Here is a 56,556-nt window from a genome sequence, read left to right on the forward strand (position 1 = left end):
CTACCCCCCCCCTCCTCCCCTCCCCCCCCCCCCCCCCCCCCCCCCCCCCCCCCCCCCCCCCCCCCCCCCCCCCCCCCCCCCCCCCCGACGCCGTGCACCGGCAGGGACGCGCTCCTGCCTCAACTATCAGCCAGTTCTTCCTTGTTGAGGACAAAGTATGGACGGTGTGAGGCATGGTCCCTACCCTGGGCGTCGTTCTCGCGCGGAAGTCCGCGTGAAACACGGCGTAACTCCGCCGTCGCATCCCCGGTACGTGTACGAACTCCACTCCGCGGACGCGGGGCCGCCCCGGCCCCCCGCCCACGCGCACCCCCCAGCAGGAGGACGAGTGCAGCCACACGAGTACCAGAGCCCGCGCCCCGGCCGACGCAGATCACGCACCCTCACCGGGTTTCTCCTCGCCGCCCTCATCACCGGAGGTCTCGTGGCGCCCGCGGTCGGCGCGGAGGCGAGAGCCCCCGCGGAGCTGCCGCCCCAGGAGCCCGGCGTCACCCTCCGTGTCTTCGACGTCCAGACCCCGCTCAGCGAACTCTGCGATCTGAAGCCCGCCCAGACCCCCAACGTCGACAAGCTGATTCCCACGGTCGACTGGTCCTCCACCGAGGGCTTCGGCTTCACGGACAACTTCATGTCGCAGATCATCGGCAACATCGACGTGCCCGCCGACGGGACCTACACCTTCCGTCTGATCAGCGACGACGGTTCCCGTCTCCTCATCGGCGACCAGCGGGTCATCGACCACGACGGACTGCACGGCGCCGAGCCCAAGGACGGCGAGATCGCCCTCACCTCCGGCTATCACGCGCTCCGTGTCGACCACTTCGACCGCGGCGGCGACCAGCGGGTGACCCTCCAGTGGAAGCCCCCTGGCGCCACCGACTTCACGCTCGTCCCGAACTCCGTGCTCAGCACGGACGCCGGGGTGGTCCGCGTCACCGCGCCCGGCCGCAAGGAGTGCGAGGGCAGCTACGACACCCCCGGCGACGGCCTGCCGCTGACGTCCGTCCACCCCGGGTACTCCCTCACCGACCTGCGCCCCGAGGGCTTCGAGCCACAGGTCTCCGCCATGGACTGGCTGCCGGACGGCCGGCTCGCCGTGACCACGTGGGGCGGCAGCGACAACACCGTGGGAGAGGCGTACATCCTCGACCATGTCACGGGTGACACCGGACCGGAGAAGGTCACGTACAAGAAGATCGCCGGTGGCCTGAAAGAGCCGATGGGCATCAAGTACGTCGACGGCAAGCTGTATGTGTCGGAGAAACACCAGCTGACCGAGTTGTCCGACACCAACGGCGACGACGTCACCGACTCGACCCGCAAGATCGCGTCCTGGCCGTACGGAGGCAACTTCCATGAATTCGCCTTCGGACTGCTCTACAAGGACGGGGACTTCTATCTGAATCTCTCGGTCGCCATCAACTACGGCGGTGCGACGACCGATCCGCAGCCCGCCGCGAACCGCGGCACCACCATCAAGGTCAACAAGGCGACAGGGAAGGTCACTTACCTGGCGGGCGGTCTCCGGACGCCGAACGGGATCGGGTGGGGCCCGGCGGGAGATCTCTTCGTCACCGACAACCAGGGCGGCTGGCTGCCCGCCTCGAAGCTCGTCCAGGTGAAGCAGGGCCGGTTCTTCAACCACTACACCAACCCCGACGGCCCGTTCGACGACCGCGCGGTCACCAAGCCGGTGCTCTGGCTGCCGCAGAACGAGATAGCGAACTCCCCCAGCACACCGATGCTGGTCAAGGAGGGGACCTTCGCCGGTCAGCTGCTCTTCGGTGACGTCACCTACGGGGGCCTGCAGCGCGCCGATCTGGAGAAGGTGGACGGCGAGTACCAGGGCGCGGTGTTCCGCCATACGCAAGGCCTGGAGGCGGGCATCACCCGGATCAGCACGGGACCGGACGGCGCGATCTACGCGGGCGGCCTGGGCGCCGACGGGAACTGGGGCCAGGAAGGAAAACTCCGTTTCGGCCTCCAGAAGCTGACCCCGAACGGCACCAACGCCTTCGACATCAAGACCATGCGCGCCACCCGCGACGGCTTCGAACTCACCTACACGAAGCCGCTGTCGGAGGAGACCGCCGCCAAGCTGACGACCGGCGCCTACTCCGTGGAGCAGTGGCGCTACGTACCCACACCGGCGTACGGCGGCCCCAAGGTGGACGAGGAGACGCTGCCCGTCGCGTCGGCCCGGCTCTCCGACGACCGCCGCACCGTCCGGCTCACCATCCCGGGGCTGAAGACCGACCGGGTGGTGCACGTACGCTCACCGCGCCCGTTCGCCTCGGCCGACGGCGAGCAGCTGTGGTCCACCGAGGCCTGGTACACCCTGAACGCGCTGCCCGGCCCCGAGGCGCCCGTCACGTCGTACGACGCCGAGTCCGGGCGCCTGTCCGGCGGCGCCGACATCGACACCGAGCACGCCGGTTACACGGGCGGCGGCTTCGTCGACGGCTTCGGCACGCAGGGCGCCACCGCCACCATCGAGGTCGAGGTCCCCGCGAAGGGCGCGTACGACGTGAGCCTGCGCTACGCCAACGGCCCCAACCCCTTCGAGGGCACCAAGACGATCGGCGCGAGCGTCAACGGCGGGCAGGCACGGCAGATCAGCCTCCCCTCCACCGGCGCCTGGAACCGCTGGTCCAGCCGGACCGAGCGGTTCGACCTGCGCAAGGGCCGCAACACCCTGACCTACACCTACCGCGCCGAGGACACCGGCCATGTCAACCTCGACATGATCGAGGTGCGCAGACCCGGCAGCCGTATCGACCTGTTCTCCGGCGGGAGTGTCTCCAGCGCCTGGCAGCACACCGACGGCCGCGCCGTCGAATGGCCGCGCACCCCCGAGAGCTCGGTCGAAGTGTGCTGTGGCGACATCCGTACGAAGCAGTCCTTCGGCGACTTCAGACTGCACGCCGAGTTCCGGGTGCCGAAGCTGCCGCCGGACGTCACCGGGCAGGATCGCGGCAACAGCGGGATCTACCTCCAGGAGCGGTACGAGATCCAGATCCTGGACTCGTTCGGAGTGGAGAAACTCGCCACGAACGAGGCCGGCGCGATCTACAACAAGGTGGCGGCGAGCGCGAACGCCGGCACGGCGCCCGAGACATGGCAGACGTACGACATCGACTTCCGCGCGGCCCGTTTCGACGCCGGGGGGAAGAAGACCGAGGACGCCAGGATCACGGTGGTGTGGAACGGCACGAAGGTCCACGACAACGTGGCCGTGGACGGCCCGACGGGCAGCGGTGACGCGGAATCGGCCGCGGCGGGCGCGATCCGGCTCCAGGACCACGGCAACAAGGTCCGCTTCAGGAACCTGTGGATCGAGCCCCTGGGCTGACCGCCGCGCGGCGGTACTCCACGCCGTACGCCGTCAGGACCGCGGGGGGGGGGGGGGGGAGGGGGGGGGGGGGGGGGGGGGGGGGGGGGGGGGGGGGGAGAAGGGGGGGGGGGGGGGGGGGGGGGGGGGGGGGGGGGGGGGGGGGGGGGGGGTACGTANNNNTTGAGCCCCCCCCTCCCACTACACGGACCCCCCTTCTCTCCCCCCTTCCCTCCTCCCGGCCGGGGGAAGCGCCGGGTCCGGCCCGCCTGAAGCAGCCGGCGTGAACCGGAGAACCGGCTGGAAGCGGCTGGAAGCGCTGAGGATCGGCGGGGATCAGGCCATCGCCCGCGCCAGCCTGCGGTCCACCTGGGACGGCGACATGGCGTGCTCGGTGGCGAGGATCCCCGCCCCGATCACCGCGGCGTTCTCGCCCGTACGGCTCGGCTCGATCCGCAGCACACGCGTGGCCAGCGGATGCGAGCGCCGGTACACCGCCTCCCGTACCCCGGCGAGGAGTTGGTCGTGTACGGCGGCCAGGGCGCCGCCGAGCACGACCGTGTCCGGATTGAAGAAGTTGACCAGGCCCGCCAGGACCTCGCCGACCGCCCGGCCCGCCTCGCGCACCATGCGTACGGCGTCCCGGTTGCCGGAGGCCACCAGCCGCACCACATCGCTGCCCGACCCCGCGTCCAGCCCCAGACCGGCCAGTTTCGCCGCGAGCGCCGCCCCGCCCGCCACCGCCTCCAGACACCCGGTGTTCCCGCACCGGCACGAGTCCCCCTGGTCCCCGACCCGGATGTGTCCGATGTCGCCGGCGCTGCCCTGGGCGCCGCGGTGGAGCCGGCCGTCGGCCACGATGCCGCAGCCGATGCCCGTACCGACCTTGATGTAGAGGAGATAGCGGGTGTCGGGAAACGCACGGCGCTGCTCGGCCAGCGCCATCACGTTCACATCGTTGTCGACCAGCGCCCGCACCCCGAAGCGCGAGGCGAAGAACTCCGGGATCGGGTACTGGTGCCAGCCCGGCATGATCGGCGGATCGATGGGGCGGCCGGTCGAGAACTCGACAGGTCCCGGCACCCCGACCCCGATCGCGCGCAGCGTCCGCGGGTCCTGTCCCGTCTCCTTCAGCAGCGCCTGCAGCGCCCGTTCCACCCTGCGCAGGACCGATTCAGGTCCGTCCGCGATCGAGAGCGGCTCCTGGTGCGCGGCCAGCATCGCTCCGCCGATGTCCGTCAGAGCCACGGCGCAGTGCGAGGCGCCGAGGTCCACACCGGCCACCAGCTGCCCGGCGGTGCGCAGTTGGAGCCGGCGCGGCGGGCGGCCTCCGGTCGAGTCCCCGGGGGCGGGAACCGACTCGTCGACCAGGCCGTGCGCGATCAGCGCGTCCACCCGCTGCGAGACCGTGGAGCGGGCCAGTCCGGTGATCCGCGCGATGTCCGCGCGGGTCGCCACCGCTCCGGAACTGATCAGCGCCAGCACCTCGCCCGGCGAGTGGGTGGCGGAACCGCTGTGATCCGACGGCACAGGCATGAGAGTCACCCTAGGGACGACTTCCGCTGCTCACAAGGCGTTCTATGTTCGGCGGTCGGCACAAGTTCCTGTCAACTCGCTGAAATTCAGGGGTTCTTGGACCCTTGACAGGTCAAAGGTGAGTCACGACTCTGCACAACAGACCGCTGACCGAGGAGCCGGCTGATGCTGACGATGCAGGGCGTGTCCAAGAGCTTCCTGGGGGTGCGTGTGCTCCATGACGTGGAGCTCGGCCTCGAACGGGGTGAAGTCCATGCTCTGGTGGGCGAGAACGGTGCCGGCAAGTCCACCCTGATGAAGATCCTCGCCGGCGAGCACACCCCCGATACCGGGACCATCACGATCGACGGCACGGCGCACACCTTCACCCACCCGGCGCAGGCGCAGGCCGCCGGAGTCGGCATCATCCACCAGGAGTTCGCGCTCCTTCCCCACCGCACGGTCGCCGAGAACGTCTTCCTGGGCCGGGAACCGGTCCGCCGCGGACTCGTGGACCGCGGGGCCATGGAGCGCCGTACCGGTGAGCTCCTCGCCGGGATCGACGAGACCGGCATCACCCCGCGCACTCTCGTGCATGAGCTGTCGGTGGCGCGCCAGCAGACCGTCGAGATCGCCAAGGCCCTCGCCTCCGATGTCCGGGTCCTCGTCATGGACGAACCCACCGCGCCGCTCGCCGACCATGAGAGCGAGCTTCTCGCGGCGCTCGTGCGCCGGCTCGCCGCGCGTGGCCTGGGCATTCTCTATATCTCGCACCGCCTGCCGGAGGTGTTCGCCCTCTCGCGGCGCATCACCGTCCTGAAGGACGGCCGCCGTGTCACCACCCTGCGCACCGCGGAGACCACCACCGACGAGGTGGTCCGGGCCATGGTCGGGCGGGAGCTGACCGACTACTACCCGCCGCGTGCCCGCCCGGCGGAGATCGGGGCGGAGCGGCTCACGGTCACGGGCGGCGGGAACGCCCGTATTCATGACATGGACCTGACACTTCGTGCGGGAGAGGTCGTCGGTGTCGCCGGCCTCCAGGGGTCGGGACGTACGTCGCTGGCGCGTGCCCTGTTCGGCGCGGCCCCCTTCACCACGGGCGACATGACCGTCGGCGGCAGACCGCTGCGCCCCCGCCGTCCGCGCCAGGCCATCCGCGCCGGCATCGCCCTGGTCACCGAGGACCGCAAGGCGGAGGGGCTCGCGCTGCACCAGTCGGTACGGGACAACGCGCTGCTCGTCACCCGGGCCGTCTCCCCGCGCGGCGGGCCGCCGACGGGGAGGGAGATCACGGGGCTCCTGGAGCGCGTACGCCTCCAGGCGCGTGGTGAGGACCAGCGGGCGCTGTATCTCTCGGGCGGCAACCAGCAGAAGGTCGTCATCGCCAAGTGGCTCGCGGCCCGGCCGCGGGTGCTCCTGTTCGACGAGCCGACCCGCGGTGTCGATGTGGGCGCGAAGGCCGCCATCCACACGCTGGTACGCGAACTCGCCCGTGAAGGACTCGCCGTACTGATCATCTCCTCGGAACTCCCCGAGCTGATCGGTATGAGCGACCGGATCCTCGTGATGTCCGAGGGCCGGCTCGTGGGCGAACTGCCCGCCGGCGCCGAGGAGGAGAGCATCATGCGGCTCGCCACCAGCGGGCGCCGGGGCGGACGGGAGGAGGCCGCGTGACCACGACGGAACGCGGACCGCTCGCGCCTCCCCGGACCGGCGTCCGCCTCCGCGGGGTCCGGCTCGGCGATCCCGTCGTCGGTGTCTGGCTCGCGGCGCTGGCCGTCACCCTCCTCGGCTGGATCGTCGTCGCCGCCCGCGGCGGGGACTTCCTCACCACCACCAACGTGGTCGCCATCCTGCAGAACAGCGTCGCGCTCGGCCTCGTCGCCGTCGGCCAGTCCGTGGTCATCCTCACCGGCTCCCTGGACCTGTCGGTCGCCTATCTCATCAGCCTCGGCACGCTCGTCGCGGCCGAGACCATGGCGAGCGGAGGTGTGGTGACGGCCGTGATCGCCGTCCTCGCGCTGTCCGCCGCGGTCGGGCTCGCCAACGGACTCGTCGTCACCGGCCTCAAGGTCAACGCGTTCATCGCGACACTCGGCACGGCGTTCATCCTGCGCGGCTGGATCGAGGACAACTACACCGGCCCCGCCGGCAAGGTACCGGCCTCCTTCCAGCACCTCGGCTACGACCGCGTCGGCCCCGTCCCCGTCTCGGTGTTCCTTCTCGCCGCGGTGGCCGGGGCGGTGTGGTTCCTCACCCGCCGTACCCGCCTGGGCCATCACCTGTACGCGACCGGGGGCGACGAGCACGCCGCCAGGCTCTCGGGCGTCCGGACCCGCCGTACCGTCGTCGTCGCGCACGTCATCTGCTCCCTGTGCGTCGGCGCGGCCGCGCTGTTCCTCGCGGCGCGTCTCGGCGCGGGAGCGCCCTGGGCGGGTACGGAGGCCCGCTACGACCTGGAGTCGATCGCCGCGGTGGTCCTCGGCGGCACCGCGCTGGCCGGCGGTCGCGGCGGGGTGGCGGGAACCCTCGGCGGTGTCCTCGTCCTCGCGGTTCTCGACAGTGTCTTCAACCAGCTGGCGGTCGATCCGTTCTTCAAGAACGTGGTCCGCGGCGTCGTCATCATCGCGGCCGTCGCCGTCTACGCCAGACCCCGCCGTGCCGCGAAGGGAAGGCCGACCGCATGACCACGGCAACCGTCACCCGCCACGGCAAGCGCGCCGTACGGGCACTGGGCACCGGCACCCCCGTCTTCGTGCTGCTCGCCGTCCTGCTCGCCGCGCTGGCCCTCACCGATCCGGGGTTCTACGAGCCCGACCGCTTCCTCTCCTTCGTCAAACGCGCCGCGCCTCTCGTGATCCTCGCCGCCGGCCAGTATCTGGTCATCGTCTGCGGTGAGTTCGACCTCTCCGTGGGGGCGATCGTGACCGCGGGGGTGGTGGTCGCGGCCGAGGTGTACGGCTCGTTCCCCGGCGCCCCCTGGCCGCTCGTGACCGCCCTGCTGCTCGTCGCGGGCGGGGTCGCCGGACTCGTCAGCGGGCTGGTCACCACGGCCCTGCGGGTGCCGTCGTTCATCACCACGCTCGGCATGATGCTGATCCTCGAAGGCGCGGTGTTCTTCTGGACCGGCGGCTCCCCGCACGGCGCCCTGCCGGACGCCTTCCGCCGGCTCGGCCGCGGCGCCGCGTTCGGCTGGCTGCCCTGGGCGGTGATCGTCTGCCTCGTCGTGGGCACCGCCGCCGTCCTGCTGATGCGCTCGGACTTCGGCCGTACGCTCGTCGCCACCGGCGACAGTGAACGCGCGGCGGCCCTCGCCGGGGTGCGGGTCCCCCGGGCCCGGATCATCGCCTTCGTCCTCTCCGGGGTCGCCGCGGCGATCGCCGCCGTCCTTGTCGGCGGCTTCTCGGGCGTCTCCGCCCAGGCCGGCAGGGGCTACGAGTTCGAGGCCATCACCGCCGTGGTGCTCGGCGGTGTGGTCCTCGGCGGCGGACGGGGCTCCGTCGTCGCCGCCATGGCCGGCGCCTTCTCACTGCAGGCGCTGTTCACCCTGCTCAACCTCCAGGGCGTCTCCGGGGCACTGGAGTCCACCGTCCAAGGATGCATCGTCATCGCCGCCGTCGGCCTGGGAGCCGCCGACTGGTCCCGGCCGCGCCGCCGCCGTACGAAACCCTCGGGAGGACAACCCTCATGACAGCGATCCGCCCCCCGCGCAGAAGTCCGCTCCGCGGCCGCGCCCTCAGCTCCGCCGCCGCCCTGCTCGTGGTGGGTCTCCTCGCGTCCTGTACGAGCGACACGCCACCGGACTCGCCCGGCGCCCCCGGCAGTGCCTCCGCCACGGCGGACGCCTCCGGCAGTGGCGAGCAGTCGGAGTTCTTCGAACAGGCCGATTACGAGCGTCAGCTGGCCCTCGCGAAAGAGCGGCCGCAGGGCCCCGAGGGCAAACCGTGGGAACAGATGCTCGGCCCCGAACTCATCGACACCACGCGGTACGAGAAGAAAGAGGCGGGCGGTGTCCATCTCTGCTTCTCCAACGCCGGTGTCTTCAACCCCTGGCGCCAGGTCGGCCTGAAGAACATGTCGGCGGAGGTCGAACTGCACAAGGAGATCGACGAGTTCACCGTGCTCGACGCCCAGGGCAAGGACGACAAACAGATCTCCGACATCCAGGAGCTCACCGGCAGGGGCTGCGACGCGCTGATCGTCTCGCCGAACACCACCGCCACGCTCACCCCCGCCGTCGAGCAGGCCTGCGCCAAGGTGCCGGTCATCGTCTTCGACCGCGGTGTGGAGACGGACTGCGCGGTCACCTTCATCAGTCCGGTCGGCGGCTACGGGTACGGGGCGGTCGCCGCCGACTTCCTCGTCGGGAAGGTCAAGCCGGGAGGCAAGATCCTCGCCCTGCGCATCTCACCCGGTGTGGACGCGCTGGAGACCCGCTGGTCGGCCGCGAAGGTCGCCTTCGACAAGAGCGAACTCGACGTCGTGGACGTCAAGTTCACCGATGGCGACCCGGCCAAGACCAAATCGGTCGTCACCGACGCGCTGACCCGGCACGGCTCCATCGACGGCGTGTGGATGGACTCCGGCGCGACGGCCGTGGCCGCGGTGGAGGCGTTCGAGGACGCGGGCCAGGACGTACCGCCGATCACGGGCGAGGACCAGCAGGACTTCCTCCAGGCGTGGAAGGACAAAAAGCTCACCGCGTTCGCGCCGACGTACCCCACCTTCCAGTGGCGTACCCCGGTCATCGCCGCTCTGCGGATCCTCCAGGGGCAGCAGGTCCCCAAGGAGTGGAAGCTCCCGCAGCCCTCCATCACGCAGGACACCCTCGACGAGTACCTCAAGCCGGGCATGCCACCGCTGCACTACGCGATGTGCGGCTGCGCCGATCTGCCCGGGTACCCCGAGGCCTGGGGAGGCAAGGGATGACGCGGTTCCCGCTCGGCGCCAACCCGTGGATCTGGCACTCCCCGGTCGGGACCGGCGCCCTGGCCGAGGTGCTCCCGCGGCTGGCCGGCTGGGGTTTCGACTGTGTCGAACTACCACTGGAACAGGCCGGGGACTGGGAACCGGCTGCCACCGCCAAGCTGCTGGACACGACCGGGCTCGCCCCGGCGGCCGTGATCGCGGTCATGCCGCCCGACCGGAATCTCGTACGGACGGAGCCGGGCACCGTACGGGCCACCCAGGACTATCTGCTGCGGTGTGTCGACGCGGCCCACGCGGTGGCCGCCCCCGTCGTGGCGGGCCCGGTGTACACCGCCGTCGGGCGCACCTGGCGTATGACCGGCGCCGAACGGGCCACCGCCTACGAGGAGTTCAGGGAGAACATCGCGCCGGTGGCCGACCACGCGCGCGCCGCGGGGGTACGGATCGGGGTCGAACCGCTCAACCGGTACGAGACCGGTCTGCTCAACACCGTCGGCCAGACCCTCACGGCGCTGGAGGGCCTCGACCCCTCGGTCATCGGCGTCGCCCTCGACACGTACCACCAGAACATCGAGGAGCGCACACTGCCCGGCGCCGTCCAGGAGGCCGGCTCCCGTATCGTCCACGTCCAGGTGTGTGCCAACGACCGCGGCACTCCCGGTGCCGACCATCTCGACTGGGCCGGGTTCCTCACCGCGCTGGACCGGCACGGCTACCGGGGCGCGCTGTGCATCGAGTCGTTCACCGCGCACAACAACGCGATCGCGGTCGCCGCGTCCGTGTGGCGCCCGCTCGCCCCCACACAGGACGGGATCGCCACCGACGGGATCGCCTTCCTCCGCCGGGCTCTCGGCACCCCCTGACCGGTACCGCGCCCTCCTCATCGGCACCGCAACCCCCTGATCGGTACCGCACCCGCACACCGAACTCCCTCAGAGAGGACCGGTTATGAGCCGTCATGCTCGCGGAACAAGAAGGGCGGTCGTCGCCTGGGCAAGCGCGTTACTGCTCGGGTTCGCCGCGATCCCCGCCGCCGCCACCGCCGCCACCAGTGAAGAACCCGCCTTCCGTGCCCTGCTCTTCACCCGCGCCGTGGGGTACGTCCACGGTTCCATCCCCGCGGGCATCAAGATGTTCGAGGAGGAGGCGGCCGAGAACAACTTCGAGATCGTCCAGACCGCGGACCCGGCCGTGTTCGACGACGAGAAGCTGAAGGACTTCGACGCCATCGTCATGCTGCAGAACTCCGGCATGGTGTGGGACACCGAGGCACAGCGCGACGCGATGGAGACGTACGTACGGAGCGGCAAGGGCGTCGTCGCCCTCCACAACACCCTCGACATGGGCGTCGAGGAGCAGTTCCCGTGGTGGGACGAGACCATCAACGGCGGCGTCCATATGCCGGCCCACTCCCCCGGTGTGCTCCAGGGAACGGCGAAGGTCGCCGACCGCGTCCACCCGTCCACCAAGGGCCTGCCCGAGCGCTGGGAACGCCCGGAGGAGTGGTACAACTTCGACCGCAATCCCCGTGGCGACGTGCACGTCCTGGTCACCGCGGACGAGACGACATACAACCCGGGCGGCTCCGCGATGGGCGCCGACCACCCCATCTCCTGGTGCCGCTCCACCCAGGGCGGCAAGGTCTGGGCCACCGCGATGGGCCACGACACCCCGGCGTACAGCGAAGCGTTCTTCCGTGACCATGTCGTCGGCGGACTGAAGTGGGCCGCGGGCGTCGAGGCGGGCGACTGCGGCGGCACCGTCTGGAGCGGCTACGAGAAGGTCACCCTCGACGACAACACCGCCGATCCGATGGAGCTCGACGTCGCCAAGGACGGCCGCGTCTTCTACGTCCAGCGCAGCGGCGAGGTCAAGATCTTCGACCCCGCGGCCCACTCCACCGTCACGGCGGGCAAGCTCGACGTCTACACCGGCGGCGAGGACGGCCTGATCGGCATGGAACTCGACCCGGACTTCCGCGGAAACGGCTGGATCTACCTGTACCACTCCCCCGCCGGAGCCACGAAGGACATCAACCGTCTCTCCCGCTTCACCATCAAGGGCAGCACACTCGATCCGGCCAGCGAGAAGAGACTCCTTGACGTACCCGCCTACCGGGACCGCACCTTCCCGGAACCCGGGCACACCGGCGGCGCCGTGGAGTTCGGCCCGGACGGCACGCTCTATCTCGGTGTCGGCGACGACGTACCGCCCAACCTCGACCCGAACTGGCAGGGATACGCGCCGATCGACTGGCGTCCCGGCAAGGAGATGCTCGACGCCGCGCGTACCGCCGGCAACACCAACGATCTGCGCGGCAAGATCCTGCGCGTCAAGCCCACCAAGAGCGGCGGCTACACCATCCCCAAGGGCAACCTCTTCAAGCCGGGCACCAAGAAGACCCGCCCCGAGATCTACGCGATGGGCTTCCGCAACCCGTTCCGCTTCACCGTCGACCAGAAGACCGGATACGTCCATGTGTCCGACTACGGCCCGGACCGCGGAGCCCCCGCCACCGACAGAGGTCCCGAGGGGCTCGTCGAGTACAACGTCATCAAGAAGCCGGGCAACTTCGGCTGGCCGTTCTGCCACGGAAACAACCAGGCGTACGCCCCGTACAACCCGGACACCAAGGAAGTCGGCGCCAAGTTCGACTGCGCGAACCCGGCGAACCCCTCGCCCAACAACACCGGCCTCACCGATCTGCCCGACCTGACACAGCCGGAGATCTGGTACGGCTACGGCGTGTCCGAGGAGTTCCCCGAGGTGGGTGAGGGCGGCTCCGCCCCGATGAGCGGCCCGGTCTACCGCTATGACAGCGAGAACCCGTCCACGACGAAGTTCCCCGCCTACTTCGACGGAGCCGGGTTCTTCTACGAGTGGGCGCGCAACTACGTCAAGGAGGTCCGGTTCGACCGGGACACGAAGCTCCTCAAGATCAACGACTTCCTGTCCTCGGCGAAGTTCAACAAACCGATGGACATGACGTTCGGCCCCGACGGCTCGCTGTACGTCCTCGAATGGGGCAGCTCCTTCGGCGGCGGCAACAACGACTCGGGCCTGTACCGCATCGACTACGCCCAGGGGCAGCGCATCCCGGTCGCCAAGGCGTCGGCCTCCGTCACGAACGGCCCCCTGCCGCTCGATGTCGCCTTCTCCAGCGAGGGCAGCACGGACCCGGACGGCGACGCGCTGACCTACGCGTGGGACTTCGACGGCAACGGCACATACGACTCCACCGAGGCGTCCCCCACCCACACGTACACCACCGCGGGGGACTTCACCGCCCAGCTCAAGGTCACCGACTCCACCGGCAAGTCGGGCTACGCCAACATCCCCGTCACCGCGGGCAACACCGCGCCGAAGGTGACCATCGACTTCCCGGTCAGCGGCAAACTCATCACGTTCGGCGACAAGATTCCGTACAAGGTCACGGTCACCGATCCGGAGGACGGGCCGGTCGACTGCTCCAAGGTCACCGTCAACCCGGCCCTCGGCCATGACGACCACGAGCACCCGACCACCGACATCCCGGGCTGCGAGGGCACCGTCGACACCGGTGACCTGGGCGGCCACCCCGAAGGCGCGGACCTCACCTACGTACTCAACGCCAAGTACACCGACAAGGGCGCCACGGGGACCTCCGCACTCACCGGCTACGGCCGGTCCGTCCTCCAGCCGCGGCACAAGCAGGCTGAGTACTACGACGCGCAGTCCGGCACGCGCGTGGTCTCGCAGGCAGGCGCCGAGAACGGCAAGCGCATCGGCGACATCAGCAATGGCGACTGGATCGCCTTCGATCCGATGAGCGTCGAGGGCGTCAGCGGTGTGAGCTACACGCTGTCGTCCCCGTACGGCGTCGGCGCGATCGAACTCCGGGCGGACGCTCCCGACGGGGAGCTGCTCGCCACCACCCCCGTCCCCAGCACCGGCGGCTGGGACACCTACCGGCCCACCCCGCCCGTCCCGGTCGAGGCCCTCGCGGGCACCCACCGGCTGTATCTGGTCTTCACCTCACCGCGGGACAACTCGTTCGACGTGGACGCGGTGGAGTTCATCAGCCCGTAGGGCCTGCCGCGAAGGCCCCGGACAGCACTGCGACAGGCGCCGCGGGGGGGGGGGGGGGGGGGAAGGGGGGGGGGGGGGGTGGGGGGGGGGGGGGGGGGGAGGGGGGGGGTGGGGGGGGGGTGGGGGTGGGGGTTGTGTCTTTCCCTCCCCCCTCGATTCCCCCCCTACACCCCCCCCCCCCCCCCCCGCCCCCCCCCCCCCCCCCCCCCCCCCCCCCCCCCCCCGGCACGCTTACGGGAGCCGGGATCAGCCGAGGAAGCTCAGCCGGACCTGACGGTTCGGGTTGTCCCCGTTGGTGTCGACCAGACACACCGACTGCCAGGTGCCCAGCTCCAGACGTCCCCCGATCACCGGCAGCGTGGCGTGCGGGGGGACCAGGGCGGGCAGGACGTGGTCCCTGCCGTGGCCGGGGGAGCCGTGGCGGTGGCGCCAGCGGTCGTCGGCCGGCAGCAGGGTGTGGAGTGCGGCGAGCAGGTCGTCGTCGCTGCCGGCGCCGGTTTCGATGACGGCCACGCCCGCGGTCGCGTGCGGTACGAAGATGTTCAGCAGGCCGTCCCGGCCCGCCGCGCTGTCCCGGAGGAATTCCTCGCAGGCGTGCGTCAGATCGGTCACCGCCTCATGGGTGCCGGTGGTGACGTTCAGGGTCCTGGTGGTGAATGCGTCGGGCATGCACCCATCTTCCCGCCCGTCCCGCGGGATCGCGCGTCCGCGTACCGAGACGCCATTGACCGGATCCGGAAACGCTCGCTACTTTTTGCGGCATGTTGCGTTCAGCTCTGCTCACCACGCGCGGTCACATCGACCTGCTGCGGGTGGCGTCCGCCGCGTGTCGTCGCGGCTGCTGACCTCTTTCTCCTCCCGGGGCTCCCTCCTTCCGCTGTGCCCCGCTTCTCCCGTCGCCCCGGTCGGTGTGTCCCGCTGACCGTATGCCGCCGCACCCCCACGCGCCGGCGCTGAGGCGCTTCTCCCCGCACGCTCCTTCCCCCTCCCTCGTCCGAGGAGCCGCCATGACGATCGATCATGCCCCGCCGGATATATCCGCCATTTCGAAGAATGAACCCCTCACCCTGGAGCCGGTGACCCCCGCCTCCGCGGCCGGTTCCCGACGCCGTGGCGCCCCGCGCTGGCTGCGGCGCACCGTCGGGCCGCTGCTCCTGCTGGCCGGCTGGCAGGTGCTCAGTACGACCGGTGTGCTGCACCGTGACATCCTCGCCTCCCCCGGCACCATCGCCACCGCCGCCGGCGAGCTGATCAGCGACGGCACCCTGCCCGCGGCCATGGGGATCTCGCTCCAGCGCGTCGCCGTGGGACTGCTGCTCGGCGGGGTGATCGGGATCTCCCTCGCGCTGATCTCCGGGCTCTCCCGGCTCGGCGAGGATCTGGTCGACGCGACCGTACAGATGCTGCGCACCGTGCCCTGGGTCGGTCTGATCCCGCTCTTCATCATCTGGCTGGGCATCGGTGAGGCCCCGAAGATCGCGCTCATCGCGCTCGGGGTGGCCTTCCATCTCTATCTCAACGTGTACGCGGGGATTCGCGGCGTCGACGAGCAACTCATCGAGGCGGGCCAGTCGTTGGGGCTCGGCCGCTGGGGTCTCGTACGGCATGTCGTCCTGCCGGGCGCGCTGCCCGGCGCGATGACCGGGCTGCGGTACTCCCTCGCCACCGCCTGGCTCGCCCTGGTCTTCGGCGAGTCCATCAACGCCGACGCCGGCATCGGCTTCCTGATGAACCAGGCCAGGGAGTTCTTCCGTACGGACGTCATCGTCGTCTGCCTGGTCGTCTACGCATTCCTCGGCCTGATCGCCGATGCCATCGTCCGCACTCTCGAAGGGCTGCTGCTGCAATGGCGACCGACATTCCAGGGCAAGTGAACCCGCTGGGCACGGTTCCGCCGCCGGGCACGGCCGCCGTGTCCGACGGCGCGGTGGCGGTACGGGTCGAGGGGCTGACCCGGGCCTTCGACGGGCGCCCGGTGATCGACCGGCTCGATCTGACCCTCCGTCCCGGGGAGTTCACCGCGCTGCTGGGCCGCAGCGGCTGCGGCAAATCGACCCTGCTGCGGGTACTGGCGGGCCTCGACCGCGAGATCGAGGGGACCGTACTCGTACCGAAGCGGCGCGCGGTGGCGTTCCAGGCGCCGCGGCTGATGCCCTGGAAGCGGGTATGGCGCAATGTGCTGCTCGGCCTCGACGGCAAGCCGCAACGGGCCGTCGCCGAGGACGCGTTGGCGGAAGTCGGGCTGAGCCACCGGTCGAGGGCCTGGCCCAAGACCCTCTCGGGCGGCGAGGCCCAGCGCGCCTCGCTGGCCAGGGCCCTCGTACGGGAACCCGATCTGCTGCTGCTCGACGAACCGTTCGGCGCGCTCGACGCGCTGACCCGGATCAAGGCGCAGCGGCTGGTGGCCGAGTTGTGGCAGCGGCGCGGCTGCGCGGTGCTGCTGGTCACCCATGACGTGGAGGAGGCGCTGCTGCTCGCGGACCGGGCGCTGGTGATGCGGGACGGGGTGATCGCGTACGAGACGCCGGTCGCGCTCGACCGGCCGCGCGCCGTCGGCGATCCCGGTTTCGCCGCCCTCCGTTCCCGGCTCCTGACCGAGCTGGGGGTCGATGAGCCGGTCGCCACCGGCGCCGTCGCGTAGTCCGCTCTCTCCCCCGGCCCTCAGCCTCAAGAAAGCTCTCCGATGAAACGCTTCCTGCCCGCCGCCCTGCTGCCCCTCGCCCTCCTCCTCACCGCCTGCTCGGGGAACTCGTCCGCCGACGACTCCGGCGGCGCGGGTGGCTCCGTCGACGGCAAGGGCTCCCTGATCCTCACCATCGGTGACCAGAAAGGCGGTTCGGAAGCGGTCCTCCGTGCCGCCGGTGAACTCGACGATCTCCCCTACCGGGTGAAGTGGTCCACGTTCACCTCGGGGCCGCCGATGCTCGAAGCCGTCAACGCCGGTGCCGTGGACCTCGGTTCCGTCGGCAACACCCCGCCGGTCTTCGCCGCCGGAGCCAAGTCGAAGATCACGGTCGTGGCGGCGTCCCACGGCGACTCGGGGGGCGAGGCGATTCTCGTACCGAAGGACTCGCCGCTGAAGAAGACCACCGACCTGAAGGGCAAGTCCGTCGCGGTCGCCCAGGGCAGCTCCGCCCACTACCAGTTGATCGCCTCGCTCAGGAAGGCCGGCCTCACCCTCGATGACATCAAGGTCACGCTGTTGCAGCCGGCCGACGCCCTGGCCGCGTTCAGCACCGGCAAGGTGGACGCCTGGGCCGTCTGGGACCCGTACACCTCGCAGGTGCTGCGCGGCGGGCAGGGGCGGGTGCTCACCGATGGCCGGGGTGTCGTCAACGGGCTGAACTTCCAGGTCGCCGCGCCGGCCGCGCTCAGGAACAAGGAGAAGACGGCGGCCATCGGTGACTTCATCGACCGCCTGCGCCGGGCGCAGGACTGGGTCTTCGACCATCCCGAGGAGTGGGCGAAGGTCTGGGCGAAGGACACCGGCCTGCCGTACGAGGTCGCCCTGGACACGGTGAAACTGACCCACGGCACGCGCGTCCCCGTGGCCCTCGACAAGGCCGCGGTCTCCTCCGAGCAGGAGATCGCGGACACCTTCACCGAACTGAAGCTCATCCCGCACGCGTTCGACTTCTCCGACTACGTGGACGACCGCTTCAACAAGGACCTCCCGCCGTCGACCTCGCCGGCGCGCAGCTACGGAAAGGCCACTTCCCGATGAGCATTCATCTCCACTGGTTCCTGCCGACCGGGGGTGACGGACGTACACTCGTGGACCGGCACGCCTACACCGACGGCGGCATCAAGCGCTCCCGGATCACACCGGTGAGCGGGGTCAGGGCCCCGGACATCGACTATCTGGCGCAGATCGCCAAAGCCGCCGAGCATCTGGGCTTCGAGGCGGTACTGACACCGACGGGCACCTGGTGCGAGGACGCCTGGCTGACGACGGTGGCACTCGCGCAGCAGACCGAGCGGCTGAAGTTCCTGGTGGCCTTCCGCCCCGGGCTGATCTCACCGGTGCTCGCGGCGCAGATGGCGGCCACCTACCAGCGCGTCACCCGGGGCAGGCTGCTGCTCAATGTGGTGACCGGTGGCGACTCGACCGAGCAGCGCCGCTTCGGCGACCATCTCGACCACGACCGCCGCTACGCCAGGACCGCGGAGTTCCTCTCGGTGATCCGGGGCGTCTGGGGCGGCCGGCCGTACGACTTCGACGGTGAGCACTACCAGGTGGAGGGCGGGCTGACGGCGCTGCCGCCCGACCCGCTGCCGGAGATCTTCTTCGGTGGTTCGTCCGCGGCGGCGGGGCCGGTCGCGGCCGAGCACACGGATGTCTATCTGACCTGGGGCGAGCCACCGGCCCAGGTCAAGGAGAAGATCGACTGGATCCGCGGTCTCGCGCAGGAACGGGGCCGTACGGTCCGCTTCGGTATCCGGATGCACACCATCTCCCGGGACTCCGCCAGGGACGCCTGGGCCACGGCGGACCGGCTGCTGGACGATCTCGATCCCGAGACGGTCGCGGCGGCCCAGCAGGCGCTGGGCAAGAGCGAGTCGGTGGGCCAGCAGCGGATGATCGCCCTGCACGGCGGATCGCGCGACCGGCTGGAGATCGCGCCCAATCTGTGGGCGGGGGTGGGTCTGGTACGGGGCGGTGCGGGCACCGCGCTGGTGGGCAGCCACGCGGACGTGGCCGACCGGATCGAGGAGTACCACGAGCTGGGGATCGAGCACTTCGTCCTGTCCGGCTATCCGCATCTGGAGGAGGCGTACTGGTTCGGGGAGGGCGTGACGCCTCTGCTGGCCGCGCGCGGGCTCCTCGCGCGGGTCCCGGCCTCGCCGCTGCTGGGGGTGCCGGGGGCGAACGGCCGCCCGGCGTCCGGCGGCGCTCCGCTGCTGCTCTCCGGGGGCCGGTGAGAGAGGAGTCCAGGACCGGTCCTGCGGGCCCGCCGGACCCGCCGGCCGCAAGGGAAGATTCCCGCCCCGGAGGCTGTTGGTAGAAACGTGAACGACTTTGGGGTGCGGGACATCGATGTAGTGGTCGTCGGCGCCGGACAGGCGGGTCTGTCCGGCGCCTACCATCTGCGGCGGTCGGGTCTGGAACCCGGCCGCGACTTCGTCGTACTGGACCATGCCCCGCGGCCCGGCGGTGCCTGGCAGTTCCGCTGGCCCTCGCTGACGTACGGCAAGGTCCACGGCATGCACTCGCTCCCCGGCATGGAGCTGACCACCGCGGAGAGCGATGACGGCCGGCCCTCCTCGGAGGTCATCGGGGCGTACTTCACGGCGTACGAGCGGCGCTTCGGCCTGCGCGTCCACCGGCCCGTGGACGTACGGGCGGTGCGCGAGGGCGGCGGCGGGCGGCTGCTGGTGGAGACGTCCGAGGGGAACTGGTCGGCCCGGGGACTGATCAGCGCGACCGGGACCTGGGACCGGCCCTTCTGGCCGCGCTACCCAGGCCAGGAGACCTTCCGGGGGCGGCAGTTGCACACCGCGGACTATCCGGGGCCCGATGGGTTCGCCGGGCTGCGGGTGGTCGTGGTGGGCGGCGGGGCGTCCGGGACGCAGCATCTGATGGAGATCGCGGAGGCGGCGGCGGACACCACCTGGGTGACGCGCCGGCCGCCCGTCTTCCGCGAGGGCCCGTTCGGCGAGGAGCAGGGACGGGCGGCCGTCGCGCTCGTCGACGAGCGGGTACGGCGGGGTCTGCCGCCGCGGAGTGTGGTGTCGGTGACCGGACTGCCGGTCACCGAGGCGATCACACGGGCCCGCGAGACGGGGGTACTCGACCGGCTGCCGATGTTCGACCGCATCACCCCCGGCGGCGTGGCCTGGGACGACGGCCGGACGGTGGAGGCCGATGTGATCCTCTGGGCGACCGGGTTCCGGCCGGCCGTCGGCCATCTGGCACCGCTCGGGCTGCGCGAGCCGGGCGGCGGCATCCGGGTCGAGGGGACGCGCGCCGTACGGGACGAACGGGTCCATCTCGTGGGGTACGGGCCCTCGGCCTCGACGATCGGCGCCAACCGGGCCGGCCGGGCGGCGGTCGGGGAGATCAAGCGGCTGCTGGAGCGCGAACCGGCCGTGGCCTGACTCCGCGGAATTCCGGGGCCGGCACCGACCGCGCTTGCCCCGGCGCCGTACGAGCGCTTCGGGGCCGGGCGGGGCGGCGGAACGATCAGTTCGAGCCGTTCGCGGCCTTGCGGTTCTGGTTGAACTCCTCGACGTTGCGCCGCTGTTCGGCGTATTTGTTGGTGAAGCGGGTGTCCCCGGGCTTCACGGTGACGAAGTACAGCCAGTCCCCGCTCGCGGGGTTGAGCGCCGCGTTCATCGCCTCCTCCCCCGGATTGCCGATCGGCGTGGGCGGCAGCCCCTTGCGCTCATAGGTGTTGTACGGGCTGTCGATCTTCGTATCCGCTTGGCTGGTGTCCAGCGTCGAACGGTTCAGCGCGTAGTTCAGCGTCGAATCCATCTGGAGCGGCATGCCCAGCGACAGCCGGTTGTGCACGACCCTGGCGACCTTCCCCATGTCGGCCACCGAATCCGCCTCCGCCTGCACGATGCTGGCGATGGTGACGGCCTGATAGGTCGACACCCCGGCGCGCTGCGCCCCGGCGCTGATATGGCCCGCCCCGAACCGCTGGTTGGCGGTGTTGACCATATAGCTCAGCAGATTGGCCGGGGTCGTCGCGGAGCCGACCGGATAGGTGGCGGGGAAGAGGAAGCCCTCGGGGTTGCCCTTGGCGGCCTCGGGCAGCCGCAGCCGCGCGGTGGCCGCCGCCTTGCGGGTGGTACCGGCGGACAGGCCGAGCGCCTGGTCGACGGAGACATAGACCTCGGCGGCGCGCCGGCCCTCCGGGATGACCAGTGTCGTCCGCTTCTCGCTCTCGTCGTCCCCGGTCAGCAGGAGCACGGGAACCAGCACCACGGCGGCCACGACCAGGATCACGGTCAGCAGCAGGACCACCCGGCCCCGGCGGGTCAGACGGGGTCGCCCAGGGCGCGCCTCCGGAGGCTCGTTCATCATATGGGCACGCTAACCCGGAGTGATCAGCGAACCCGGCACTTCAGGCGTGCCGACACGGGCGACGCGGCAATACCATACGAACGGCATACGAATAGCCCGCGAGCCACGTGCCGACAGCGGCCGGACCGGACACGGAGAGTACGCACTCCCGCTCACCGAGCGCGGCGCCGCCACTCGCGTATCAACGGCGCCGTCACTCGCGTACCAAGGGCGCCGTCGCCGGCGTCCCAGCGGCGCCATCGCCCGCCGTCCCAACCGTGCCGTCGCTCCCCTGCCCCACGGGGGTGGCGGCACTGCCGGGTCAGGGCGAGACCGACGCCAGTTCCTCGGCCGGCTCCGGCTGCTGTGCCGACGGCCGGCTGTCCCTGCGTACCAGGGCGGCATAGCGGCCGTCCTGCTCGATCAGCTCGTCATGGGTGCCCCGCTCCGCGATCCCGCCCGCGTCGAGGACCACGATCTGGTCCGCGTCGCGCACGGTCGAGAGCCGGTGCGCGATGGTGAGGGTGGTACGCCCCTCGGAGAGCGCGTCGATGGCCTGCTGCACCGCGTGTTCGGTACGGGTGTCGAGTGCGCTGGTGGCCTCGTCGAGGATCAGCACGGGCGGGTCCCGCAGGATGGTGCGGGCGATCGCGAGCCGCTGCTTCTCGCCGCCGGAGAACCGGTATCCGCGCTCGCCGACCAGCGTCCCGTAGCCGTCGGGGAGCGAGCTGATGTGGTCGTGTATCTGGGCGGCTCTGGCGGCCGCCTCGATCTCCTCGTCGGTGGCTTCCGGCTTGGCGAAGCGCAGGTTGTCCGCCACCGAGGCATGGAACAGATACGTCTCCTGCGAGACCACGCCGACGGCCCGCGCGAGCGTGTCGAAGTCCAGGTCGCGTACGTCCACGCCGTCGAGCAGGACCCGGCCGCCGGTCACGTCGTACAACCGGGGTACGAGATAGCTCAGGGTCGATTTTCCGGAGCCCGTGGGGCCGACGACGGCGAGGCTGCCGCCGGACGGGACCGTCAGATCGATCCCCCGCAGCGTCGGCCGCCCCTTGTCGTCGTAGCTGAAGTCGACGTCCTCGAACCGCACTTCACCGCGGATCGTGTCGAGCCTGACCGGCTTTTCCGGCTCGGTGATGTCGACGGGCAGATCGAGGTACTCGAAGATGCGCTGGAAGAGGGCGAGCGACGTCTGCATGTCCACACCGGTGGAGAGCAGGCTCACGGCGGGCCGGAACAGGCCCTGCTGCAGTGAGACGAAGGCGACGAGCGTACCGATGGAGACGGCCGTGCCGCCGGCGTTCAGCGCGATGCCCGCGGCCCAGTAGATCAGGGCGGGCATGGCGGCCATGACGATGCCGATGGTCGACATCCGCCACCGGCCCGCCATGTTGGAGCGCACCTCCAGGCCGACCAGCCGCTCGGACTCGTCCGCGAACGACTTGGTGAGCGAGTCGGCCCGCCCCATCGTGCGGCCGAGGAGGATGCCGCTCACCGAGAGCGATTCGGTGACGGTGGCGGCCATGGTCGCCATGTGCCGCTGACGGTCCGTGGTGATCTTCTTGCGCTCGCGGCCGACGCGGCGGCTGATCCAGACGAACACCGGCAGCAGCGCCATCGAGACGGCGGTGAGCCGCCAGTCCAGGGCGAGCATCGCGACGACCGAGGCGACGACGGCCGTGAGGTTGGAGACCAGGGAGGTCGCGGTGGAGGTGACGGTCGCCTGCATACCGCCGATGTCATTGGCGATCCGGGACTGGACCTCGCCGGTCCTGGTCTTGGTGAAGAAGGCGAGCGGCATGCGCTGGAGGCGGCCGTAGACGCCGGTGCGCAGATCGTGCATGACCCGCTGGCCGACCGTGGTCGATATCAGCGTCTGGAGCACGCCGAAGACGCTGTTGACGACGGCCGTGAGGATCATGCCGAGGGCGAGCAGACTGAGCAGTCCGGTACGGCCCTGCGGGATGGCGGTATCGAGGATCTCGCGCAGCATGAACGGCGAGGCGACCGTGACCAGCGAGGACGCGCCGACGAGCAGCCCGACGAGCGCGAGCCGGCCGCGGTAGGGACGGAAGAGGCCGAAGATGCGCCGCAACTGGGCGGGCGGCTCCGGCTGCCCCGGATCACCGGGGTGGGACGAGGGTGTCCACGTCGGGTGTTCGGGTTTCATGGGCTCCTTCGATGGCTGAGGGACTCCGGCGGAGGCGCGCGGGTACGGGCGTACCCGCGCGGCTCGCCGAGCATAGCTCACTGTTACCTATGTTCACAATGACCATAGTCCTGATATTATTCCGCCATGAACTCCCCCGACGCCGACGGCCTGCTGGCGGAGCAGCTCCTACGGCTGACCCGCAGGCTCCACCGCATCCAGAAGCGGCAGTTGGAGCCGATCGGCATCACTCCCGCGCAGGCCAGGCTGCTGCGCACCGTCGCGTCCTACGACACGCCGCCGCGCATGGCCGACCTGGCCCAGCGGCTCGAAGTGGTGCCCCGGGCCGTGACCTCCCTGGTCGACGGTCTGGAGGCGAGCGGCTCGGTGCGCCGCGTCCCCGATCCGACCAACCGGCGCGTGATCCGTATCGAGCTGACCGACACCGGCCGGGCCACGCTGCGGGCCCTGCGCGTGGCCCGCAGGTCGGCCGCCGAGGAGGTCCTGGCCCCGCTCGCGGCCGAGCAGCGCGAGGTTCTCGGCGGGCTGCTCTCGACGCTGGTCGACGGCGGCCCCGAGCGCCGCTGCTGACCGCGGCGCGGAAGAAGGCGGAAGAAGTCCGGGCGGAAGAAGTCCAACAGTCCGTTCCCAAGAGTCCAATCGGACCCTTGCGTATCACCTTGCGCATCGCCCGCGTCGGCGGCCAAGGTCCTTTCCGAGGTTCAGTCACCAGCCGCGCACGTCAACTCCCCCTTGGAGGGTCGATGCACGACGCAGCACCGGAGAACCCCGGTACGGAAGACACATCCGCCAGTGACGAGACAGCCCACGGAGAGGTCAGCCGCCGCTCGGTCCTGCGGACCACGGCGGGCGTGGCGGGCGCCGGGCTCGGCCTCTCCGCGCTCGGCACCGGCACCGCGGCCGCGGCCGGGCCCGCCGCGGCCGCCGGAGCGGCGGAATCCGCCGTGTCCGCCGACTCCTCGGCGCCGCCGCGCAAGGGCCGCACCATGGCCGGAGTCCCGTTCGAACGCCGTACGACAGTACGGGTCGGCATCATCGGCCTCGGCAACCGCGGCGGCAGCATGATCGACCTCTTCCTCGCCGTCCCGGGCGTCCGGGTCGTCGCACTCTGCGACCCGGTGAAGGCGAAGACCGAGAGCGCCGCGGCGAAGGTGGTGCGCGCCGGCCAGCCCGCGCCCGCCGTCTACACCAACGGCGAGGACGACTACGAGAACCTCTGCGCGCGCGGGGACCTCGACTTCGTCTATGTGGCCACGCCCTGGGACTTCCACTTCGAGATGGCCAAGTCGGCGATGCTGAACGGCAAGCACGTCGGGGTGGAGTGTCCGGTCGCCATGCGCCTCGACGAGCTGTGGCAGCTCGTCGATCTCTCCGAACGCACCCGGCGGCACTGCATGCAGCTGGAGAACTGCTGTTACGGGAAGAACGAGATGCGGGTCCTGCGCATGGCCCACGCGGGCAAGTTCGGGGAACTGCTGCACGGCGCGGGCGCCTACAACCACGATCTGCGCGGCCTGATGTTCGACCCCGACTACTACGAGGGGCCCTGGCGCCGGCTCTGGCACACCCGGCTGCGCGGCGATCTCTACCCCAACCACGGCTTCGGCCCGGTCGCCAACTACATGGACGTCAACCGTGGCGACCGCGCGGTCTCCATCACCAGCGTCGGCACGCCCGCGCTCGGGCTCGCCGAGTACCGCGCCGCCCATATGCCGCCCGGAGACCCGAGCTGGAAGGAGACGTACATCGAGAGCGACCGGACCATCAGTCTGGTCAGGACTGCGAAGGGCCGGGTCATCCGGCTGGAGCACGATGTGTCGACGCCACACCCGTACAGCAGGATCAACAGTCTCGGCGGCACCAAGGGTGTGTTCGAGGACTATCCCGAGCGCATCTACATCGAGCCGGACCATACCGATGACGCCTGGGGCGATTTCGGGAAGTACGCGGACTGGGACCACTGGCTCTGGAAGGAGCACGCCGATCCGCCCGGCGGCCATGGCGGGATGGACTACATCATGGTCTTCCGGCTGATGCAGTGCGTCCGGCTGGGACTCGTGCCCGACTTCGACGTGTACGACGCGGCGACCTGGACCGCGCCGGTGCCGCTCAGCCACGCGTCGCTCAAGGCGAACGGAGCCCCGCAGCGGATCCCCGACTTCACACGCGGCGAATGGCGTAAAGCCCGGCCCGGGGTGGACTCCGACAGACCCGAGGAGTGACCGGGACCCCGGAGGGGCGGGGGGGGGGGGGGGGGGGGGGCCCCCCCCCCCCCCCCCCCCCCCCCCCCCCGCTGCCCCGTCACGCCCCCTCAGCCCCTCCTCGTACCCCTCCCGCTGGCTCGATCTGGCTCTTTCCGTGGAAAACCCATTGCCCCGGGCACGCCAATAAGGCGAACCTTGCACGGTTTGGGCCACTCCACGAGTCATGGGACATCATGCAGATTCGCGACCTTCCGTATCCCGATCCAGGGGTGCCCGATGCCACGTCGGGCCCCCGGTTCCTGCTGTGGCTCGGACGTAGTCAGCTGGGCGGACAGATCAAGGCCGTGTGCTGGGGCCTGCTGCACTTCGCGGGCATCGGCGGGCTGTCGGTGGGCGCCGGGCTCGCCGTCCAGGCGGTGATCGACCGCTCCGGCGGCCGGCTCGCGTTCGCCGGCGGCTTCATCGCGCTGTGCGGCGCCGCCATCTCGGTCGGCGACACCATGCTGCACCGCACGGCCGTCACCAACTGGATCACCGCCGCCGCCCGCGTCCAGCAGCTGCTGGCCCGCAAGACCGCCCAGCTCGGCGCCGCGCTGACCCGCCGGGTTGCCGCCGGTGAGGTGGTCGCCGTCTCTACCGGCGACGTCGAGAAGATCGGCTGGTTCGTGGAGGCGCTCTCGCGCTTCCTGGCCGCCGTCATCGCGATCGTGCTGATCTGTGTCGGGCTGGTGCTGTATCTGCCGGAGCTGGGGACGCTGGTCGCGGTCGGTGTGCCGGTCCTCGCCCTCGCCGTGCTGCCGCTGCTCCCCCGCGCCGCCCAACGGGCCGACGTCCAGCGCGAGAAGGCGGGCAAGGCCACCGAACTGGCCTCGGACACCGTCGCGGGGCTGCGCGTGCTGCGCGGCATCGGCGGCGAGGAGCTGTTCCTCGGCCGCTACCGCGCCGCCTCGCAGGAGGTACGCAAGGCCGCCGTGCGCAGCGCCCGCATGTGGTCGCTGATCTCGGCGATCCAGGTACTGCTGCCGGGCCTCATGCTGATCTCGGTCATCTGGTCCGGAGCACGGCTCGTGCTGGACGGCAGGATCGACGTCGGCGGTCTGGTGACCGTCTACAGCGCGGTGACGCTGCTGCTCTTCCCGCTGCGGCACTTCGAGGAGATCGCCATGGCGTACTCCTTCTCCCGGCCCTCCGCCAAGCGCGCGGCCCGGGTGCTCTCCCTGGAACGGACCGCGTTCGAGGACGAGCGCGGCGGGCTGGACGACGCCCGGCCGACAGGGGATCTCTACGACCCCGCCACCGGACTGCGCGCCCCGTCCGGGCTGCTGACCGCCGTGGTGTGCGGAGACCCGGACGCGGCGGGGCGGCTCGCCGAGCGCCTCGGGGGCCATGCCGCCGCCGAGGAGAAGAGCGCGTCCGTGCTGCTCGGCGGGGTGGCGCTGGACGATCTCCCGCTGGACGCGGCGCGGGCCGTCGTCCTCGTACAGGACAAGGACCCGGTGCTGTTGTCGGGGACGCTCAGGGAGCTGCTGGACGTGCCGTCCTCCGGCGCGGTCGATCCGGAGAAGGCGCTGGCCGCGGCCCAGTGCGGCGATGTCCTCGACGCGCTCGCCCAGGCGTCGGTGGACGGCAGCGGCGACCCGATGCGGTCCCGGATCACCGAGCGCGGCCGGTCGCTCTCCGGTGGCCAGCGCCAGCGGCTGGCGCTGGCCCGTTCGCTGGTGACCGACCCGGAGGTGCTGGTGCTCGACGAGCCGACCTCCGCCGTGGACTCGCACACGGAGGCCCGGATCGCCCAGAGCGTGAAGGAGCTGCGGGCCGGCCGTACGACCGTGGTGTTCGCGTCCTCGCCGCTGCTGCTCGACCACGCGGACCGCGTGGTGTTCATCCATGAGGGCCAGGTCTCCGCGGTGGGTCTCCACCGCGAGCTGGTACGGAACGATCCCGGCTACCGGGCGGTCGTCACCCGCGAGACCGAGGACGAACAGAGACATGTCATGGCGCCGGCGGCAGCGCGGGCACGGGAAGAGATCGAGGAAACAGCATGATCGGCGTGGCCCCTCCGGCGTACGACCCGGCGGCGCCGGAGTCGGCGACGACCCTGCCCGTCGGGACGCCCGCGACCGTACGCGCCTATGTGGGCGAGCTGCTGCGCAGGCACCGGAAACCGTTCATCCTGCTGATCTCGGTCAACACGGTCTCCGTGATCGCCTCGATGGTCGGCCCGTATCTGCTCGGCGACATCGTCGAGAAGCTCTCCGACGGCGCGCGCGAGCTGCATCTTGAGCGCACCGCCGCGCTGTTCGCGATCGCGCTGGTCGTCCAGACCGTCTTCGTACGGATGATGCGGCTGCGCGCGGCGATGCTCGGCGAGGAGATGCTCGCGGATCTGCGGGAGGACTTCCTCGTCAGGTCCGTCGGGCTGCCGCCCGGTGTGCTGGAGCGGGCCGGGACCGGCGATCTGCTGTCCCGGATCACCACCGACATCGACCGGCTGGCCAACGCGATGCGCGAGGCCGTGCCGCAGCTGGCGATCGGCCTCGTCTGGGCGGGGCTGCTGATCGGCGCGCTGACGGTGACCGCGCCGCCACTGGCGCTCGCGGTACTGCTCGCGGTGCCGCTGCTGGTCGTCGGCTGCCGCTGGTACTTCAAGCGCGCGCCCTCCGCCTACCGCTCGGAGGCCGCCGGGTACGCGGCCGTCGCGGCCATGCTCGCCGAGACCGTCGACGCGGGCCGGACCGTGGAGTCGCACCGCCTCGGCCGGCGCCGGGTGGAGCTGTCGGAGCGGCGGATCAAGGAGTGGACGGCCTGGGAGCGGTACACGCTCTGGCTGCGCTCCGTGCTGTTCCCCGTCATCAACGTCACCCATACGACGATCTTCCTGGCGGTGCTGGTGATCGGCGGGGTCTTCGTCCTCCAGGGCTGGATCACCGTCGGGGAGCTGACGACGGGCGCGCTCCTCGCCCAGATGCTGGTGGAACCCGTCGGCATCATCCTGCGCTGGTACGACGAACTCCAGGTCGCGCAGGTCTCCATCGCCCGGCTGGTGGGGGTACGGGACATCGAGCCGGACGCGGGCGACGCGTCGGTGATCCCCGACGGGCGGGACGTCAGCGCCGACCGGGTGCACTTCGGCTACCGCGAGGGCGTCGACGTACTGCACCGGGTGACGCTGGAGGTCAGTCCGGGCACCCGGCTCGCGCTGGTCGGTCCTTCCGGCGCCGGGAAGTCGACGCTGGGCCGGCTGCTCGCGGGCATCTACGGTCCGCGCACGGGCCGGATCACACTGGGCGGCGCCGAGCTGTCCAGGATGCCCGCCGAGCGGGTACGGGAGCAGGTCGCCCTGGTCAACCAGGAACACCATGTGTTCGTGGGCGCGCTGCGCGACAATCTGCTGCTGGCGCGCACGGGCGCGGAGGACGCCGAGCTGTGGGCCGCGCTGGCGGCGGTCGACGCGGACGGCTGGGCGCGGGCGCTGGACAAGGGCCTGGACACCGAGGTCGGTTCCGGCGGTACGGCGCTCACCCCGGCCCAGGCCCAGCAGATCGCGCTGGCCCGGCTGGTGCTCGCGGACCCGCACACGCTGGTGCTCGACGAGGCGACCTCGCTGCTGGACCCGCGCGCGGCCCGGCATCTGGAGCGTTCGCTGGCCCGCGTCCTGGACGGCCGTACGGTCGTGGCGATCGCCCACCGGCTACACACCGCGCATGACGCGGATGTGATCGTGGTGGTCGAGGAGGGCCGGATCAGCGAGCTGGGCAGCCATGACGAACTGGTGGCCGCGGACGGCGCGTACGCCGCGCTGTGGCGCTCCTGGCACGGCTGACACGAGCGCGGGGGCGGTCCCGTACAGGCCCGAGAGCCTGCACGGAACCGCCCCCGCCGATGCCCCGCCGGGTCAGATCAGGTTGAGGGCGGACGCTCCGCCGACCCCGCCCAGCAGCATAAACACCGGCATCAGCACCTTCAGCTCCACCCAGCTTCCGGCCCGGAACCGCATGGCCTTCGGCGGGCCTATCGGGTACCAGCGCTTGCGGCCCAGCGGGATGGGCCAGAGGATCGGGCAGCCCGACACCGTCAGCGCGTCCCCGAGGTCGTGCACCAGCGCGCCGAGGACGATCGGCAGGCCGAGCCAGAGGTACTCCTGCCCCGGCGCGGTGAAGAGCCAGTCCGCGCCGTTGCCGGGCTGGTCCAGGACGCCCGCCAGGATCCAGGCGCTGGTCGCCCCGAGCAGCCAGACCAGGACATCGCTGGAGACCCGGGCGGCCCGCCACAGCAGGCCCTCCACCGCGAGCACCAGATGGACGAAGAGGATCGCGAGCACTCCCCAGCGTCCTGCGGAGATCGCGATCAGCGAGGCACCGCCGCCGATCAGGACCGCCCACAGCCAGGTATGGGTCAGCGTGCGGTGGCCGCCGGTCCTGCGGGCGTCTCCGGGCTTCCTGGTCGCCTTGTAGACGGCGAACGACAGCTTGTCGACGATCTCGCAGAGCGCCTTGGAAATGGGCCCGAACGCCCGGGATATGGTCGCGGCCTTGTGGTCGAGGTCGGGGGCGAGCGCGGCGCCTGCGGTGATCAGCGCGCCGACCACCAGGACGGGCCACGGCATGGTGTGGCCGGCGGCGGCCGCGGCGGCACCCACCCCCAGCCAGGCCGCTGCCCCTGACAGAGAGTGTGCCGGTCCCATCATGGTCGTACCCGTCCCAGTGCGGTTGTGGTGAAGGCCAGTGTGGCGAAGCCCAGTTGACGGACCAGCGTATCGTCCGTGATCTTCGACCTGCCGTCCGGTTCCCTGATCGGGTCGGAAGGCAGGCAAGATGGGGGCGTGACCCTTATCGATCAGCTGCCGCCGGATGCCGACCCCGATGCCCTCTTCGAGGCTTTCTCCTCCTGGGCCGAGGGCCAGGGCATCACGCTCTATCCGGCTCAGGAGGAGGCGCTGATCGAGGTGGTCTCCGGGGCCAACGTGATCCTGTCCACCCCCACCGGATCGGGAAAGAGCCTGGTCGCGGCGGGTGCGCACTTCACGGCGCTGGCGCAGGACAAGGTCACCTTCTACACCGCGCCGATCAAGGCGCTGGTCTCGGAGAAGTTCTTCGACCTGTGCAAGCTCTTCGGCACGGAGAACGTCGGCATGCTGACCGGCGACGCCTCCGTCAACGCCGACGCCCCGGTGATCTGCTGTACGGCCGAGGTGCTGGCCTCCATCGCGCTGCGCGACGGCAAGCACGCCGATATCGGGCAGGTGGTGATGGACGAGTTCCACTTCTACGCCGAGCCGGACCGCGGCTGGGCCTGGCAGATCCCCATCCTGGAGCTGCCGCAGGCGCAGTTCATCCTGATGTCGGCGACGCTCGGTGACGTCTCCCGCTTCGAGGAGGACCTGACCCGCCGTACGGGCCGGCCGACCTCCGTCGTACGGTCGGCGACCCGGCCGGTCCCGCTGTCGTACGAGTACCGCCTCACCCCGATCACCGAGACACTGACCGAGCTGCTGGAGACCAGGCAGGCGCCGGTCTACATCGTGCACTTCACGCAGGCCGCCGCCGTCGAGCGGGCGCAGTCGCTGATGAGCATCAACATGTGCACGCGCGAGGAGAAGGACCGGATCGCCGATCTCATCGGCAACTTCCGCTTCACCACCAAGTTCGGCCGCAATCTCTCCCGTTATGTGCGCCACGGCATCGGGGTGCACCACGCGGGCATGCTGCCCAAGTACCGGCGGCTGGTGGAGAAGCTCGCCCAGGCCGGTCTGCTGAAGGTCATCTGCGGTACGGACACGCTCGGGGTCGGTGTCAACGTCCCCATCCGTACGGTGCTGTTCACCGCGCTCACCAAGTACGACGGCAACCGCGTCCGCACCCTGCGCGCCCGGGAGTTCCACCAGATCGCGGGCCGGGCGGGGCGCGCCGGGTTCGATACGGCGGGGTTCGTCGTCGCGCAGGCGCCGGAGCATGTCGTGGAGAACGAGAAGGCGCTCGCGAAGGCCGGCGACGACCCCAAGAAGCGCCGCAAGGTGGTGCGGAAGAAGGCCCCCGAGGGCTTTGTGGCCTGGTCGGACACCACGTTCGAGAAGCTCATCGGCTCCGATCCCGAGCCGCTGACCTCCCGCTTCCGGGTCACTCACACCATGCTGCTGTCGGTCATCGCGCGGCCGGGCAACGCCTTCGAGGCGATGCGCCATCTGCTGGAGGACAACCACGAGCCGCGCAAGCAGCAGCTGCGGCACATCCGCCGGGCCATCGCCATCTACCGCTCGCTGCTGGACGGCGGGGTGGTGGAGCGGCTGGCGACCCCCGACGCCGAGGGCCGTATCGTCCGGCTCACCGTCGATCTCCAGCAGGACTTCGCGCTCAACCAGCCGCTGTCCACCTTCGCGCTGGCCTCGTTCGAGCTGCTGGACCCCGAATCGCCGTCGTACGCCCTGGACATGGTCTCCGTCGTCGAGTCCACGCTCGACGATCCGCGGCAGATCCTCGCGGCCCAGCAGAACAAGGCGCGCGGCGAGGCGATCGGCGCGATGAAGGCGGACGGGGTCGAGTACGAGGAGCGGATGGAGCGGCTCCAGGAGGTCACGTACCCCAAGCCGCTCGAAGAGCTGCTCGTGCACGCGTACAACACGTACCGCACGAGCCATCCGTGGGTCGGTGACCACCCGGTCTCGCCGAAGTCCGTGATCCGCGACATGTACGAACGGGCGCTGTCCTTCACGGAGTTCACGTCCCACTACGAGCTGGCCCGCACCGAGGGCATCGTGCTGCGCTATCTCGCGGGCGCGTACAAGGCGCTGGAACACACCATTCCGGACGATCTCAAGTCGGAGGATCTGGAGGATCTCACGGCCTGGCTCGGCGAGATGGTCCGGCAGGTCGACTCCAGTCTCCTCGACGAGTGGGAGCAGCTGGCCAACCCCGAGGTGGAGACGGCCGAGCAGGCGCAGGAGAAGGCCGACCAGGTCAGGCCCGTCACGGCCAACGCCCGCGCCTTCCGGGTCCTCGTGCGCAACGCGATGTTCCGCCGGGTCGAGCTGGCCGCCCTGGACCATGTCCGCGAACTGGGCGAGCTGGACGCCGAGTCGGGCTGGGACGAGGACGCGTGGGGCGAGGCCATGGACGCGTACTGGGACGAGTACGAGGACCTGGGCACCGGTCCCGATGCCCGGGGGCCGAAGCTGCTCTCCATCGAGGAGGACCCGGCGCACGGCCTGTGGCGGGTCCGGCAGACCTTCGCCGACCCGAACGGCGATCATGACTGGGGCATCAGCGCGGAGGTCGATCTCGCGGCCTCCGACGAGGAGGGGCTCGCGGTGGTGCGTGTCACGTCCGTGGGTCAGCTCTGAGAGCCGTGGATCGGCTCCGAGGCCCCGGGCCGGCTCCGGGGTCCGCACCACCGCACCGAGAACGGGAGTACACAGCGCCATGACAAACCCCGCCGAGAGACTGGTCGATCTGCTCGACCTGGAGCGGATCGAGGTCGACATCTTCCGCGGGCGAAGCCCCGAGGAGTCCCTGCAACGGGTCTTCGGCGGGCAGGTCGCGGGCCAGGCACTGGTCGCGGCCGGCCGGACCACGGACGGGGACCGCCCCGTCCACTCGCTGCACGCGTACTTCCTGCGGCCGGGCCGCCCGGGTGTCCCGATCGTCTACCAGGTCGAACGGATCAGGGACGGCCGGTCGTTCACCACGCGCCGCGTCACGGCCGTGCAGCAGGGCCGCACGATCTTCAATCTGACGGCCTCCTTCCACCACCCCGAGGAGGGCGGCTTCGAGCACCAGCTGCCGCCCCGGCTGGACTTCCCCGACCCCGAGTCGCTGCCGACGGTCTCGGAGGAGGTACGGGAACATCTGGGCCGACTCCCCGAGCCGCTGGAGCGGATGGCACGGCGCCAGCCGTTCGACATCAGATACGTGGAGCGGCTGCGCTGGACGCGCGAGGAGATCGAGGGCGCGGACGCGCGCAGCGCCGTCTGGATGCGCGCGGTGGGCACGCTGGGCGACGACCCGCTGGTGCACACCTGCGCGCTGACGTACGCGAGTGACATGACGCTGCTGGACGCGGTGCGCATCCCGGTGGAGCCGCTGTGGGGCCCGCGGGGCTTCGACATGGCGTCGCTGGACCACGCGATGTGGTTCCACCGCCCGTTCCGCGCCGACGAGTGGTTCCTCTACGACCAGGAGTCACCGATCGCGACGGGCGGCCGGGGGCTGGCCAGGGGCCGTATCTACGACCGCGAGGGGCGGCTGCTGGTGTCGGTGGTGCAGGAGGGGCTGTTCCGCCGCCACGACGCCCGGCGATAGCGGCGACAGCGGGGACGGGGAGCGCCGCCCGTCTCAGATCCCCGGAAGCGGGTCCTGTTCGGCCTCGCGCCGCCGGGTCCTGATGTCCGGCGCGGGCGGATGGAGTTTGGCGTCGCAGGCGGGGCCGAGGCCGGTACGGCGCGATGCCGTACCGGTGAGCGGCCTGCCGCACATCCCGCACCTGACCAGCCGGCGCGCGGGGTCGTCCGGTTCCGTGCCGGGCAGCCGGTCGTCGTGGAGCTCCGGGGGGCGCTGTGATTCCTGCACGGTCCCAGCTGTACCAGCCCTGCCCGCCCGAGTGGTCATCCGCGGGTCCACAATGAGCTGAGAACACCGGATACCGAGGAGATCCAGATGACTCTGTACGACATTCCGCTGCGCACTCTGACCGGTGAGCCCACCTCCCTGGCCGCGTACGAGGGCAAGGCCGTGCTGCTGGTGAACGTCGCCTCCAAGTGCGGTCTCACTCCGCAGTACGCCGGTCTGGAGCGGCTCCAGCAGCAGTACGGCGACCGCGGTTTCACGGTCCTCGGCGTGCCCTGCAACCAGTTCGCGGGCCAGGAGCCCGGCACCGCGGAGGAGATCGGTACGTTCTGCTCGGCGACGTACGGGGTCACGTTCCCGCTGCTGGAGAAGACGGACGTGAACGGGGAGACCCGCCACGCGCTGTACACGGAGCTGACGAGGACGGCCGACTCCGAGGGCGAGGCCGGCGATGTGCAGTGGAACTTCGAGAAGTTCCTGATCTCCCCCAAGGGCGAGGTCGTCGGCCGTATCCGGCCGCGTACGGAGCCGGATGCCCCGGAGGTCGTCGCGGCGATCGAGGCGCAGCTGCCGGCCTGAGCCGCCGTCGGGCAGGCGAGCGGGTCACGGGCCCCTCCGGACTCCGGAGGGGCCCGTTCAGTGCCGGGGCTCTGCCGAGCGGACCGCGCGTGCGCTCGGCGCCGCGCATGATCCGGCGGCCACCACGCCACCTCCACTCCTTGGTCACAACTCGACTACTGGTTCCGTACATCCGCCACCTGTCGCACGAGTCCCCCGTTACGGTCATCGCTCCACGAACCGCCCAGGGGGGACACATGTCGTATCAGCAGCCGCAGTACCCCGGTTGGGGCCAGCCGCAGCCGCCCGCGCCCAAGAAGCCGAGCACGGGAAAGATCGTCGGTTTCAGCTGCCTCGGCGTCATCGGAGTCCTCGTCGTCCTCGTCGTCCTCGCCTCGCTCTTCGGCGGAACCGACGAGGGCTCGGCATCCGGCAGCGGCCCCGCCGTCACACGGGACGCCGCCCCGTCCGGCGAGGCCGAGGACGCGAAGGCCGAAGAGGCCGGGGAAAAGCCGGTCGAGGCAGAGCCGGCCAAGGACGCGCCGGTGACCGTCACGGCGAAGAAGGTCGCCTTCAAGAAGAGCGTCCTGGCCGACGGAGGCGACTACACCAGCGTCCGGATCACCATCGCCAACGGAGGTGACAAGGACATCGAGGTGAACCCTCTGTACTTCACGATCACGGACACCAGCGGCGGCAAGCACACCGCCGAACTCGGCACGGACGAGGATCAGATCGACACGGTCCAGCTCGCCCCCGGCGAGAACATCACCGGTACCGTCACGGGCAAGGGAACCTTCACGCCCAAGTACGTCACCTACACCGACGGCCTGTTCGGTGAAGGCGTACGAGGCGACGTCTCCTGACCGCGCGGCCGAACCGTCCTCCCGCCGAGGCGTCAGGGCGGTTCGCCGCGGCCGGTCCCCGCCCGTCCCGCTGTGCGGGGACCGGCTACCGGATCGGCGTCCCCGACAGCGTCCGCGCGATCACCAGGCGCTGGATCTCGCTCGTCCCCTCGAAGATCGTGTAGATCGCGGCGTCGCGGTGCATCCGCTCCACCGGGTACTCACGGGTGAAGCCGTTGCCGCCGAGGATCTGCACGGCCCGCGCCGTGACCTTCTTCGCCGTCTCGCTCGCGTACAGCTTGGACATGGAGCCCTCGGCCGAGGTGAACGGCTTGCCCGTGGCCGCCATCCAGGAAGCCCGCCAGACCAGCAGCCGGGAGGCGTCGATCCGGGTGCGCATATCGGCCAGCTGGAAGGCTATGCCCTGGTTGTCGATGATCGGGCGGCCGAACTGGCTGCGGGTCTTCGCGTAGTCGAGGGCGACCTCGTACGCCGCGCGCGCGGTGCCCACCGCCATCGCGCCGACGGCCGGGCGCGAGGCCTCGAAGGTGGCCATGGCGGCGTTCTTCACCCGCTCGCCGCCGGGCGCCCCGGCCCGCTCCCTGGCCCGCGCCAGCCGTTCGTCGAGCTTCTCCTTGCCGCCGAGCAGACAGTGGCCGGGGATCCTGACGTCCTCCAGGACCACTTCGGCGGTGTGGGAGGCGCGGATGCCGTGCTTCTTGAACTTCTGGCCCTGGGAGAGACCGGGGGTGCCGGGCGGGACGATGAAGGAGGCGTGGCCCTTGGAGCCCAGTTCGCCGTCGACGACGGCGACCACCACATGGACGTGGGCGATCCCGCCGTTGGTCGCCCAGGTCTTGGTGCCGTTGAGCACCCACTCGTCCTTCGCCCCGTCGTACACGGCGCGGGTGCGCATCGCGGCCACGTCGGAGCCCGCGTCGGGTTCCGAGGAGCAGAAGGCGGCGACCTTCACGTCGTCGGCGTCGCCGTACATCTGCGGAATCCAGGTGCCAATCTGCTCCTCGGTACCGTTCGCGAGGACGCCGACGGCCGCGAGGCCCGTGCCGACGATGGACAGGGCGATGCCCGCGTCACCCCAGAACAGTTCCTCCATGGCCATCGGGATGCCGAGGCCCGTGGGGTCGAAGAACTGCTGGGCGTAGAAGTCCAGGGAGTAGATGCCGGCCTTGGCGGCCTCCTGGATGACCGGCCACGGCGTCTCCTCACGCTCGTCCCACTCCGCGGCGGCCGGGCGGATGACGTCCGCGGCGAAGCCGTGGAGCCAGTCGCGTATCTGCTTCTGGTCGTCGTTGAGATCGAGCGTGAACTCGGCCATGTTCCCTCCAGCACTGCGCGACCTGCTGAGCCGTCGCCATTGTTACCTGCGGTAACCCTAGCCTGTTACCCACAAGTAGGAAATGTCAACGGGCCACGGCCTGATCAGCGTCGATGGTGGAGAGGGTGTTACGTTGCCGGGGCGTCAGGCAATCGCAGGGGCGGGGAGACAGACCTATGGAGACCACACAGCAGGCCGAGCAGCAGCGGTCGGCGCGGGCGCGGCGGCGCCAGCTTCTGGAGGCGGCCGACCGCGTGGTGCTCAGGGACGGACCCCAAGCGTCCATGAACGCCATCGCCGCCGAGGCGGGCATCACCAAACCCATCCTCTACCGCCACTTCGGCGACAAGGGCGGCCTCTACCGCGCGCTCGCCAAGCGCCACACCGACGCGCTGCTCGACGCCCTGCGGACCGCGCTCGACGCCCCCGCCGAGCGGCGCCGGCGCGTCGAGGCCACGCTCGACACATATCTCGCCGCGATCGAGGCACGGCCCCAGGTGTACCGGTTCCTGATGCATCCGGCCGAGGACGCGCAGCTGCCCGAGGCGGGCTTCGACGTCGGCCGTCACTCCGCGCCGCTGCTGCGCCGCCTGGGCGAGGAACTCGCCAAGGTCATAGAGGAGCGGGTCGACCTCGGCCCCGACAGCGAGCAGCTCTCCCGGGTCTGGGGCCATGGCATCGTCGGCATGATGCACGGCGCGGGCGACTGGTGGCTGGGCGAACGGCCCTGCTCGCGGGAGCAGTTGGTACGCAGCCTGGCGGATCTGCTGTGGGGGCGGCTGGCCGATGTCGGCGACCGCGCGGGCGGACCGGGCTTCTGAGGAGTCGCGCGGCGCCCGCGAGGCCCTCGGGCGCCGCGCGCTACGGACTGGTGTACGGGCCGGTGGCCCAGGACGCCTTGCGCGCGGCCCGCAGCGTCCTGGCGCGCCGCCGGCCGGAGAGCCGGTCGGGATAGACGAGGCCCTCCAGATGGTCGCTCTCGTGCTGGAGACAGCGCGCGAAGAACCCCGAGCCCTCGACCCGCGCCGGCGCGCCGTCCCCCGTGACGCCCTCGGCCACGGCGTGGTCGTACCGCTCCGTACCCGCCTCCAGGCCGGGCAGCGAGAGACAGCCCTCGGGGCCGCGCAGCACGATCCCGTCCGCCTCGGTGAGCCGCGGGTTGACGAGGTGTCCGAGATGACGGACGTCCTCGTCGTCCGGGCAGTCGTAGACGAACACCCTGAGCGGCACGCCGATCTGGTTCGCGGCGAGCCCGACCCCCCGGGCGGCGTACATCGTCGCGAAGAGATCCTCGATCAGTTCCGCGAGCGCGGGACCGAAGTCGGTGACGGGCTCGCAGGGGGTGTGCAGCACGGGATCACCGAGCATTCGCATGGCTCGTACTCGCCCGGTACTGCCGGGGATCGGACGGTTTCGCATGACGGTCAGGGTACGGTCCGTGGTAACCCCCGCCTTCTGCCCGGTGCCGCGGTTCGGGCCCCTGGCCGGATCTCGATAGGCTGACCCACGGACCGACGCAAGGAGGATCAAGGCGATGTCAGGCAACACGGACCCGCTGACGCCGCGGGCCAAGCTGGCCGTGACGGCGGGCAAGGCCGCGGCGGCGGTGTCGCGCGCCGCGGGCCGCGGCAGCGGATCGGTGATCGGCGGGAAGGTCGCGCTCAGACTCGACCCCGATCTGCTGGGACGGCTGGCGCAGCATCTCGACGTCATCCTCGTGTCGGCGACCAATGGCAAGACCACCACGACGCGGCTGATCGCCGAGGCGCTGCGGGCCGCGGGGCCCGTGGTCTCCAACGCTCTCGGCGCCAATATGCCGGCCGGCATCACCTCGGCCCTCGCGGGCGGTTCGGACGCCAAGTACGGCGTGATCGAGGTCGACGAGAAGTACCTCGCCGGGGTGGCACGGGACACGACGCCCAAGGCGATCGCCCTGCTCAACCTCTCCCGCGACCAGCTCGACCGCGCCGCGGAGACCCGGATGCTCGCCGAGAAGTGGCGCGAGGGCCTGGCCGGTACGAAGGCCGTCGTCGTCGCCAACGCCGACGACCCGCTGATCGTCTGGGCCGCCTCCTCCTCGCCCAATGTGGTCTGGGTCGCGGCCGGACAGGAGTGGAAGGACGACGCCTGGTCCTGCCCCGCCTGCGGCGGTGTGCTGCAGCGCCCCGGCGACGACTGGTTCTGCGGCGACTGCGGATTCCGCAGGCCGCCCCCCAGCTGGGCGCTGCACGGCGACCATGTCCTCGACCCGCACGGCTCCGCCTGGCCGATCCACCTCCAGCTGCCCGGCCGCGCGAACAAGGCGAACGCCGCCACCTCCGCCGCCGTCGCGGCGACCTTCGGGGTCCCGCCGCAGGTGGCGCTGGAGCGCATGTACCAGGTGCAGGCCGTGGCCGGCCGGTACGACGTGGTGTCGTTCCTCGGCCGCGATCTGCGGCTGCTGCTCGCGAAGAACCCCGCGGGCTGGCTGGAGACCTTCTCCCTCATCGATCCGCCGCCGACCCCGGTCATCCTCGCCGTCAACGCCCGTGGCGCGGACGGCACGGACACCTCCTGGCTGTGGGACGTCGACTACACCCGGCTGGCCGGCCATCCGATCTTCGTCATCGGGGACCGGAAGCTGGACCTCGCGGTACGCCTCGAAGTCGCCGGTCTCGACTTCCGGGTCTGCGAGACCCCGGACGAGGCCGTGCAGATGGCGCCGCCGGGACGGATCGAGGCGATCGCCAACTACACCTCGTTCCAGGACCTGCGCCGCCGCGTCGGCAACTGACCCGACTCCGGCAGACCTGACCCCTCGGAACCCTGAAGGACGAGCGAGAATGAGCGACAACAGCCTGCGTCTGGTGTGGATCTACCCCGACCTGCTGAGCACCTACGGGGACCAGGGCAACGCCCTGGTGGTGGAGCGCCGGGCCCGCCAGCGCCGTCTGAACGTCACCCGCGTCGACGTACGGAGCGACCAGCCGGTGCCGACTTCGGGCGACATCTATCTGATCGGCGGCGGTGAGGACCGGCCGCAGCGGCTGGCCGCGGAGCGGCTGCGCCGCGACGGCGGGCTCAGCCGGGCCGTCTCGAACGGCGCGATCGTGTTCTCGGTCTGCGCCGGCTACCAGATCCTCGGGCACGAGTTCGTCAACGATCTGGGCGAGCGCGAGGCCGGTCTCGGGCTGCTCGACGTGGTCTCCACCCGTGGCGAGGGAGCCCGGTGCGTCGGTGACGTGCTGGCCGACATCGACCCGCAGCTGAACCTGCCTCAGCTGACGGGGTTCGAGAACCACCAGGGCGTCACGCACCTGGGTCCGTCGGCCCGGCCGTTCGCGCGGGTACGGCTCGGGCGCGGCAACGGCACGGGCGACGGCACGGAGGGCGCGTACAACGGGACGGTCTTCGGTACGTACATGCACGGTCCTGTGATGGCCCGCAATCCGCAGATCGCGGACCTGCTGCTGAAGCTGGCCCTCGATGTGAACGCGCTGCCGCCGACCGACGACCGCTGGTACGAGGCGCTGCGCGCCGAGCGGGTCGCCGCGGCGATCCAGCCCGCCTGACGCCGTTCGGAGGCCCTGAAGGCCCCCGCCCCCGGCCGAGCCGCCGGCGGGGCTGCCGACATGGTGGGCGGCGTTGCCGGCAGGGCTGCCGGCGTGGTTGCCGGAGCGCCCTGTCCAGCAGGCGGACGCCGGGTTTCGGTCCCGCCACCGCCCGCCGGTAGGGTGGCGGCGACCTGGCCGGACGATGGGGTCCGGCCGTCGGCCCACGAAGCGAAGGTATTGCGGGCAATGCGAATTGGTGTGCTCACCTCAGGCGGCGACTGCCCCGGCCTCAACGCCGTGATCAGGTCCGTCGTGCACCGCGCCGTCGTCGACCACGGCGACGAGGTGATCGGTTTCCATGACGGCTGGAAGGGCCTTCTGGAAGGCGACTACCGCAAGCTCGATCTGGACGCGGTCGCGGGCATCCTCGCCCGCGGCGGCACGATCCTGGGCTCGTCCCGGGTGCAGCCCGCGCATCTGCGGGACGGCGTGGAGCGCGCCCGGGGTCACGTGGCCGACCTGGGTATCGACGCGATCATCCCGATCGGCGGTGAGGGCACCCTCAAGGCCGCCCATCTGCTGTCCGAGGCCGGGCTGCCGATCGTCGGCGTGCCGAAGACCATCGACAACGACATCGCCTCGACCGATGTGACCTTCGGCTTCGACACGGCCGTCGGGGTCGCCACCGAGGCGCTCGACCGGCTGAAGACCACCGCCGAGTCCCATCAGCGCGTGCTCATCGTCGAGGTCATGGGGCGGCACACCGGCTGGATCGCCCTGCACTCAGGGATGGCCGCGGGCGCCCACGCCATCGTCGTACCCGAGCGGCCCTTCGACATAGGCGAGTTGACCGAGCTGGTCGGCAAGCGCTTCTCGGCGGGCAAGCGGTTCGCGATCGTGGTGGTCGCGGAGGGCGCGAAGCCGCGCGAGGGCTCGATGGAGTTCGACGTGGGCGGCAAGGACATCTACGGCCACGAGCGCTTCGCGGGCGTGGCCAGGCAGCTCTCGATCGAGCTGGAGGAGCGCCTCGGCAAGGAGGCCAGGCCGGTGATACTCGGCCATGTCCAGCGCGGTGGCACCCCCACGGCGTACGACCGGGTCCTGGCCACCCGCTTCGGCTGGCACGCCGTCGAGGCCGCGCACCGCGGCGAGTTCGGGATGCTGACGGCGCTGCGCGGCACGGACATCGTGATGGTGCCGCTGGGCGAGGCCGTCGAGACGCTCAAGACGGTGCCCGCGGAGCGGTACGCCGAGGCGGAGTGCGTGCTCTGATCCCGCGCGAGCTTCCCCCGGCTCTCCCGCGGATTTCCCGCGACGGGCTCCGATGACCCGCCTGGATCCCGGTGGACCGCCGGGATCCGCGATGAACCGCCCCCGGTCGCAGCCGCGACCGGGGGCGGTTCTAGTCTGGTGCGGACAATCGACGCGATTCCGGGAGCAGACGGATGGACCACAGCGGGCACGGCATGACCATGGATCTGCCGCCGTTCACGCTGGGACGGGCGCTGGAGTTCTCCCCGGACCTCTTTTTCCTGATCGGCTGTCTGCTGGGACTGGTCCTGTACGGCGCCGGCGTGCTGAGGCTCCGGCGGCGCGGCGACAGCTGGCCGGTGGGCCGCACGATCGCGTTCGTCCTGGGTGTGCTGACCGTGGCGCTGGTGATGTGCACCAAGCTGAACGACTACGGCATGGTCATGTTCAGTGTGCATATGGTCCAGCACATGATCATCAGCATGGTCTCGCCGATCCTGCTGCTGCTCGGCGCCCCGGTGACGCTGACGCTGCGCGCGCTGCCGGTCGCCGGGCGCGGCCGCAAGGGCCCGCGCGAGCTGCTGCTGGCCCTGCTGCACAGCCGGTACGTACGGATCGTCACGCACCCCGCCTTCACCATCCCGCTCTTCATCGCGAGCCTGTACGGGCTGTACTTCACGCCGCTCTTCGACTTCCTGATGGAGTCCAAGACCGGGCACATCGCGATGATGGTCCACTTCCTCGCGGTCGGACTGGTCTTCTTCTGGCCGATCATGGGCGTCGACCCGGGTCCGCACCGGCCCGGTTATGTGATGCGGATGCTGGAGCTGTTCGCCGGGATGCCGTTCCACGCGTTCTTCGGGATCGCGCTGATGATGGCGAGCGAGCCGATGGTCGACGCGTACCGCGATCCCCCGGCCTCGCTCGGGATCGAGGCGCTGACCGATCAGAACGCGGCGGGCGGGATCGCCTGGGCGTTCAGCGAGATCCCGTCGGTGCTGGTCCTGATCGCGCTGGTCTTCCAGTGGTACCGCTCGGAGCAGCGGCAGGCGAAGCGCTCGGACCGGGCCGCCGACCGGGACGGTGACAAGGAACTGGCGGCGTACAACGCCTATCTGGCCTCACTCCAGGCCCGGGGGCAGTAGCGCGAACCCCTGGTCCCGGGCGACGATAAGCGTCATGGCCCCGGCCAGGAGGAGGACGCACATGTCCGGATCCACCAAGACCATGGGTGTGGTGACCGTCGGCGCGCTGGTCGTCGTGACGGGCTACACCGCGGCGCTCGGCAGCAACGGCTGGCTGTGGTTCGGCTGGGTGGTGCTGGCGCTGATCACGATCGGCATGGCGGCCTCACGCGGCCACTGACTCATATCGCGCAACCCTTGGGTTGCACCATTGAGGGGATTGGTGCAACCATCGAGTTGCACGTTAGTTCCGAGCAGCGGAAGGTTTCCCTCATGTCCACATCCGATGACCGCGTCGAAGATGACCGCATCGAACGCGAGATCACCATCGCGGCGCCCGTGGAACGCGTCTGGGCGGTGCTGACAGAACCGGAGCATGTCGGGAAGTGGTTCGGCCAGGGCCCGCCCGCCCCCATCGACCTGCGGCCGGGCGGCGTCATGCACCTGGACCACGGTCAGTACGGCCAGTTCCCGACGACGATCGTGAAGGTCGATCCGCCGCACTACTTCTCGTACCGCTGGGCGAGCGCGTACCCCGGCCGCCAGGCCGACGAGGGCAACTCGACCCTCGTGGAGTTCACGCTCGCCCCGGAGGGCGACGGAACCAGGCTGCGTGTGGTCGAGACCGGCTTCGCCGATATCGTGATCCCGGAGGACAGGAAGGACGTCGCCTCGAAGGAAAGCCACACGGACGGCTGGACGGAGATGGTCGTCACCATCCGGGATTACGTGGAGCGACTCGACGCATGACGGCAGAAGCCGACCGGGACACCGTGGCGGAGGTCCTGACCGCGCTGGCGGATCCGACCCGGCGCCGGATACTCGACGCCCTCGCCGCGCACGGCGAGGCGACGGCCACGGTCCTGGCCGGGGAACTGCCGGTCAGCCGCCAGGCGATCGTCAAACATCTCGCGGTCCTCGACCGGGCCGGTCTGGTCGCCGCCCACCGGGCGGGCCGGGAGGCGCGGTACGCGGTGCGCCCCGCGCGGCTCAGTGTCACCGCCCGGTGGATGGACCGGGTCGCCGCGGACTGGGACTCCCGGCTCTCGGCGATCAAGCGCCTCGCCGAGGACGCGTCGTCCGACGACCGTCCGCAGACAGAGCCCCGGACCGGTCCCAGGAGCTGATCCTGGAACCGGTCCGGGGTCCTGTCGGGCGGGCTCGGCGTCACGTGGACCCCGTGACGCGGCTCGGCGCTACGCGGACTCGATGACGCGGGACGGTGTCACGTGGACTCGGTCACGCGGCTCGGCGTCACGTGGACTCGGTCACGCGGACCGGTGTCACGTGGACTCGGTCACGCGGAGCGCGGGCTTCCGGTTCACTCCGGGGGTCGCGCCGGAGTCCTTGGTACCGGCGGATGAATCCTTGAGCGAGTTCAGGATCGCCATGCCCTGGCCCACCAGACCCGCCGCCATGTCGTTGACGCCGTCGGTGCCGTTCAGGACGGTGAGGTTCGCACCCGACATGCCCCGGGCGGCCGCGTCGGCCAGGGCCGGCAGGTTCTCCACGACGCGGTTGGCCGCGATCAGTTCCTGGTTGCCGTCCTTCAGGGACGCCGCGCGGGCGGTGTTCGCGTCGGCCTCGGCCTGGGCGAGCGCGCGCTCGCTGTACGCGTTGCCGTCCGCCTCGAACTTCGCCCGGTCGCGGGACGCCTCCGCGAGCGTCCGCTGCCGGTACGCCTCGGCGTCCGCCGGGCGCCGGACCTCGGCCTCCAGCCGCTGCGCGGCCAGGAGCGCCTGACGCTCCGCCAGCGCCGTCTGCTGCTCGATGGTGTCCTGCGAGGCCCTGGCCTCGGCGAGCGGTCCGGCCTGCGCGGCACGGGCGTTGACCTGCTCCGTCTCGGCGAGGAAGCCGGCCCGCTTGATCGCGGTGTCCCGCTCGTACTCGGCCTTGAGCGCGGCGGCCTGCTGCTCGCGTTCGGAGGCTTCCTGGTCCGCCTTGGCCTGGGCGATACGCGCCTGGCTCGCGACGGCGGCGGCGTGCGGGGCGGCCAGGTTGCTGATGTATCCGGTCGCGTCCTCGATCTCCTGGATCTGGAGGGCGTCCACGACGATGCCGAGCTTCTCCATCTCGCTGTGGCTGCCCTGCTTGACCTCCTGGGCCACCCGGTCGCGCTCGCGGATGATCTGCTCCACGGTCAGTCCGCCGATGATGGAGCGCAGGTGACCGGCGAAGATCCGGCCGACCAGCTCTTCCATGTGTTCCTGTTCCGTCAGGAAGCGCCGGGCCGCGTTGGCGATCGACACGGCGTCGTCGCCGACCTTGAACACGGATACCGCGCGGACCTTGAGCCGGATGCCCTGCTGGGTCACACAGTCCTCGACGATCTCCGCCTCCCGGAGCGCGAGTGACAGCATGCGGGCCTTCTGCTTGACGGGCATGACGAAACTGCCGTGCCCGGTGACGATCCGGAACTGCGTGTCCTGTGCCTGACGTTTGGAACCGGATATGAGCATCGCCTCGTTGGGCGCGGGAACATGCCAGAACAGCATGGGCGTACTCCTGTCGAACTGCCTGCTTCTCTGTGTTCAGGAAGGGGTTCAGGACGGAAAGGGCTCCACGATCACCGAACGCGCCGAGATCGAATCGACGACGATCACCCGGAGGTTTCTGCCGATCGGGTGGTCCGCCCAGGCCGCGTAGGCCTCGGATCCGCCCCGTACGGACACCAGCACCTCGCCGGGGCCGTCGGCCGGGATCGGAACGGTGACCCGCCCGATCGCACCGACGGGGCTCTGCGCGGAGTCATCTGCCACGGACATACGTCGTTGCTCCACCCGTCTCCCTCGTGGCGGCGCGCCGGGCCCCGGCGGACGGAGTCGTTCCACGGTCCGCGTGGACCCGCGTCCGTACGGTCACCGCGTCAGTCGCGATCATCGCGATCACGCTCCTGACCATGGCGATCACGCTCCTGGAGGGCCGCGCCTCCGACCTCGTCCATCATCGAGGACGCCCCCGGCAAAGCGGCCGACGGCGACATACCCTCGATCTCTTCACAGTACTCCGGAGGGGGTCGCGGGAGCATGGGCAGAGCCGCGAACGATCACCCCCCGGGGCGTGCGCCGCGGGGCTTCCGGGCCCCTCGTTTCCCAGCCCGGCCCAGCCGTGGCCCGGCCCTGATCAGCCGTATACGACGGACCAGGGCCGGGGTCCGGGCCGGTCCTGCGGGTTCCCCGGGTCCTGAGGATCTCTCGGGCCCCCGAGGTCCCTGTGGGACGTCTCTCCGGGGGGTCCGGCGGCTCCGGGGGCTCCGGGTTCCCCGCGCTCCCCGGACTCCCCTGCTGGGCGCGCGGCGGGCGGGGAATCGCGGGCGAGCACGCCCGCCGCCAGCTCCGCGAAGGTCCGGGCCGCCGGGTGGGCCGCCCGGCTGGGCCGTACGGCCACGATCCGCTGGGTGAGCGGGCGGCCTGCCAGTGGCCGCCAGACCACGCGCGGCTCCTTGCGGGCCACGGGTCCGGCGTCGAAGGCGATCCCCTGGCCCGCGGCCACCAGTCCGATCAGGAACTCGGGGGTACGGGCGTGCCGTATCCGGGCCGGAACGAAGCCGCCGCGGCGGCAGCTGTCCAGCGTGCTGTCGTACCGGCCGGGGGCGGTCGCCCGGGGGAAGAGCACAAGGTCGTGGCCGGCCAGCTCCCCGAGCGCGACCTCGGGCGCCCCGGCCAGCGGCGAGGTACGCGGCAGCACCACACCCAGCTCCATGGAGACCTCGGGCCCCGGGACCAGACCGGTGGTGTCGGCCGGCTGCTGGACCAGCCCCACATCGAGCCGGCCGGAGGCGAGCAGCCGCAGCTGCTCGTCCGTCGTCTCTTCCCGCAGGTCGACCCGGAGGTCCGGCGCCCGCTCCGCGCAGGCCGCGAGCAGCGCGTGCAGCACGGAGGCCGGGGTGCCCGGCGGGACGCCCGCCCGCAGTGTGGCGGGATCGCCCTCCCCCGCGCGGCGCACCAGCGCGCGCAGCCGCTCCTCCCGTACGAGCAGCTCCCGCGCCTCCTCCCGCAGGACCGTGCCCGCGGCCGTCAGCCGGACCTGGCGTCGTGAGCGGTCGAAGAGTTCCGTGCCGAGCTCCTTCTCCAGCCGGCGGATCGCCTGGCTGAGCGGTGGCTGGGCCATGCCCAGGATGTCCGCGGCCCGGCCCTTCTCCAGCCGGCGGATCGCCTGGCTGAGCGGTGGCTGGGCCATGCCCAGGATGTCCGCGGCCCGGCTGAAGTGCAGTTCTTCGGCGACGACGGCGAAAATACGGAGGTGGCGCAGGAGATCCACGCCATGAGCCTATGCGAGGGGGCGGCGAGCGGGATGCCGGTCGAGGAGAGCGTCGGAGCGGTGTTCGCGGCGGCGGGGGCGGAGGCGCGGTTGCACGCTGTGGCGATCGGGCCGGGCCCTTCGGTCCCGAACAGGCCACCGGGCGGGGCGGGTTCGGCGCCGGGCGGGGCGGGTTCGGCGGGCCGCGCCGAGGTCGCGATCGGTGCGGACGAACCGGTCGTGCTGGCGTCCGTGTTCAAGGTGCTGCTCGTGCTGGAGTTCGCGCGACAGGTGGCGGCGGGCCAACTCGACCCGAGGGAACGGGTTTGGGTCACGGCCGACGACCGGCTCGGCGGATGGGGCACCGCGGGGTGTCTGGACGACATCGGGGTATCGCTGCGCGATCTGGCCCACTTCGCCATGTCGGTCAGCGACAACTCGGCGGCCGATCTGCTGCTGGCACGGGTCGGCACGGACACGGTCCGGCTGCTCGCCGAGGAGCTGGGGCTCCACCGCACCCGGATCCTGGGCGGGCCGCGCCAGATACTGGAGACGATGCTCGCGGAGGTGGGGGCGCGCGACGAGCGGGAGTTCGCCGCCATCTATCCGTCGCTGTCGGCCGAGCGGCTGCGCGGGCTGAGCGTGCTGGATCCGGAACGTACGAGCGCGAGCACCCCGCGCGAGATCACCCGGCTGCTGCGGCTCATCTGGCAGGACGAGGCGGGCCCGCCCGAAGCCTGCGCCCGGGTACGCGAATTGATGGGACGTCAGATCTTTCGGCACCGGCTCGTCTCGGGCTTCCCCGACGAGGTCCGGGTCGCCGCCAAGACGGGCACGCTGCCGGGGCTGCACGCCGAGGCCGGTGTCGTCCACTACCCCGACGGCGGGCGGTACGCGGTCGCCGTCTTCGCGCGTACCGGCGATCCGGTCACCCACCGCACCGCGGTGGATTCGGCCATCGGCGCGGCGGCCCGGATCACGGTGGAGGCATTGCGCGGAGGACGCGAAGGACGCGAATGACCTCACGTGAAGGCCGCGCGCGGGTGGGGTACACGCGTGTGACCTGCGGTCATACGTCATCGGATAGGGGAGATGCGCCGCTCAGGTCTTGGACGGCGGCGGGTCCGCGCTGATCTCCTGCCGTCATGAACCCCGATCACACACAGCGCACGCCCCGGCCCGGCCGTCGTACGGTCCTGAGAACCGCCGTACTCGGCACGGCCGCCAGCCTGGCGCTGCCCACGGCCGCGTCGGCAGCGTCCCCGGCGCGCACCACGGCGGCCCCGCCGGGCGCGATGTCCCGCCCTGCGTCCGGCACGTCCGGCACGTCAGGCACGGCGGGTTCGGTGTCCTGGCGCTGGCTCGGCACCTCGGGCTGGCGCATGGACCTCGACGGCAGGACCGTGCTCTTCGACCCGTATGTCACCCGCTTCTCCACCGGCCTGTTCGACGGCGCGTTCGACCCGGCCACGGAGCTGGAGACGGACGAGGGTCTCGTCGACCGGCACGCCGGCCGTCCCGAAGTCATCCTGGTCAGCCACAGCCACTGGGACCATCTCAACGATGTCCCGTATCTCGCGAAGACGACGGGGGCGCGGGTCGTCGGTACGGAGACGACGTACCACCTGCTGTGCTCGCTGGGCGTCGACCCGGCTCAGCTCTCCGTGGTCAGGGGCGGGGAGGTGCTGGACTTCGGCGGATACACCGTCGAGGCCGTGGCGTCCGTCCACAGCCGCAACAAGAACCACTCCTACTTCTCCCCCGGCACCCTCAACGCCCCGCCCGCCACCGCGCCGACGACCATCGCCGAGCTGCCGGAGGGTAACACCCTCGCCTTCCAGGTGACGTTCGGGAACGGGCCCTCGGTCTTCCTGATGGGCGGCAGCGACTTCATCGAGCGTGAGGTGACGGGGCTGCGGCCCGGCATCGCCATGGTCGCGGTCCCGTCCAGCACGGCGACGTACCGGTACGTTCCCCGGCTGATGCGGGCGCTCGGCGGGCCCGGCGTCGTCGTACCGGTCCACTGGGACAACTTCGAAGTGCCCCTGAGCGGACCGCCGCCGCGGGATCCCGGCGCGGATCTGGAGGGTCTGGTGGCCGGGGTGCGCGCCGCGAGCCCCACGTCGCGTGTCGTCGTACCGGACTACCGGACGGTCTACGGACCGGACATGCGGCCCGTGAAGTAGACCCGCTCCACGCGAGGCTCCGGCTCCGGGGGCGGAGCCGGAGCCGAAGACGGGGCCGAGGGGCGGCAACCTTTTCCGTACGGGCGGCGACCAGGGGACGCAGGGACAGACACCCCCCACCCCTCTGGAGGACTCGTGCGGTTCAGAGTCGGCTCGTACCCAGCACGTTCGGGATCCCCGCCACCACGCCCTCTCCCCCTCGGAGTGGTGCCGCTGGGCGTGCTCGCGGTGGCCGGCGCGGTCCTCGCCGGGCTGATGACGCCCGCGCCGAGCGTGGCGCGGCCCGGTGAGCGGGCGGTGGCGGCGGCCGCGCGGCTGGAGCGGCTCGACCGCGGTCTGGTCAGTGTGCACACGGGCAATGACAACCTGGTCAGCTGGCGCTGGCTGGCGACCGACGCGGACAACGTGTCCTTCAACCTCTACCGGGGCTCGGTCAAGGTCAACGCCGCGCCGATCACCACCACGAACTATCTGCACAAGGACGCCCCCAACTCGGCGGACTACACGGTGCGCGCGCTCGTGAACGGCGCGGAGCAGCCCGCCTCGCCCAGCGCGGTCCAGTTCCGCTCCGGCTATCTCGATGTACCGATCTCCGTCCCGGCGGCGGGGCCGGACTACACGTACGAGGCCAACGACGCGTCGGTCGGCGATCTCGACGGGGACGGCGATCTCGATCTCGTCCTGAAGTGGCAGCCCACCAACGCCAAGGACAACTCCCAGTCCGGGGTCACCGGCAACACGATCGTGGACGGCTACACACTCCAGGGCCAGCGGCTGTGGCGTATCGATCTGGGCCGCAACATCCGCTCAGGCGCGCACTACACGCAGTTCCAGGTCTTCGACTACGACGGCGACGGCCGGGCCGAGGTCGCCATGAAGACCGCCGACGGCACGGTCGACGGAACGGGGAAGGCGATCGGCAACGCCTCCGCCGACCACCGCAATTCCAGTGGGTACGTGCTCGAAGGGCCCGAGTTCCTGACGGTGTTCGACGGGCGGACGGGCGCCGCGCGGAGCACGGTCGACCATGTGCCGCCGCGCGGTTCCGTCGCCTCCTGGGGCGACTCTTACGGCAACCGCGTGGACCGTTTCCTGGCCGGGATCGCCTATCTGGACGGGACCAACCCCTCCCTGATCATGGCGCGGGGGTACTACACCCGTACGGTGATCTCCGCCTGGGACTTCAGAGGCGGCTCGCTCACCCGCAGATGGACGTTCGACACCAACAGCTCCACCAACAGCGGCAAGGGCTACGACGGCCAGGGCAACCACGCCCTCACGGTCGGCGATGTGGACGGCGACGGCAGGGACGAGATCGTGTACGGCTCGATGGCCGTGGACGACAACGGCTCCGGCCTGTGGACGACGCGCAACGGCCACGGCGACGCGGCCCACCTCGGCGATCTCGACCCGTCCCGCCCGGGCCTTGAGTACTTCAAAGTGGACGAGGACGCGTCCAAGCCCTCCTCGTACTTCGCCGACGCCAGGACCGGCCAGGTGTTGTGGCAGACCGCGGCCGGCGGCGACAACGGCCGGGGCGTGGCCGGGGACATCTGGGCGGGCAGCGACGGCGCCGAGATGTGGTCGGCGGCCGACGGTTCGATCCGCGACAGGGCCGGTACCGCCAGGGGCCGCAAGCCGTCCTCGGCCAACTTCCTGGCGTGGTGGGACGGCGATCCGGTGCGCGAACTGCTCGACGGCACCCGCGTCGACAAGTACGGCCCGTCGTCCGACAGCCGGCTGCTGACCGCTTCAGGGGTGCACTCCAACAACGGCACCAAGGCCACCCCGTCGCTCTCCGGCGACATCCTCGGCGACTGGCGCGAGGAGGTCATCTGGCCCACCACCGACAACACGGCGCTGCGTATCTACTCCACACCGCACGCGACCGACCGGAAGATCACCACACTGCTGCACGACCGCATGTACCGGACGGCACTGGCCTGGCAGAACACCGCCTACAACCAGCCGCCGCATCCCAGTTTCCCGATCGGCGACAAGATGCCCACGCCTCCCAGGCCGGTCATCACCACTCCGTGAAACAGCTGTTCGTGAAGCAGCGGTCTGTGAAGCAGCGGTTTGTGAAGCAGCGCCGCACGAATCAGCGGTCCACGCGGTCCGCGAATCCGTGGTTCACGAAAGAGCCGTCCACACCGTTCACCGACAGAAGGAGCCCCCTCATGACACGACAGCACAACACCCGCCTGACCGCGGGGAAACGGCGGGTGATGGCCGGCGGCCTCGGCGCCGGCGCCCTTCTCCTCGCCACACTCTCCTCAGGACTCACGCTGCCCACCGCCACGGCCGCCACCTGGCCGTCGCCCAACGGCAGCGAGGCCGTCGGCGCCACGAAGCCCGTCAGCGGTTCCGTGGACGGCGGGATGAAGCGCTACTACGGCACCGGTGACCTGGGCAGCGGCGGCCAGAACGAGGGCCAGGACCCGATCTTCAGGCTCGCCGACGGCGCGACCCTGAAGAACGTCATCATCGGTGCCCCCGCCGCCGACGGCATCCACTGCGCCGGAAGCTGCACACTCCAGAACGTGTGGTGGGAGGACGTCGGCGAGGACGCGGCCACCTTCCGCGGCACCGGCGAGACGTACACCGTCAGCGGCGGTGGCGCCCGCAAGGCAGCGGACAAGATCTTTCAGTTCAACGGCGGCGGCACACTGAACATCTCCAACTTCGCCGGCCAGGACTTCAAGACGTTCGTCCGCTCCTGCGGCAACTGCTCAAGTCAGTACAAGCGCACGGTCAATGTGACCAACACCGAGATCACCGCACCCGGCGGTGTCATCGGTGGCATCAACACCAACTACGGCGACTCACTGACCCTGCGCGGTATCACCATCGTCGGGGACAGCAGCAAGAAGATCGTGCCGTGCCAGAAGTACATCGGGAACAACACCGGCGCCGAGCCGACGAAGAACGGCTCCGACGCGGACGGCACGTACTGCAAGTACAGCGCCTCCGATCTGACCTACAGGTGAGGGGCCGCCGGTGAGCACTGACAGGTGAGCCGAGCGCGCGCCTGCCCGTCTCCGCCCCGCGCCGCACCGCCTCGTCGATACGCGAGGCGGTGCGGCCCGGGGTCCGGGCGGCGGCCCGTGGGCGTCTTTGACGAGTACGCGTACGGCGCGCTGCGCCCGCGACCGCGCGCACACTGTCATCATCGCCTATGCGGCCGGTATCGCCCGGTATCGGCGGATCGGAGGGACGCGCCGGATGGATACGATCACCAACTGGCTCGGCGGCCTCTCCGGCCCCGTGGTCTACACCGTGGTCGGCGCGCTCGTGTTCTGCGAGGACGCCCTCTTCTTCGGTTTCGTGCTCCCCGGTGAGACAGCCGCCGTACTGGGCGGGCTGCTGGCCGCCCAGGGCGAGGTGTCGGTGTGGTGGCTGACGGTGGTCGTGGTGGTCGCCGCGATCCTCGGCGACAGCACCGGCTACGCGGTGAGCCGCCACTTCGGCGACCGGATCCTGTCGGCCCGGAGCCTGCGCAGGCGCCAGGAGCATGTCGAACGGGCGCGCGAGATGATCCGGGTGCGCGGCGCCTCGGCGGTGTTCCTGGCCCGCTTCATCGCCTTCCTCCGCGCGCTGATGCCGGCGCTGGCGGGGCTCTCGGACATGCCGTACCGGAGGTTCCTGCTGTTCAACGCGCTGGGCGGGCTGTGCTGGGGCGTGAGCTGTACGGCGGTCGGCTACTTCGCCGGGGCCGCGTTCACCAGGATCGAGTCACAGGTGGGGAAGATCGCCGGGGCCGTGATCGCCGGGGTGGTCGTCCTCGCGCTGGCCGTATGGGCGTACCGACGCCACCACCGCCGGACACACCCACCACACCACTGACGGGGAACGGCCCTGGACCGTCTCCGTCCCCCGCCCCGCGCCCCGCGCCCCGCGTCAACGGCCCTGCTCCGCCTTGACGTTGGCGGGAAGCGACGGGGCCCGAGCCATCGCGCTCGCGGCCGGCTCGGTCCGGCTACGCGTCGCGCCTGTGCGGCAGCAGGCCGCCGACCAGCAGCGCGGCCGCGGCCCACGCCGCGAGCACGCCCAGGCCGGCCCATGGGCCGATGGGGAGTCCGTCCAGATGGACGGTGGCCTGGACCGCGAGTCCGGCGGTCATGGGCGCGATCTGCTGGAGGTGGCGCTGCCACTCCGGGTCGTGGACCACCTGGGTGACGACCGGGAAGAGGTACAGCAGCCCGAGCACGATCCCGATGGCGGTCGCCGCCTCCCGTACCGCCGTCGCCACGCCGAGGCCGGTCAGGGCGATCAGGGCGAGGTAGAGGACCGAGCCCACGGCCGCGCGCAGGGTCGGGCCGTCGGCCAGGGACAGCGGGGCATAGCCGTGTGCCTCGGTGAATCCGTTGCCGGGCAGGATGTGGCGGCCGACGAGGAGGGAGGCCAGGACGGCAGCCGCCCCGGAGGCGAGGACGACCGTGGTGAGGACCGTCGCCTTGGCGGTGAGGACGGTGAGCCGGTTCGGCACCGCCGTGAGCGTGGTGCGGATCATCCCGGTGCCGTACTCGCCGCTGACTGCCAGCACCGCGAAGACGGCGATGACCGCCTGCCCGACGGTGACGCCGGTCAGGGCGAGCTTGACGGCGTCCTGGCCGCACCCCGTGTCCGGGCACTTCACCGCCTTGGCGGTGCCGCAGCCCACGGCCACGGTCAGCGCGACGGCGAGCAGGAGCAGCCTCCCCGTTTCCCCCGCGGTGCGCGGCTTCGTCCACTCCCACTCCGCGCGCAGGGCGCGGCCGAAGTCCCCTCGCCACGCGCCGTCCGCCGTGCCCGTGAGTCGTGCGCCGCTCAGGAGACTCATACGTCCCTCCCGCGCAGCCGCTGGAGAGTTTCCTCGTCCTGGCTCGCAGTCGGCACGGCGAGTTCACCGACCGGGCGCGCCTCGCCCTCGGCCAACTCGCGCTGACCGCCCTGACGGGACGGGCGAAGGACATCGCGGCCAAGGGCCTGACCGTGCGCGAGAACCGGATCGACGGCTCCGCGTGGGTGTGGGGCAGCCGGACGCTGCTGCGTCGCGTGGCCGACAACGTGGTCGACAACGCGATCGCGCACAACGACCCCGTGGGCTGGATCAGTGTCGCGGTACGGGCTGAAGGAGACGACGCGGGCGCGGTGTTCCTCGTCGTCGAGTCCAGCGGACCGGTCCTCGACCAGCGGCGAGTGACGGTTCGCGCGGCCGTTCCGCCGCCTTGGCGCCGACCGGACCGGCACCGGCCGGGGCAGCGGCCTCGGCCTCTCCATCGTCGCGGCCATCACCGAGGCCCACCATGGCACGCTGGACCTGTACGCCCGCCCCGACGGCGGCCCGCGCGTCACCATCGCGCTCCCCCGTACGGACATCGGGGCGACGGCGGAGACCCGCGACACGGAGAGGGGCGTGGCGCGTTGAGAGTCCTGGTGATCGAGGACACCCGCCCCCTCGCCGACGTCATCGCCGAGGGACTGCGCGACCAGGGCATGGCCGTGGACGTGGCCCACGACGGGCTCGACGCCTCGGCCAAACTGGACGTCAATCCGTACGACGTCGTGGTGCTCGACCGCGACCTGCCAGGCATCCACGGCGACACCCTCTGCCAGATGATCACCGAGCGGGACGGCCGCGTGATGGTCCTGATGCTGACCGCCGCCGACTCACCCGGCGACCGTGTCAGCGGCCTGACCCTGGGCGCCGACGACTACCTCGCCAAGCCCTTCCACTTTCCCGAACTCGTCCTGCGCATCCGCGCCCTGGCCCGCCGCCGCCCCGCCGCCCGATCCCGCACCCTGCGCACGGCGGGCATCGAACTCGGCCCGATACGCCGCACCGCCGACCGCGACGGCCGCCAACTCGACCTCTCCGTCAAGGAGTTCGCGGTACTGGAAGCCCTCCTGGACGCGAGCCCCGCCTTCCTCAGCACGGAGGACCTCCTCGAACAGGTCTGGGACGAACACGCCGACCCGTTCACCAACACCGTCACAGTGACCATCAGCCGCCTGCGCCGCAAACTCTGCGAGCCCCCGGTCATCGCCACCACACCCGGCGTGGGATACCGGATCACCGACCCGGCCGTCCCACCCGGCTGAGCGGCCGCGGGCGCGGCGTGCCGCTCGTGTCAGACGAGGAACTCGGCGAGTGGGAAGGAGCGATGGCGACGTGGTGGAACCAGATAGTTCTGCCGGTGGGTCGTGTGCAGCACCGAGTTGATGCCGGCGTGGGGGCTGCGCGGTGCGACAGGGAGTGTCTTGTCGGGATAGTGGCCGTCCATCGAGAGCCGAACGAGATTGAAGATCGCGGTCGTCGGCTGGAACTGGATGAAGTGCAACCCGGCCGCCGGCTTCTTGCTGTAGTGGTCTGCCGTCGGATCGGAGGTGTAGTGGAATGGATTGTCCAGCGTGTCGAAGTCGCCGCGCACGGGGATGGTCGTCCCCGTGGGGTACGCCTTCCCGTAGTTGCTGGTCATCGCCGATGTGGTGCTGTCCACCTCCGACATGCTCCCCGTGTGGCCGTAGGCGTGGTACCGCTGAACGCCTTTCGCCACTTCGGCCTCGCTTTGACCGGGCGGCTGGAGGGCGAGCGTACCCGGCGCGGGCGCGGGCGAGAGGCCGGGATGGAGCATCGCCTGGACGCGATCCGCGTACTGGGGGAAGTTCTTGTCGTACCAGGTCACCAGATCCTGGAACAGGTGCGAGAGATGCATGGTGGTGCCCTGTTTGAAGTAACCGTTGGGCCACTGATCGGTGAAACCGGGCAGGGTCTCCAGGTTGGCGATGACGCCGGGGCCCATATTCGAGTCCAGAGTGGTGGCGAAGCCGAGGAATCCCTGAGCCTGTCGGGGAATGGACTGTGCGCCGGGGATATCGGCCGCGAGCGCCAGCTTGCTCGGCAGGCCCTGCTGCCCGTAGAAACCGCCCCCGGAGAAGCCCTGGCGAATGCTCGTCACCTTGAACAGGCTGCCCGCCTGGTCGCCTCCATGCCCGAAGATGGCGTTCATGGCTTCCGCGATATTGGCGAGCGAGTCACTGCGGAGGAGCACGGCCACGTCATTCTGTTCCAAGCGGACCGGCCCGAAGCCGGACGGGGGCTCGTCGCTGGGGAACGTCATGGCCTCCTGCAGCGCGTATACGGTACGTCCCTGCGTCTTGGAGGTCTTCACATCGACCGGCAGATACGCCGGGTAAGTCGTTCCCGCCTTGAAGAAGCCCGATGTCCTGCCCAGGGTCGGGACGTAGTGGTGGAAGTAGGGAAGTCCCCAGGCGATCGTGGTGCCCACGCCTGTGGGAGTGAGCGGGAATTGGCGTTCCAGCCCCAGGAGCGCGGACTCAAGATGGTGCTGCGCCTCCTGCAACGCCTTGGCGTTCGCCGGCACATTCAGCCTTGCCGTAATGACGTGGTCGTGCAGGGCCGGCACCCGGACCGCGATCGTTCCCTTGCTGCTCTTCACGCCCGAGCCATCGACCATCACCACCTGCTCGTTCTGCAGGATGTACTGTTCCTGGATGGGCCGGCTGTCGGCGACAGTGGGCCTGTCCGGCGGTTTTACCATGGCGTCGATCATCTTGTAGATGCCGGCGGATGCCAGAGCGGCACCGAAGGTTCCCGCTGTCCCTTGAATAAGGCGTCGCCTGTTCAA

At 70.8% G+C, this 56,556-nt stretch carries 48 protein-coding genes (1 of these 48 running past the window's edge); 35 read left to right on the forward strand and 13 right to left on the reverse strand.

Going from position 1 to position 56,556, the window contains the following annotated elements; all coding sequences use genetic code 11:
* Positions 1 to 328 precede the first annotated feature (328 nt).
* Positions 329 to 3,352, forward strand: coding sequence for a 3-keto-alpha-glucoside-1,2-lyase-like domain-containing protein (locus ACZ7LS_RS28505; protein ID WP_385137456.1), 3,024 nt, complete (start codon positions 329 to 331; stop codon positions 3,350 to 3,352).
* Between the two features lie 315 nt (positions 3,353 to 3,667).
* On the opposite strand, the gene ACZ7LS_RS28510 is transcribed toward ACZ7LS_RS28505, so the two are convergent.
* Positions 3,668 to 4,867 (reverse strand): ROK family transcriptional regulator, encoded by a 1,200-nt coding sequence (locus ACZ7LS_RS28510; protein WP_382530945.1) that lies wholly within the window; start codon positions 4,865 to 4,867, stop codon positions 3,668 to 3,670.
* Positions 4,868 to 5,032: 165 nt separating this feature from the next.
* Here ACZ7LS_RS28510 and ACZ7LS_RS28515 point away from each other — a divergent pair, with 165 nt between their 5' ends.
* The 6 genes from ACZ7LS_RS28515 to ACZ7LS_RS28540 all read left to right on the forward strand — a co-directional run bounded on the left by ACZ7LS_RS28515 (position 5,033) and on the right by ACZ7LS_RS28540 (position 13,846).
* Positions 5,033 to 6,523, forward strand: a complete 1,491-nt coding sequence (locus ACZ7LS_RS28515) for a sugar ABC transporter ATP-binding protein (protein ID WP_385137388.1) — start codon at positions 5,033 to 5,035, stop codon at positions 6,521 to 6,523.
* Positions 6,520 to 7,536, forward strand: a complete 1,017-nt coding sequence (locus tag ACZ7LS_RS28520; RefSeq protein ID WP_382530941.1) for an ABC transporter permease — start codon at positions 6,520 to 6,522, stop codon at positions 7,534 to 7,536. The genes ACZ7LS_RS28515 and ACZ7LS_RS28520 overlap by 4 nt, the downstream gene beginning before the upstream one ends.
* Positions 7,533 to 8,540, forward strand: coding sequence for an ABC transporter permease (locus ACZ7LS_RS28525; RefSeq protein ID WP_385137386.1), 1,008 nt, complete (start codon positions 7,533 to 7,535; stop codon positions 8,538 to 8,540). The genes ACZ7LS_RS28520 and ACZ7LS_RS28525 overlap by 4 nt, the downstream gene beginning before the upstream one ends.
* Positions 8,537 to 9,778 (forward strand): ABC transporter substrate-binding protein, encoded by a 1,242-nt coding sequence (locus ACZ7LS_RS28530; RefSeq protein WP_382676289.1) that lies wholly within the window; start codon positions 8,537 to 8,539, stop codon positions 9,776 to 9,778. Before ACZ7LS_RS28525 ends, ACZ7LS_RS28530 begins: the two co-directional genes overlap by 4 nt.
* Positions 9,775 to 10,641 carry a sugar phosphate isomerase/epimerase family protein gene (locus ACZ7LS_RS28535; protein ID WP_382676287.1) on the forward strand — a complete coding sequence of 289 codons (867 nt, stop codon included), beginning with the start codon at positions 9,775 to 9,777 and terminating at the stop codon, positions 10,639 to 10,641. The genes ACZ7LS_RS28530 and ACZ7LS_RS28535 overlap by 4 nt, the downstream gene beginning before the upstream one ends.
* An 85-nt stretch (positions 10,642 to 10,726) precedes the next feature.
* Complete coding sequence (locus ACZ7LS_RS28540; protein ID WP_385137385.1) at positions 10,727 to 13,846, forward strand: ThuA domain-containing protein; 3,120 nt, start codon at positions 10,727 to 10,729, stop codon at positions 13,844 to 13,846.
* A gap of 246 nt (positions 13,847 to 14,092) precedes the next feature.
* Here the strand turns inward: ACZ7LS_RS28540 and ACZ7LS_RS28545 are convergent, their stop codons facing one another.
* Complete coding sequence (locus ACZ7LS_RS28545) at positions 14,093 to 14,515, reverse strand: secondary thiamine-phosphate synthase enzyme YjbQ (protein ID WP_382526030.1); 423 nt, start codon at positions 14,513 to 14,515, stop codon at positions 14,093 to 14,095.
* 92 nt (positions 14,516 to 14,607) lie between these two features.
* Here ACZ7LS_RS28545 and ACZ7LS_RS28550 point away from each other — a divergent pair, with 92 nt between their 5' ends.
* The 6 genes from ACZ7LS_RS28550 (at position 14,608) to ACZ7LS_RS28575 (ending at position 19,945) form a co-directional block, all read left to right on the forward strand.
* Positions 14,608 to 14,691: a putative leader peptide gene (locus ACZ7LS_RS28550; protein ID WP_349817350.1), complete on the forward strand. Its 84-nt coding sequence runs from the start codon at positions 14,608 to 14,610 to the stop codon at positions 14,689 to 14,691.
* Between the two features lie 162 nt (positions 14,692 to 14,853).
* Positions 14,854 to 15,720 carry an ABC transporter permease gene (locus ACZ7LS_RS28555; RefSeq protein WP_385133923.1) on the forward strand — a complete coding sequence of 289 codons (867 nt, stop codon included), beginning with the start codon at positions 14,854 to 14,856 and terminating at the stop codon, positions 15,718 to 15,720.
* Complete coding sequence (locus ACZ7LS_RS28560) at positions 15,693 to 16,487, forward strand: ABC transporter ATP-binding protein (protein ID WP_382526033.1); 795 nt, start codon at positions 15,693 to 15,695, stop codon at positions 16,485 to 16,487. Before ACZ7LS_RS28555 ends, ACZ7LS_RS28560 begins: the two co-directional genes overlap by 28 nt.
* Before the next feature lie 42 nt (positions 16,488 to 16,529).
* Positions 16,530 to 17,570 carry an ABC transporter substrate-binding protein gene (locus ACZ7LS_RS28565; protein ID WP_385133926.1) on the forward strand — a complete coding sequence of 347 codons (1,041 nt, stop codon included), beginning with the start codon at positions 16,530 to 16,532 and terminating at the stop codon, positions 17,568 to 17,570.
* On the forward strand, positions 17,567 to 18,769 hold the full coding sequence (locus ACZ7LS_RS28570) for an LLM class flavin-dependent oxidoreductase (RefSeq protein WP_382526037.1): 1,203 nt from the start codon (positions 17,567 to 17,569) through the stop codon (positions 18,767 to 18,769). Before ACZ7LS_RS28565 ends, ACZ7LS_RS28570 begins: the two co-directional genes overlap by 4 nt.
* A gap of 87 nt (positions 18,770 to 18,856) precedes the next feature.
* Positions 18,857 to 19,945, forward strand: a complete 1,089-nt coding sequence (locus ACZ7LS_RS28575) for an NAD(P)-binding domain-containing protein (protein WP_385133929.1) — start codon at positions 18,857 to 18,859, stop codon at positions 19,943 to 19,945.
* Between the two features lie 85 nt (positions 19,946 to 20,030).
* Here ACZ7LS_RS28575 and mltG read toward each other — a convergent pair whose 3' ends face one another.
* Together mltG and ACZ7LS_RS28585 are read right to left on the reverse strand one after the other, a co-directional pair.
* Positions 20,031 to 20,879 carry an endolytic transglycosylase MltG gene (mltG, locus tag ACZ7LS_RS28580; RefSeq protein ID WP_382526041.1) on the reverse strand — a complete coding sequence of 283 codons (849 nt, stop codon included), beginning with the start codon at positions 20,877 to 20,879 and terminating at the stop codon, positions 20,031 to 20,033.
* 301 nt (positions 20,880 to 21,180) lie between these two features.
* Positions 21,181 to 23,031, reverse strand: coding sequence for an ABC transporter ATP-binding protein (locus tag ACZ7LS_RS28585; protein ID WP_385133932.1), 1,851 nt, complete (start codon positions 23,029 to 23,031; stop codon positions 21,181 to 21,183).
* A 126-nt stretch (positions 23,032 to 23,157) separates the two neighbouring features.
* Here ACZ7LS_RS28585 and ACZ7LS_RS28590 point away from each other — a divergent pair, with 126 nt between their 5' ends.
* The 4 genes from ACZ7LS_RS28590 to ACZ7LS_RS28605 all read left to right on the forward strand — a co-directional run bounded on the left by ACZ7LS_RS28590 (position 23,158) and on the right by ACZ7LS_RS28605 (position 29,058).
* Positions 23,158 to 23,601, forward strand: coding sequence for a MarR family winged helix-turn-helix transcriptional regulator (locus ACZ7LS_RS28590; RefSeq protein ID WP_382526044.1), 444 nt, complete (start codon positions 23,158 to 23,160; stop codon positions 23,599 to 23,601).
* 173 nt (positions 23,602 to 23,774) lie between these two features.
* Positions 23,775 to 25,253: a Gfo/Idh/MocA family protein gene (locus ACZ7LS_RS28595; RefSeq protein WP_382526046.1), complete on the forward strand. Its 1,479-nt coding sequence runs from the start codon at positions 23,775 to 23,777 to the stop codon at positions 25,251 to 25,253.
* A gap of 215 nt (positions 25,254 to 25,468) precedes the next feature.
* Complete coding sequence (locus ACZ7LS_RS28600) at positions 25,469 to 27,280, forward strand: ABC transporter transmembrane domain-containing protein (RefSeq protein WP_385133935.1); 1,812 nt, start codon at positions 25,469 to 25,471, stop codon at positions 27,278 to 27,280.
* Complete coding sequence (locus ACZ7LS_RS28605; protein ID WP_382526050.1) at positions 27,277 to 29,058, forward strand: ABC transporter ATP-binding protein; 1,782 nt, start codon at positions 27,277 to 27,279, stop codon at positions 29,056 to 29,058. The genes ACZ7LS_RS28600 and ACZ7LS_RS28605 overlap by 4 nt, the downstream gene beginning before the upstream one ends.
* A 72-nt stretch (positions 29,059 to 29,130) precedes the next feature.
* Here the strand turns inward: ACZ7LS_RS28605 and ACZ7LS_RS28610 are convergent, their stop codons facing one another.
* Entirely contained in the window at positions 29,131 to 29,922 is a 792-nt protein-coding gene (locus ACZ7LS_RS28610; protein ID WP_382672232.1) for a metal-dependent hydrolase, read from the reverse strand.
* A 75-nt stretch (positions 29,923 to 29,997) separates the two neighbouring features.
* Between ACZ7LS_RS28610 and ACZ7LS_RS28615 the strand changes: the two genes are divergently transcribed.
* Entirely contained in the window at positions 29,998 to 32,571 is a 2,574-nt protein-coding gene (locus ACZ7LS_RS28615; protein WP_382526054.1) for a DEAD/DEAH box helicase, read from the forward strand.
* Between the two features lie 79 nt (positions 32,572 to 32,650).
* Complete coding sequence (locus ACZ7LS_RS28620) at positions 32,651 to 33,529, forward strand: acyl-CoA thioesterase (protein WP_382526056.1); 879 nt, start codon at positions 32,651 to 32,653, stop codon at positions 33,527 to 33,529.
* Positions 33,530 to 33,562: 33 nt separating this feature from the next.
* On the opposite strand, the gene ACZ7LS_RS28625 is transcribed toward ACZ7LS_RS28620, so the two are convergent.
* Positions 33,563 to 33,754, reverse strand: a complete 192-nt coding sequence (locus tag ACZ7LS_RS28625) for a DUF6011 domain-containing protein (RefSeq protein ID WP_382526213.1) — start codon at positions 33,752 to 33,754, stop codon at positions 33,563 to 33,565.
* 129 nt (positions 33,755 to 33,883) lie between these two features.
* On the opposite strand from ACZ7LS_RS28625, the gene ACZ7LS_RS28630 reads away from it, so the two are divergent.
* Both ACZ7LS_RS28630 and ACZ7LS_RS28635 read left to right on the forward strand, forming a co-directional pair.
* Positions 33,884 to 34,372 carry a glutathione peroxidase gene (locus ACZ7LS_RS28630; protein ID WP_382526058.1) on the forward strand — a complete coding sequence of 163 codons (489 nt, stop codon included), beginning with the start codon at positions 33,884 to 33,886 and terminating at the stop codon, positions 34,370 to 34,372.
* A 236-nt stretch (positions 34,373 to 34,608) separates the two neighbouring features.
* On the forward strand, positions 34,609 to 35,217 hold the full coding sequence (locus tag ACZ7LS_RS28635) for a DUF4352 domain-containing protein (protein WP_385133940.1): 609 nt from the start codon (positions 34,609 to 34,611) through the stop codon (positions 35,215 to 35,217).
* A gap of 85 nt (positions 35,218 to 35,302) precedes the next feature.
* Here ACZ7LS_RS28635 and ACZ7LS_RS28640 read toward each other — a convergent pair whose 3' ends face one another.
* Complete coding sequence (locus ACZ7LS_RS28640) at positions 35,303 to 36,532, reverse strand: acyl-CoA dehydrogenase family protein (protein WP_385133942.1); 1,230 nt, start codon at positions 36,530 to 36,532, stop codon at positions 35,303 to 35,305.
* Between the two features lie 176 nt (positions 36,533 to 36,708).
* Between ACZ7LS_RS28640 and ACZ7LS_RS28645 the strand changes: the two genes are divergently transcribed.
* Positions 36,709 to 37,353, forward strand: coding sequence for a TetR/AcrR family transcriptional regulator (locus ACZ7LS_RS28645; RefSeq protein ID WP_356517042.1), 645 nt, complete (start codon positions 36,709 to 36,711; stop codon positions 37,351 to 37,353).
* A gap of 40 nt (positions 37,354 to 37,393) precedes the next feature.
* Here the strand turns inward: ACZ7LS_RS28645 and def are convergent, their stop codons facing one another.
* On the reverse strand, positions 37,394 to 37,951 hold the full coding sequence (gene def, locus ACZ7LS_RS28650) for a peptide deformylase (RefSeq protein WP_382526064.1): 558 nt from the start codon (positions 37,949 to 37,951) through the stop codon (positions 37,394 to 37,396).
* A gap of 115 nt (positions 37,952 to 38,066) precedes the next feature.
* Here def and ACZ7LS_RS28655 point away from each other — a divergent pair, with 115 nt between their 5' ends.
* The 7 genes from ACZ7LS_RS28655 to ACZ7LS_RS28685 all read left to right on the forward strand — a co-directional run bounded on the left by ACZ7LS_RS28655 (position 38,067) and on the right by ACZ7LS_RS28685 (position 43,627).
* A complete protein-coding gene (locus ACZ7LS_RS28655; RefSeq protein ID WP_382526066.1) occupies positions 38,067 to 39,305 on the forward strand; it encodes a Mur ligase family protein in 1,239 nt (412 codons plus the stop codon).
* 49 nt (positions 39,306 to 39,354) lie between these two features.
* Positions 39,355 to 40,083, forward strand: coding sequence for a type 1 glutamine amidotransferase (locus tag ACZ7LS_RS28660; RefSeq protein ID WP_129769270.1), 729 nt, complete (start codon positions 39,355 to 39,357; stop codon positions 40,081 to 40,083).
* 228 nt (positions 40,084 to 40,311) lie between these two features.
* The gene (locus ACZ7LS_RS28665; protein ID WP_129769269.1) at positions 40,312 to 41,337 is read left to right on the forward strand and encodes a 6-phosphofructokinase; all 1,026 of its coding nucleotides are present in this window, start codon (positions 40,312 to 40,314) and stop codon (positions 41,335 to 41,337) included.
* 173 nt (positions 41,338 to 41,510) lie between these two features.
* Positions 41,511 to 42,461, forward strand: a complete 951-nt coding sequence (locus ACZ7LS_RS28670; protein ID WP_382526069.1) for a cytochrome c oxidase assembly protein — start codon at positions 41,511 to 41,513, stop codon at positions 42,459 to 42,461.
* A gap of 61 nt (positions 42,462 to 42,522) precedes the next feature.
* Positions 42,523 to 42,681 carry a hypothetical protein gene (locus tag ACZ7LS_RS28675; protein ID WP_030349777.1) on the forward strand — a complete coding sequence of 53 codons (159 nt, stop codon included), beginning with the start codon at positions 42,523 to 42,525 and terminating at the stop codon, positions 42,679 to 42,681.
* A gap of 92 nt (positions 42,682 to 42,773) precedes the next feature.
* On the forward strand, positions 42,774 to 43,250 hold the full coding sequence (locus ACZ7LS_RS28680; protein WP_382672248.1) for an SRPBCC family protein: 477 nt from the start codon (positions 42,774 to 42,776) through the stop codon (positions 43,248 to 43,250).
* The gene (locus ACZ7LS_RS28685; protein ID WP_385133949.1) at positions 43,247 to 43,627 is read left to right on the forward strand and encodes an ArsR/SmtB family transcription factor; all 381 of its coding nucleotides are present in this window, start codon (positions 43,247 to 43,249) and stop codon (positions 43,625 to 43,627) included. The genes ACZ7LS_RS28680 and ACZ7LS_RS28685 overlap by 4 nt, the downstream gene beginning before the upstream one ends.
* A gap of 156 nt (positions 43,628 to 43,783) precedes the next feature.
* Here ACZ7LS_RS28685 and ACZ7LS_RS28690 read toward each other — a convergent pair whose 3' ends face one another.
* The 3 genes from ACZ7LS_RS28690 to ACZ7LS_RS28700 all read right to left on the reverse strand — a co-directional run bounded on the left by ACZ7LS_RS28690 (position 43,784) and on the right by ACZ7LS_RS28700 (position 46,760).
* Positions 43,784 to 44,995, reverse strand: a complete 1,212-nt coding sequence (locus ACZ7LS_RS28690) for an SPFH domain-containing protein (protein ID WP_382672253.1) — start codon at positions 44,993 to 44,995, stop codon at positions 43,784 to 43,786.
* Positions 44,996 to 45,043: 48 nt separating this feature from the next.
* On the reverse strand, positions 45,044 to 45,265 hold the full coding sequence (locus ACZ7LS_RS28695; RefSeq protein WP_240045635.1) for a hypothetical protein: 222 nt from the start codon (positions 45,263 to 45,265) through the stop codon (positions 45,044 to 45,046).
* A gap of 358 nt (positions 45,266 to 45,623) precedes the next feature.
* Complete coding sequence (locus ACZ7LS_RS28700; protein WP_385133952.1) at positions 45,624 to 46,760, reverse strand: LysR family transcriptional regulator; 1,137 nt, start codon at positions 46,758 to 46,760, stop codon at positions 45,624 to 45,626.
* A gap of 3 nt (positions 46,761 to 46,763) precedes the next feature.
* Between ACZ7LS_RS28700 and ACZ7LS_RS28705 the strand changes: the two genes are divergently transcribed.
* The 5 genes from ACZ7LS_RS28705 (at position 46,764) to ACZ7LS_RS28725 (ending at position 52,771) form a co-directional block, all read left to right on the forward strand.
* Positions 46,764 to 47,759: a serine hydrolase gene (locus ACZ7LS_RS28705; protein WP_385133955.1), complete on the forward strand. Its 996-nt coding sequence runs from the start codon at positions 46,764 to 46,766 to the stop codon at positions 47,757 to 47,759.
* 125 nt (positions 47,760 to 47,884) lie between these two features.
* Positions 47,885 to 48,925: an MBL fold metallo-hydrolase gene (locus ACZ7LS_RS28710; protein WP_385133958.1), complete on the forward strand. Its 1,041-nt coding sequence runs from the start codon at positions 47,885 to 47,887 to the stop codon at positions 48,923 to 48,925.
* Positions 48,926 to 49,180: 255 nt separating this feature from the next.
* Positions 49,181 to 50,965 carry a rhamnogalacturonan lyase gene (locus ACZ7LS_RS28715; RefSeq protein WP_385134056.1) on the forward strand — a complete coding sequence of 595 codons (1,785 nt, stop codon included), beginning with the start codon at positions 49,181 to 49,183 and terminating at the stop codon, positions 50,963 to 50,965.
* Positions 50,966 to 51,105: 140 nt separating this feature from the next.
* Entirely contained in the window at positions 51,106 to 51,915 is an 810-nt protein-coding gene (locus ACZ7LS_RS28720; RefSeq protein WP_385133960.1) for a pectate lyase, read from the forward strand.
* Positions 51,916 to 52,150: 235 nt separating this feature from the next.
* Positions 52,151 to 52,771 carry a DedA family protein gene (locus tag ACZ7LS_RS28725; protein ID WP_382526083.1) on the forward strand — a complete coding sequence of 207 codons (621 nt, stop codon included), beginning with the start codon at positions 52,151 to 52,153 and terminating at the stop codon, positions 52,769 to 52,771.
* A gap of 133 nt (positions 52,772 to 52,904) precedes the next feature.
* On the opposite strand, the gene ACZ7LS_RS28730 is transcribed toward ACZ7LS_RS28725, so the two are convergent.
* Positions 52,905 to 53,747, reverse strand: coding sequence for an ABC transporter permease subunit (locus ACZ7LS_RS28730; protein ID WP_385133963.1), 843 nt, complete (start codon positions 53,745 to 53,747; stop codon positions 52,905 to 52,907).
* A gap of 584 nt (positions 53,748 to 54,331) precedes the next feature.
* On the opposite strand from ACZ7LS_RS28730, the gene ACZ7LS_RS28735 reads away from it, so the two are divergent.
* Positions 54,332 to 55,009, forward strand: coding sequence for a response regulator transcription factor (locus tag ACZ7LS_RS28735; protein WP_385134059.1), 678 nt, complete (start codon positions 54,332 to 54,334; stop codon positions 55,007 to 55,009).
* Between the two features lie 29 nt (positions 55,010 to 55,038).
* Here ACZ7LS_RS28735 and ACZ7LS_RS28740 read toward each other — a convergent pair whose 3' ends face one another.
* Positions 55,039 to 56,556: the 3' portion of a DUF7405 family protein gene (locus ACZ7LS_RS28740; RefSeq protein ID WP_382672276.1), read on the reverse strand. Its footprint extends 48 nt past the window's final position; 1,518 of the gene's 1,566 nt are visible here — the last part of the coding sequence; its start codon lies off the right edge, out of view; it ends in the stop codon at positions 55,039 to 55,041.

It is taken from the genome of Streptomyces sp. NPDC039430, assembly GCF_055639435.1.

Excerpts from the sequence above, each read along its gene's own strand:
- ACZ7LS_RS28510 (WP_382530945.1), bottom strand. The coding sequence starts at position 4,867 with ATGCCTGTGCCGTCGGATCACAGCGGTTCCGCCACCCACTCGCCGGGC.
- ACZ7LS_RS28515 (WP_385137388.1), top strand. The coding sequence starts at position 5,033 with ATGCTGACGATGCAGGGCGTGTCCAAGAGCTTCCTGGGGGTGCGTGTG.
- ACZ7LS_RS28525 (WP_385137386.1), top strand. The coding sequence starts at position 7,533 with ATGACCACGGCAACCGTCACCCGCCACGGCAAGCGCGCCGTACGGGCA.
- ACZ7LS_RS28530 (WP_382676289.1), top strand. The coding sequence starts at position 8,537 with ATGACAGCGATCCGCCCCCCGCGCAGAAGTCCGCTCCGCGGCCGCGCC.
- ACZ7LS_RS28535 (WP_382676287.1), top strand. The coding sequence starts at position 9,775 with ATGACGCGGTTCCCGCTCGGCGCCAACCCGTGGATCTGGCACTCCCCG.
- ACZ7LS_RS28540 (WP_385137385.1), top strand. The coding sequence starts at position 10,727 with ATGAGCCGTCATGCTCGCGGAACAAGAAGGGCGGTCGTCGCCTGGGCA.
- ACZ7LS_RS28545 (WP_382526030.1), bottom strand. The coding sequence starts at position 14,515 with ATGCCCGACGCATTCACCACCAGGACCCTGAACGTCACCACCGGCACC.
- ACZ7LS_RS28550 (WP_349817350.1), top strand. The coding sequence starts at position 14,608 with ATGTTGCGTTCAGCTCTGCTCACCACGCGCGGTCACATCGACCTGCTG.
- ACZ7LS_RS28555 (WP_385133923.1), top strand. The coding sequence starts at position 14,854 with ATGACGATCGATCATGCCCCGCCGGATATATCCGCCATTTCGAAGAAT.
- ACZ7LS_RS28560 (WP_382526033.1), top strand. The coding sequence starts at position 15,693 with ATGGCGACCGACATTCCAGGGCAAGTGAACCCGCTGGGCACGGTTCCG.
- ACZ7LS_RS28565 (WP_385133926.1), top strand. The coding sequence starts at position 16,530 with ATGAAACGCTTCCTGCCCGCCGCCCTGCTGCCCCTCGCCCTCCTCCTC.
- ACZ7LS_RS28570 (WP_382526037.1), top strand. The coding sequence starts at position 17,567 with ATGAGCATTCATCTCCACTGGTTCCTGCCGACCGGGGGTGACGGACGT.
- mltG (WP_382526041.1), bottom strand. The coding sequence starts at position 20,879 with ATGATGAACGAGCCTCCGGAGGCGCGCCCTGGGCGACCCCGTCTGACC.
- ACZ7LS_RS28585 (WP_385133932.1), bottom strand. The coding sequence starts at position 23,031 with ATGAAACCCGAACACCCGACGTGGACACCCTCGTCCCACCCCGGTGAT.
- ACZ7LS_RS28590 (WP_382526044.1), top strand. The coding sequence starts at position 23,158 with ATGAACTCCCCCGACGCCGACGGCCTGCTGGCGGAGCAGCTCCTACGG.
- ACZ7LS_RS28595 (WP_382526046.1), top strand. The coding sequence starts at position 23,775 with ATGCACGACGCAGCACCGGAGAACCCCGGTACGGAAGACACATCCGCC.
- ACZ7LS_RS28600 (WP_385133935.1), top strand. The coding sequence starts at position 25,469 with ATGCAGATTCGCGACCTTCCGTATCCCGATCCAGGGGTGCCCGATGCC.
- ACZ7LS_RS28605 (WP_382526050.1), top strand. The coding sequence starts at position 27,277 with ATGATCGGCGTGGCCCCTCCGGCGTACGACCCGGCGGCGCCGGAGTCG.
- ACZ7LS_RS28610 (WP_382672232.1), bottom strand. The coding sequence starts at position 29,922 with ATGATGGGACCGGCACACTCTCTGTCAGGGGCAGCGGCCTGGCTGGGG.
- ACZ7LS_RS28620 (WP_382526056.1), top strand. The coding sequence starts at position 32,651 with ATGACAAACCCCGCCGAGAGACTGGTCGATCTGCTCGACCTGGAGCGG.
- ACZ7LS_RS28630 (WP_382526058.1), top strand. The coding sequence starts at position 33,884 with ATGACTCTGTACGACATTCCGCTGCGCACTCTGACCGGTGAGCCCACC.
- ACZ7LS_RS28635 (WP_385133940.1), top strand. The coding sequence starts at position 34,609 with ATGTCGTATCAGCAGCCGCAGTACCCCGGTTGGGGCCAGCCGCAGCCG.
- ACZ7LS_RS28640 (WP_385133942.1), bottom strand. The coding sequence starts at position 36,532 with ATGGCCGAGTTCACGCTCGATCTCAACGACGACCAGAAGCAGATACGC.
- ACZ7LS_RS28645 (WP_356517042.1), top strand. The coding sequence starts at position 36,709 with ATGGAGACCACACAGCAGGCCGAGCAGCAGCGGTCGGCGCGGGCGCGG.
- def (WP_382526064.1), bottom strand. The coding sequence starts at position 37,951 with ATGCGAAACCGTCCGATCCCCGGCAGTACCGGGCGAGTACGAGCCATG.
- ACZ7LS_RS28655 (WP_382526066.1), top strand. The coding sequence starts at position 38,067 with ATGTCAGGCAACACGGACCCGCTGACGCCGCGGGCCAAGCTGGCCGTG.
- ACZ7LS_RS28660 (WP_129769270.1), top strand. The coding sequence starts at position 39,355 with ATGAGCGACAACAGCCTGCGTCTGGTGTGGATCTACCCCGACCTGCTG.
- ACZ7LS_RS28665 (WP_129769269.1), top strand. The coding sequence starts at position 40,312 with ATGCGAATTGGTGTGCTCACCTCAGGCGGCGACTGCCCCGGCCTCAAC.
- ACZ7LS_RS28670 (WP_382526069.1), top strand. The coding sequence starts at position 41,511 with ATGGACCACAGCGGGCACGGCATGACCATGGATCTGCCGCCGTTCACG.
- ACZ7LS_RS28675 (WP_030349777.1), top strand. The coding sequence starts at position 42,523 with ATGTCCGGATCCACCAAGACCATGGGTGTGGTGACCGTCGGCGCGCTG.
- ACZ7LS_RS28680 (WP_382672248.1), top strand. The coding sequence starts at position 42,774 with ATGTCCACATCCGATGACCGCGTCGAAGATGACCGCATCGAACGCGAG.
- ACZ7LS_RS28685 (WP_385133949.1), top strand. The coding sequence starts at position 43,247 with ATGACGGCAGAAGCCGACCGGGACACCGTGGCGGAGGTCCTGACCGCG.
- ACZ7LS_RS28690 (WP_382672253.1), bottom strand. The coding sequence starts at position 44,995 with ATGCTGTTCTGGCATGTTCCCGCGCCCAACGAGGCGATGCTCATATCC.
- ACZ7LS_RS28695 (WP_240045635.1), bottom strand. The coding sequence starts at position 45,265 with ATGTCCGTGGCAGATGACTCCGCGCAGAGCCCCGTCGGTGCGATCGGG.
- ACZ7LS_RS28705 (WP_385133955.1), top strand. The coding sequence starts at position 46,764 with ATGAGCCTATGCGAGGGGGCGGCGAGCGGGATGCCGGTCGAGGAGAGC.
- ACZ7LS_RS28710 (WP_385133958.1), top strand. The coding sequence starts at position 47,885 with ATGAACCCCGATCACACACAGCGCACGCCCCGGCCCGGCCGTCGTACG.
- ACZ7LS_RS28715 (WP_385134056.1), top strand. The coding sequence starts at position 49,181 with ATGACGCCCGCGCCGAGCGTGGCGCGGCCCGGTGAGCGGGCGGTGGCG.
- ACZ7LS_RS28720 (WP_385133960.1), top strand. The coding sequence starts at position 51,106 with ATGACACGACAGCACAACACCCGCCTGACCGCGGGGAAACGGCGGGTG.
- ACZ7LS_RS28725 (WP_382526083.1), top strand. The coding sequence starts at position 52,151 with ATGGATACGATCACCAACTGGCTCGGCGGCCTCTCCGGCCCCGTGGTC.
- ACZ7LS_RS28730 (WP_385133963.1), bottom strand. The coding sequence starts at position 53,747 with ATGAGTCTCCTGAGCGGCGCACGACTCACGGGCACGGCGGACGGCGCG.